Source organism: Bordetella tumulicola, from assembly GCF_965138755.1.
Lineage (GTDB): Bacteria > Pseudomonadota > Gammaproteobacteria > Burkholderiales > Burkholderiaceae_B > Bordetella_A > Bordetella_A tumulicola.
Genome location: NZ_CBCSFP010000001.1, coordinates 801065 through 849357 on the forward strand (window position 1 = coordinate 801065; position 48293 = coordinate 849357).

At 60.3% G+C, this 48293-nt stretch carries 39 protein-coding genes (1 of these 39 cut by a window edge); 15 read left to right on the plus strand and 24 right to left on the minus strand.

Translation table 11 applies throughout. The features are described from left to right. The 3 genes from ACNAZS_RS03750 to ACNAZS_RS03760 form a co-directional block, all read right to left on the minus strand. On the minus strand, positions 1-1099 hold the 5' portion of the coding sequence (locus ACNAZS_RS03750; protein ID WP_415786275.1) for a CaiB/BaiF CoA transferase family protein. The gene continues 98 nt to the left of window position 1, outside the view; 1099 of the gene's 1197 nt are visible here — the first part of the coding sequence; the start codon lies at positions 1097-1099; the stop codon falls past the left edge of the window. Between the two features lie 61 nt (positions 1100-1160). Then, positions 1161-2522: an amidase gene (locus tag ACNAZS_RS03755; RefSeq protein WP_415786277.1), complete on the minus strand. Its 1362-nt coding sequence runs from the start codon at positions 2520-2522 to the stop codon at positions 1161-1163. Next, on the minus strand, positions 2498-2728 hold the full coding sequence (locus tag ACNAZS_RS03760) for a hypothetical protein (protein ID WP_415786279.1): 231 nt from the start codon (positions 2726-2728) through the stop codon (positions 2498-2500). Before ACNAZS_RS03760 ends, ACNAZS_RS03755 begins: the two co-directional genes overlap by 25 nt. A 127-nt stretch (positions 2729-2855) precedes the next feature. On the opposite strand from ACNAZS_RS03760, the gene ACNAZS_RS03765 reads away from it, so the two are divergent. Continuing rightward, entirely contained in the window at positions 2856-3518 is a 663-nt protein-coding gene (locus tag ACNAZS_RS03765; RefSeq protein ID WP_415786281.1) for a GntR family transcriptional regulator, read from the plus strand. Between the two features lie 108 nt (positions 3519-3626). After that, positions 3627-4019 (plus strand): VOC family protein, encoded by a 393-nt coding sequence (locus tag ACNAZS_RS03770; protein WP_415786283.1) that lies wholly within the window; start codon positions 3627-3629, stop codon positions 4017-4019. A gap of 105 nt (positions 4020-4124) precedes the next feature. Here ACNAZS_RS03770 and ACNAZS_RS03775 read toward each other — a convergent pair whose 3' ends face one another. The 3 genes from ACNAZS_RS03775 to ACNAZS_RS03785 form a co-directional block, all read right to left on the minus strand. Next, complete coding sequence (locus ACNAZS_RS03775) at positions 4125-4574, minus strand: TrbG/VirB9 family P-type conjugative transfer protein (protein ID WP_415786285.1); 450 nt, start codon at positions 4572-4574, stop codon at positions 4125-4127. A 167-nt stretch (positions 4575-4741) separates the two neighbouring features. Next, a complete protein-coding gene (locus tag ACNAZS_RS03780) occupies positions 4742-5707 on the minus strand; it encodes a Bug family tripartite tricarboxylate transporter substrate binding protein (protein ID WP_415786287.1) in 966 nt (321 codons plus the stop codon). A 56-nt stretch (positions 5708-5763) separates the two neighbouring features. Further along, positions 5764-6972, minus strand: a complete 1209-nt coding sequence (locus ACNAZS_RS03785) for a mandelate racemase/muconate lactonizing enzyme family protein (protein WP_415786289.1) — start codon at positions 6970-6972, stop codon at positions 5764-5766. 183 nt (positions 6973-7155) lie between these two features. On the opposite strand from ACNAZS_RS03785, the gene ACNAZS_RS03790 reads away from it, so the two are divergent. Further along, positions 7156-7884 carry a FadR/GntR family transcriptional regulator gene (locus tag ACNAZS_RS03790; RefSeq protein WP_415786291.1) on the plus strand — a complete coding sequence of 243 codons (729 nt, stop codon included), beginning with the start codon at positions 7156-7158 and terminating at the stop codon, positions 7882-7884. 99 nt (positions 7885-7983) lie between these two features. Here the strand turns inward: ACNAZS_RS03790 and ACNAZS_RS03795 are convergent, their stop codons facing one another. Next, the gene (locus ACNAZS_RS03795; protein ID WP_415786293.1) at positions 7984-9513 is read right to left on the minus strand and encodes a CoA-acylating methylmalonate-semialdehyde dehydrogenase; all 1530 of its coding nucleotides are present in this window, start codon (positions 9511-9513) and stop codon (positions 7984-7986) included. Between the two features lie 128 nt (positions 9514-9641). Here ACNAZS_RS03795 and ACNAZS_RS03800 point away from each other — a divergent pair, with 128 nt between their 5' ends. From ACNAZS_RS03800 to garD, 3 genes are all read left to right on the plus strand, one after another. Next, positions 9642-10583, plus strand: coding sequence for a LysR family transcriptional regulator (locus tag ACNAZS_RS03800; protein ID WP_415786295.1), 942 nt, complete (start codon positions 9642-9644; stop codon positions 10581-10583). Then, positions 10576-11619, plus strand: a complete 1044-nt coding sequence (locus ACNAZS_RS03805) for a LacI family DNA-binding transcriptional regulator (protein ID WP_415786297.1) — start codon at positions 10576-10578, stop codon at positions 11617-11619. The genes ACNAZS_RS03800 and ACNAZS_RS03805 overlap by 8 nt, the downstream gene beginning before the upstream one ends. A 119-nt stretch (positions 11620-11738) precedes the next feature. Continuing rightward, positions 11739-13349, plus strand: a complete 1611-nt coding sequence (gene garD / locus ACNAZS_RS03810) for a galactarate dehydratase (RefSeq protein ID WP_415786299.1) — start codon at positions 11739-11741, stop codon at positions 13347-13349. A 78-nt stretch (positions 13350-13427) separates the two neighbouring features. Here the strand turns inward: garD and ACNAZS_RS03815 are convergent, their stop codons facing one another. The 3 genes from ACNAZS_RS03815 to ACNAZS_RS03825 all read right to left on the minus strand — a co-directional run bounded on the left by ACNAZS_RS03815 (position 13428) and on the right by ACNAZS_RS03825 (position 17239). After that, positions 13428-14759, minus strand: coding sequence for an extracellular solute-binding protein (locus ACNAZS_RS03815; protein WP_415786301.1), 1332 nt, complete (start codon positions 14757-14759; stop codon positions 13428-13430). A gap of 4 nt (positions 14760-14763) precedes the next feature. Further along, complete coding sequence (locus tag ACNAZS_RS03820; protein WP_415787061.1) at positions 14764-16020, minus strand: D-amino acid dehydrogenase; 1257 nt, start codon at positions 16018-16020, stop codon at positions 14764-14766. 172 nt (positions 16021-16192) lie between these two features. After that, positions 16193-17239, minus strand: a complete 1047-nt coding sequence (locus ACNAZS_RS03825) for a CDP-6-deoxy-delta-3,4-glucoseen reductase (protein ID WP_415786303.1) — start codon at positions 17237-17239, stop codon at positions 16193-16195. Between the two features lie 211 nt (positions 17240-17450). Here ACNAZS_RS03825 and sugE point away from each other — a divergent pair, with 211 nt between their 5' ends. Then, positions 17451-17765 carry a quaternary ammonium compound efflux SMR transporter SugE gene (gene sugE / locus ACNAZS_RS03830; RefSeq protein ID WP_415786305.1) on the plus strand — a complete coding sequence of 105 codons (315 nt, stop codon included), beginning with the start codon at positions 17451-17453 and terminating at the stop codon, positions 17763-17765. An 82-nt stretch (positions 17766-17847) separates the two neighbouring features. Here the strand turns inward: sugE and ACNAZS_RS03835 are convergent, their stop codons facing one another. From ACNAZS_RS03835 to ACNAZS_RS03880, 10 genes are all read right to left on the minus strand, one after another. Continuing rightward, on the minus strand, positions 17848-18723 hold the full coding sequence (locus ACNAZS_RS03835) for an MOSC domain-containing protein (RefSeq protein WP_415786307.1): 876 nt from the start codon (positions 18721-18723) through the stop codon (positions 17848-17850). A gap of 45 nt (positions 18724-18768) precedes the next feature. Continuing rightward, positions 18769-19683: a GntR family transcriptional regulator gene (locus ACNAZS_RS03840; RefSeq protein WP_415786309.1), complete on the minus strand. Its 915-nt coding sequence runs from the start codon at positions 19681-19683 to the stop codon at positions 18769-18771. A 4-nt stretch (positions 19684-19687) separates the two neighbouring features. Beyond that, positions 19688-20743: a 4-hydroxythreonine-4-phosphate dehydrogenase PdxA gene (gene pdxA, locus ACNAZS_RS03845; protein WP_415786311.1), complete on the minus strand. Its 1056-nt coding sequence runs from the start codon at positions 20741-20743 to the stop codon at positions 19688-19690. Between the two features lie 2 nt (positions 20744-20745). Beyond that, the gene (dtnK, locus tag ACNAZS_RS03850; RefSeq protein WP_415786313.1) at positions 20746-22017 is read right to left on the minus strand and encodes a D-threonate kinase; all 1272 of its coding nucleotides are present in this window, start codon (positions 22015-22017) and stop codon (positions 20746-20748) included. Next, positions 22017-23045, minus strand: coding sequence for a 2-keto-3-deoxygluconate permease (locus ACNAZS_RS03855; RefSeq protein WP_415786315.1), 1029 nt, complete (start codon positions 23043-23045; stop codon positions 22017-22019). Before ACNAZS_RS03855 ends, dtnK begins: the two co-directional genes overlap by 1 nt. Before the next feature lie 247 nt (positions 23046-23292). Next, positions 23293-24216 carry an ectoine hydroxylase gene (gene thpD / locus ACNAZS_RS03860; protein WP_415787063.1) on the minus strand — a complete coding sequence of 308 codons (924 nt, stop codon included), beginning with the start codon at positions 24214-24216 and terminating at the stop codon, positions 23293-23295. 17 nt (positions 24217-24233) lie between these two features. After that, positions 24234-24635, minus strand: coding sequence for an ectoine synthase (locus ACNAZS_RS03865; RefSeq protein ID WP_415786317.1), 402 nt, complete (start codon positions 24633-24635; stop codon positions 24234-24236). Continuing rightward, a complete protein-coding gene (gene ectB / locus ACNAZS_RS03870) occupies positions 24632-25939 on the minus strand; it encodes a diaminobutyrate--2-oxoglutarate transaminase (RefSeq protein ID WP_415786319.1) in 1308 nt (435 codons plus the stop codon). The genes ACNAZS_RS03865 and ectB overlap by 4 nt, the downstream gene beginning before the upstream one ends. Before the next feature lie 108 nt (positions 25940-26047). Beyond that, positions 26048-26608 (minus strand): diaminobutyrate acetyltransferase, encoded by a 561-nt coding sequence (ectA, locus tag ACNAZS_RS03875; RefSeq protein WP_415786321.1) that lies wholly within the window; start codon positions 26606-26608, stop codon positions 26048-26050. Further along, positions 26605-27150, minus strand: a complete 546-nt coding sequence (locus ACNAZS_RS03880; RefSeq protein WP_415786323.1) for a MarR family winged helix-turn-helix transcriptional regulator — start codon at positions 27148-27150, stop codon at positions 26605-26607. The genes ectA and ACNAZS_RS03880 overlap by 4 nt, the downstream gene beginning before the upstream one ends. A gap of 414 nt (positions 27151-27564) precedes the next feature. Here ACNAZS_RS03880 and ACNAZS_RS03885 point away from each other — a divergent pair, with 414 nt between their 5' ends. The 3 genes from ACNAZS_RS03885 (at position 27565) to ACNAZS_RS03895 (ending at position 32373) form a co-directional block, all read left to right on the plus strand. After that, a complete protein-coding gene (locus tag ACNAZS_RS03885) occupies positions 27565-28509 on the plus strand; it encodes a MurR/RpiR family transcriptional regulator (RefSeq protein WP_415786325.1) in 945 nt (314 codons plus the stop codon). 113 nt (positions 28510-28622) lie between these two features. Beyond that, on the plus strand, positions 28623-29630 hold the full coding sequence (locus ACNAZS_RS03890) for a TAXI family TRAP transporter solute-binding subunit (RefSeq protein ID WP_415786327.1): 1008 nt from the start codon (positions 28623-28625) through the stop codon (positions 29628-29630). A 136-nt stretch (positions 29631-29766) separates the two neighbouring features. Then, complete coding sequence (locus ACNAZS_RS03895) at positions 29767-32373, plus strand: TRAP transporter permease (RefSeq protein ID WP_415786329.1); 2607 nt, start codon at positions 29767-29769, stop codon at positions 32371-32373. Positions 32374-32648: 275 nt separating this feature from the next. Here the strand turns inward: ACNAZS_RS03895 and ACNAZS_RS03900 are convergent, their stop codons facing one another. Next, entirely contained in the window at positions 32649-33386 is a 738-nt protein-coding gene (locus ACNAZS_RS03900) for a LysE family translocator (protein ID WP_415786331.1), read from the minus strand. On the opposite strand from ACNAZS_RS03900, the gene ACNAZS_RS03905 reads away from it, so the two are divergent. Continuing rightward, on the plus strand, positions 33385-34275 hold the full coding sequence (locus tag ACNAZS_RS03905; protein ID WP_415786333.1) for a transcriptional regulator GcvA: 891 nt from the start codon (positions 33385-33387) through the stop codon (positions 34273-34275). The genes ACNAZS_RS03900 and ACNAZS_RS03905 overlap by 2 nt on opposite strands. Positions 34276-34285: 10 nt before the next feature. On the opposite strand, the gene parC is transcribed toward ACNAZS_RS03905, so the two are convergent. Further along, the gene (gene parC / locus ACNAZS_RS03910) at positions 34286-36601 is read right to left on the minus strand and encodes a DNA topoisomerase IV subunit A (protein ID WP_415786335.1); all 2316 of its coding nucleotides are present in this window, start codon (positions 36599-36601) and stop codon (positions 34286-34288) included. An 88-nt stretch (positions 36602-36689) separates the two neighbouring features. Continuing rightward, positions 36690-38651 carry a DNA topoisomerase IV subunit B gene (gene parE, locus ACNAZS_RS03915; RefSeq protein WP_415786337.1) on the minus strand — a complete coding sequence of 654 codons (1962 nt, stop codon included), beginning with the start codon at positions 38649-38651 and terminating at the stop codon, positions 36690-36692. Between the two features lie 308 nt (positions 38652-38959). On the opposite strand from parE, the gene trxA reads away from it, so the two are divergent. After that, positions 38960-39286 (plus strand): thioredoxin TrxA, encoded by a 327-nt coding sequence (gene trxA / locus ACNAZS_RS03920; protein WP_415786339.1) that lies wholly within the window; start codon positions 38960-38962, stop codon positions 39284-39286. 115 nt (positions 39287-39401) lie between these two features. Beyond that, positions 39402-40658 (plus strand): transcription termination factor Rho, encoded by a 1257-nt coding sequence (rho, locus tag ACNAZS_RS03925; protein WP_415786341.1) that lies wholly within the window; start codon positions 39402-39404, stop codon positions 40656-40658. Between the two features lie 135 nt (positions 40659-40793). Here the strand turns inward: rho and ACNAZS_RS03930 are convergent, their stop codons facing one another. Further along, positions 40794-44522, minus strand: coding sequence for a YhdP family protein (locus ACNAZS_RS03930; RefSeq protein ID WP_462935898.1), 3729 nt, complete (start codon positions 44520-44522; stop codon positions 40794-40796). A 75-nt stretch (positions 44523-44597) separates the two neighbouring features. Here ACNAZS_RS03930 and glnE point away from each other — a divergent pair, with 75 nt between their 5' ends. Continuing rightward, positions 44598-47390, plus strand: a complete 2793-nt coding sequence (gene glnE / locus ACNAZS_RS03935) for a bifunctional [glutamate--ammonia ligase]-adenylyl-L-tyrosine phosphorylase/[glutamate--ammonia-ligase] adenylyltransferase (RefSeq protein ID WP_415786345.1) — start codon at positions 44598-44600, stop codon at positions 47388-47390. A gap of 63 nt (positions 47391-47453) precedes the next feature. Then, positions 47454-48134 carry an epoxyqueuosine reductase QueH gene (locus ACNAZS_RS03940; RefSeq protein ID WP_415786347.1) on the plus strand — a complete coding sequence of 227 codons (681 nt, stop codon included), beginning with the start codon at positions 47454-47456 and terminating at the stop codon, positions 48132-48134. Positions 48135-48293: the final 159 nt, after the last annotated feature.

Here is a 48293-nt window from a genome sequence, read left to right on the forward strand (position 1 = left end):
TGCGTGCGATCGCGGCGGGCGTCCGCGTCAATGTGACCGGTTGGCTGATCAGCGTGCGCTCGCCCCCCTGCCAGGCCTGCACCGTACGCGCGGCCTGCAGATGCTGTACCTGTGGATCCTCGAACATTTGTGGCACGCTGTACACGGGTCCAGCCGGCACGCCTGCCGCATTCAGCAGATCGACCCAATGCGCCACGGATTGCTCACGAAAGACTTCCTGTATGACTTCGTTTAATTTCCGTCGATGGCGAACCCGCAGCTTTTCCGTGGCGTAGTCCGCGTCATCCAGCCAGTCCTGCCGACCCAGTACCAAACAAAAACGTTTCCAGTTTCCCTCCCCCGCCGCGCCCAGATTGAACGTACCGTCGTTAGCCGCAAACAGTCCCATGGGACAACTGGTGGGATGATCGTTGCCCTCTTGCACCGGCACATCGCCATCGTTCAAGTAGCGTGCCGCCTGGAAGTCCATCATCGCGATCTGGGCATGTAGCAGCGAGGCATGGACCCACTGCCCTTCACCGGAGACTTCACGCTCCAACAAGGCCGTCAGTATGCCAAGCGCCGTGTATAGGCCGGTGCTGGAATCCGCCACTGCCAGCCCTGCGCGCACCGGCCCTTGTCCGGGCAGGCCGGTTACCGACATCAAGCCACCCATGCCCTGCACGATCTGGTCGAAGCCCGGGCGCCGCGCATATGGACCATCCTGACCAAAACCCGAGATACTGGCAAGAATGATGCGCGGGTTGATCGCGCGCAGCGATTCATAATCCACACCCAGGCGCGCCTTCACATCCGGTCGCCAATTCTCAACGACGACATCAGCCTGCTCCACCAGAGAGCGCAGCACCTCTCGGCCCTCCTCGCGTTTCAGATTCAGCGTCAATGAACGCTTGTTTCTGTTCAGGTTCTGGAAGTCGCCGTTCCAGCGATCCGCCGCAAACATGGCCTCGTTGGGATCAATGCCAGGGGGAGGTTCGATGCGGATCACGTCGGCGCCGAAGTCAGCCAGCATACGCACGCACGTCGGCCCGGCACGCACCCGTGACAGGTCCAGGACACGAAAGCGCTGCAGGGCTGGAGAAATCGGAATATGTGGCATGGTGGCAGGTGATTTAGACTTATAAAGAAACGGGCGACGTGGCTGCAGCGCTGGTATGCAGTCACGATGAAAGAGGACGGTCGTATAGGCCGCGAGCCGAGGCGTGCGCAAAATCCAGCAAGACGGCTTCATGACCCACAGGGGCTATAGCCTGTACCGACACTGGCATGCCACGTTCGTCCTGGCCGACGGGGTACACGACGGCGGGCAAACCCAGATAATTCACAAACGCCATCCAACTAAACAACTGCAGCAGCCGACGGGGCTGGAAGGTCGGTGAACGACTGTCGACGTCGGCCCAGTCCGGTACGCGGCAAGGCAGCGCGGGCGTCAGCAAGATGTCGTGATCGCCGAATATGGCGCGCACGAAGGCGTCGGTATGCGCTGCGCGCTGCGCCAGCGCCTGGGCGTACCACCATGCAGGTATCACCGCACCGGGCAGTGCGACGGCGCGGGCATGCGCGCCTAGCCCGACTGCGGTACCGCGCAAGGCGCTACGGTGCACCATGGCGGCTTCGCTATGCATTAACACTTGTGCAAGCCGATGCCATTCGGCCAGGCCGTTCAGCGCGCCGGGACGCTCTTGAGCCCCCACAGTACGTGCATAGTGCCGGAGCACATCGTGGGTAGCGGCGTCTGCCTGGCCTAATTCCGAACCATGATTCCAACAGGCGATAACACGCGAGGCCGGTCTGTGCGGGGATCGAATATGTTCGTCAGACGCCGTATGCAGAGCGTCGAATACGAGACGCGCGTCGTCGGCGCTGCGGGCCAGGATGCCCACGGTATCCAGACTGGGCGCCAATGGCGCCACACCGTCCTGTGACAATCTCCCGTAACCGGGCTTGAGCCCCACGATGCCGCAGGTCGCGGCAGGCATGCGTACGCTGCCGGCCGTGTCTGTACCGAGTGACGCGTAGCAAAGCCCGGCGGCAACGGCGACAGCCGACCCGCTGGAAGAACCGCCCACGGCGGCATGCTCATTCAGAGGATTGATAGGTCTCGATGTGTTCGGATTTTCGCCCGTCGCGCCGCAAGCGTGCTCCGCCATCGCCAGCGTCGCCAATGCGACGGCCCCGGCCTGCTGCAGGCGCTGCACGACAGGGGCTGTCCCTTCGTGCTCCAACCTAGGGCGAAAACCGGTGACAGCGCCGCACCCAGGGGGGTGATCGCCGATCTGAAAGACATCTTTGTGCGCAACGGCCACCCCGCTCAGCGGCAAGGTCGGGTCGAGCACCGCAGATCCCCCCTCCGCTGCAGGAATCATTCTCGCGACGCATCCATAAGCCTCGATCGCCATCGCCGAACGCTGTTGGGCCAGTACTTGGCTAACGTCATAGTGGCCCATGCGGACACCCGCCCGCAGGTCCGCGATGTTACTGGGCAAGCCGGCAGGCGTCAGAGATTGCTTGATGGCAGACATGACGGCCCTGCTGTTGACACATCGGTAGATACATCGGATGCCGGATACCCCTGCGCTACCGTGGGAGAAAAATCCTGATCATCGACCCTTGGCTGCAGCCGCGCCAATGTCTTTGCCAACGCGCGCAACTCGGCGGCGGACGCGGCAATCCCCTGCGCATCCAGCGCGGTCTTTAGCCCTGCACAGTCCCACTGCAACCTGGCCATGATTTCCCTTGTTCATCAACGATGAGCGACGGTCGATCTCGTTTTCCGATAATATTATTTTTAGATTTATAAATATATTTATAAGCCAACTGATAATATGCTGCAATCGGTTTTTCTCCCTAAACGAATGAAATCCAGTGAACGCATCCGCTCCGCCATAGAAGAAGACATTCGTACAGGCAATCTTTTGCCTGGCGATTCGATCGATGAGCAAGAGATCGCGGCCCGATTCCAGGTCTCGCGTACGCCCGTGCGCGAGGCGCTGTTGCAACTGAAAATCCAGGGCCTGCTGCTCAGCCAACCGCGCGCCGGCATGGTGGTCGCGAAAATGGATCTGCAAGAGCTGTTGGCGATCTGGGAACTACTGGCGGAAATGGAAGGCGTCTGCACACGTCTGGCATGCCAGCGCATGACGCCGGCCGAACGCGCCGAACTACAGCAGATCCACACCGACGCCCACGCTATCGTGCAGGCGGACGACGCCGATGGCTGGCGCGAGGCCAATCATGCATTCCATGATGTCTTGTATCGCGGATGCCGGAATCCTTATCTGCGACAAGAGTTATTGCAGCTGCGCGCCCGCACCGGCGCCTACTTGCGTCATGCCTTTAGCGCAGTTGGCCGCATCAAGGCGTCGTATGAGCAGCACGAGGAACTCCTACAGGCCATCCTGGAAAATAACCCCGAACGCGCACATCAAATGATGATGCAACACATCAGTCTGGCGCAGGGGGCTCGGGGATTAGCGGATTTCCTGATCAATATTCCCAAATCGATGGTGAAGGGCTAGAGTCTAAGGTGTCAGCATCAATGGCTGCACCCACGGTGACCGCGGATTACCTGCAACATCATCGCGTCACTCGCATCTCCTCTTTCCCACCTTTCCAGGAGAGCCATCATGTTTTCACACATTACTGTTGGTATCAGCGATTTCGAACGAGCATTACGTTTTTATGATCAATTGTTTGGCGTGTTAGGTATAGAACGGCGGTTCTGCGACACGAACATTCCCTGGGCCACTTGGGCGCCTAACGACGATTACCGCCCGTCTTTCATGATCGGCAAACCTTTTGACGGCAACCCTCACGATCCCGGTAACGGACAGATGTCGGCGTTTCTGGCGTCCTCTCGTGACCAGGTACGGCAGGCACATGCGATCGCCCTGGCTGAAGGCGGGCTCAGCGAAGGCGAACCCGGCTTGCGACCGCACTATCACCCCAACTATTTTGGCGCGTATTTTCGGGATCCGGATGGGAACAAATTGTGTGTCGTCTGCCATCAGGCGGAATGAGCGTGGATCAAATCCTCGCTTCAACGACAGCGATCGCGATCACTGCCGTCGTCAATCGATCGCTTGATACACGGCCTTGTCCGGCCACGCGCTGAGCACGGTCTGTCAGCGTGGCGGCGATGTCGTTAATGGCGGTAATGGCGGCACGAAATCAGGGCCGCTAGCGGGCGCCTCGAGGATGGCAGGCAAGGACGGTGGCGGGACGTGCCGCTCGACCCGTGCGATATAACGCCCGCCCTGCAATACCAGTGCGGGCCACACGCCATCGACGATAATGTATGGGTCTTGACGATGATACGGCAGCGGTGTCAGCCCCTCGGGCGTTTGCGCGAACAAGGCGGGCGGCGTGCGCCCCGGCGCGAACTGCAACCACGTGCGGCCTGCGCCGCTGAACACCTGCAACGGCGCCACCATGGGGTCGCCCGACAACTGCCAATTGAAGTCATAGTGGTCAGCCTGCGTACCGCTGCCCGGCCAGCCCTGCCCTGTGTTTAGCCACGGTGAACAACCCGCCAGACATAGCGACAACAGCCCTGCCCCCAAATATCGAATCATGCTTTCCCCGAATAAAGAAGCGCCCCTAGAGAGGCGCACGAAAAGCATGATGACGGGCTAGGGGAAAGACGCCTAGACAGACATATACGAACGGAGGTTTTTATTCAGTCGCTGGATTGAGGCCTTGCACGGTTGAGCGTTTCGGCCTTTACCCAATCTCGGCGCGACTATTCGATCACAATCCCGCGCTCTTCGATCAACGCCTTCCATCGATAGAACTCTTCAGCCTGAAACGCAGTGAATTCCTCTGGCGTGTTTGCAACGATCTCCAGTCCTTGCTCTTCTAGTTTGGTGACGACCGCGGGATCTCTGAAACTGGCGATGGTGGCCTTGGACAGCTTGTCTTTAACCTCCGCAGGCAAACCTTTGGGTGCAGACAGTCCCTGCCAGGAATAGACCACCGCGTTAGGGACGCCCGCCTCTGTCAGCGTCGGGACGTCTGGCAAAACGGCTGAACGCTTGCTGCCGGTGACAGCGATGGCTCGCAGCTTGCCTGCGCGAATATGCGGCAATACGGCGTTGACGTTCTGAAATGAGTAGTCGACTTGACTACCCATCAGGTCGTTAATCGCGGGCGCGCCGCCTTTGTAGGCGACATGCATGCCCGCCGTCTGTGTCTGCTGCAAAAAAACCTCGGCCGACAGGTGGTCCGACGCCCCATAGCCGGAGTTGGCGAAGCTGATCTGCCCGGGCTTGGATTTCAGCTCGGCAATGACGTCCTGTACCGTGCGTACGGACTTGCTGGGTGCGGCGACCAGCACGTTGGGCGCTTGTACCAGGACGGAGATGTAATCGAAGTCCTTGAGTGCATCGTATGAGGTGGACTTGATTAAGTGTGGCGCGATGACGTAGGTACCCAATGATGACATCATCAACGTGTAGCCATCGGGCTCGGCACGCTGGACGGCTGCGGCGCCGATCGTACCCGTGGCGCCGGCACGGTTGTAGACCACGAACGATTGATCCAGGCGGCGTTGCAGTTGCTCGGCCAACAATCGTCCGATGGTATCCGTGGCGCCACCAGCGGGAAATGGCACAACGACTTGCACAGGTTTTTCTTTGGGCCACGGCGTCTGCGCAGTCACGCTGAACGCGACACATGACAACATCAGCGCGGCAATCACTTTTTTCATTTTGGCTCCCCTTCGCTACCGCCTGGTGTCGCGGCATCAATAGTTGTACGGTGATATCAGGATGTCGCGACACTTTCGCGAATGACCGCGTCCTGCCGAACCTTGACGTCGGGGCTCAGGCGTGTGCCCAGGCCAGGCGCAGTGGGCGCCATGACCATGCCGTTGTCGACGATGGGAAGATCGGTGACTAGATCCCGGTACCACGTACTCAACGTGGCGCGAACGACCTCTTGAAAGATGGCCGTTGGCGCATGCATGGCCAGGTGCAAGCCAGCGATCAGCGTGACGGGTCCCGTGCAATCGTGTGGCGCCAGCGGTCGGGCGTAGGCTTGGGCCAACGCGGCGATTTTGCGCCCCTCGGTCAGACCGCCGCACCATGCCAAGTCCAACATCACGATATCCAGGGCGTCGTTAGCGAGCAGGTCTCGAAATGGCACGGTACCGGCCAGTGTCTCGCTACCGCAGATCGGGACGCTGGTACGGCCTCGCAGGTCGGCCAACGCCTGCGCGTCGTCCATTTTGCTCAAGGGATCTTCGGCCCAGAAGACGTCGTAGTCCTCCAGACCGCGACAAATGCGCAGTGCCGCGTTGGCGCTCCATAGGCTGTGCAGTTCGCACATGACTTCGATGCGATCACCGACCGCCTCGCGAATCTTGCGAAACGGTTCCAGGCCGAGCCTTAGGTCCTGCGCACTGATCAGATGTCCCCCTGTCGCAGCGGCATAGGTATCGAACGGCCAGATTTTCATGGCGCTGTAGCCCTCATCAAGGAGGCTTTGTGCCAAAGCGCCGGCATCCCGCATAAAAGCGATCTGGTCGTCATAGGGGCCTGCCGACAACTCTGTGCCATCGGTGCTCCGTCGGGCAACGCCACCCGTGTTGTAGGCGTACCCGGCGCAGGTGTTGTAAGCCCTGATGCGATCGCGCACGCCGCCGCCCATGGCGATATAGGTAGGTACACCCTGACGTTGCCCGGCCAAGTCCCACAGCGCAATGTCCACGGCACTGGCGGCGCGGATTTCGGCGCTGGTGCTGTGGAAACCCAGATAAGGATTCATCAATTGCTGCGAGACGGCTTCAATGTGCCGGGCGTCGCGTCCCAGTAACCAGGGCGCGACTTGTTCGTGCAATACGGCCTCGACCGCTTGTGCGCCGCGAAAGGATTCCCCCAGGCCCACCAGGCCCTCTTCCGTTTCGATTTCTACCCAAATCAAATTGGGACGTTCGTTGATGCGTATGCTGCGTAACGCTGTAATGGTTGCCATACCTTGGATCTGCTCTTGTCCGATGAAGTCATGGCAAACCCGCCATCGGTGCCGAACGAAAGTCGGACCCAGGTGAATCGCCGCTGTGTCGTATGCTCGCGGCGAGCGGTTATCTTGTCAATAAATTGAACAAGTAGTATTACTACTTTGAAAAGGGCTGTTTGGCATTCAAGGACGGTGACGATGGCAATTTCCCCATTGAGCGATTTCGCTTACAAGCAGATGTTGCAAACCATCGAAATACGGGAACCCGATGAACGGTTACCCAGCGAGGAAGCGTTGGCACGCACGCTAGGCGTATCGCGCCCGGTGTTGCGCCAAGCCCTGGCGCGGTTGCGCACCGAAGGATGGGTATATGCCCGGCGCGGCGCGGGAAATTTCGTAGGGAAACCGCCCGTTTTGCAGAGCGCGACGTTCGGCCCGCTGCACAGCATTCCGGACATGCGCAGCTTTTTGGAATTTCGTTGCCTGATAGAGGGCGAAAGTGCCGCAGCCGCGGCGCGATGTTCCGACGCACCGCTGCTGGCGGAAATTGATCGACGGCAACGTATGCTCGAAACGGCGTGGAGTCGTGGCGAGCCGGGTATAGAAGAGGACATCGCGTTTCATGGTGCTATCGCGTCGGCGAGCGGCAATCGTTTTTTCGGTATGACGATGGCGGCGTTAGCCGAACAAACACGTGTCTCAATCAAACTGATCCGCGAGCTATCGCCACTGCCTATGGTGCGTCGCGCCGTAGACGTACGCAACGAGCATCGCGCGATCGGCGATGCAATCAAGGCTGCAGACGCCGACGCGGCCCGCGAGGCGATGGTGGCGCATCTGCGTGGCGGGATGACACGCTTGTTTGGTGTCGATGATATGAGTATCCCCCGCAGGAATATCCCCACTCCTCCCACCAGGGATTCGTAAACGACTCGAGGCGACAAACCTTTGTCGCCTCGTTCGTGCCTGGCTCATCTATCGGTGCATCGGTCGCCGCATCAATGGTTGAGGCGACCATGCGCCCGCTTATCGAATCGTCGGCATCGCAAATTCAGCGCCCTTGTTGATGCTTTCGGGCCAACGCTGCATGATGCTTTTTTGGCGCGTGTAAAAACGTACGCCCTCTTCGCCATAGACATGCATGTCGCCGAACAGCGAGCGTTTCCAGCCGCCAAAACCATGCCACGCCGTGGGCACGGGAATGGGTACGTTCACCCCTACCATGCCGACTTCGATCTGACGACCGAATTCACGCGCGACGTTGCCATCACGCGTAAAGCAACTGACGCCGTTGGCGAACTCGTGGTTGTTGATCAACGAGACAGCGGAAGCGAAATCCGGCACACGCACGCAGGACAGCACGGGACCGAAGATTTCTTCTTTATAGATGCGCATGTCCGGCGTCACGTTATCAAAGAGCGTGCCGCCCAGCCAGAAGCCATTGTCGCAACCTTCGCCGGCCAGCGAGCCCTGGAAGTTTCGGCCATCAGCCAACAGCGTTGCGCCTTCGTTGATGCCGATATCGATATAGCCGGTGATGCGCTGACGCGCTTCGGCCGTGACGATCGGGCCCATTTCGGCTTGTGCGTTGGTGCCGTTGAGCACTTTCAGTTCTTTCAGGCGTTCGGTCACGCGAGGAACAACCTGATCCGCGGCCGAGCCCACCAGCACGGCGACGGAAATCGCCATGCAGCGTTCCCCAGCGGAGCCATAGGCGGCACCCATCAGGGCATCGACGGCTTGATCGATATCCGCGTCGGGCATGATGACCATGTGATTCTTCGCGCCGCCCAACGCCTGAACGCGCTTGCCGTTGCGAGCGCCCGCTTCATAGATTTGCTGTGCGACGGGCGTCGAGCCGACGAAGGAAATGGCTTTGACGTCGGGCGCTTCGATCAGGGCCTGTACGGCGTGGTGATCGCCCTGGACCACGTTGAAGACACCGTCGGGCAGTCCGGCTTGTTTGAGCAGTTCGGCAAGCAACAGCGAGGGGCTGGGATCGATAGGGCTGGGTTTCAGGATGAAAGTATTGCCCGTGGCAAGCGCCATCGGGAACATCCACATGGGCACCATGACCGGAAAGTTGAACGGCGTGATGCCGGCGACAACGCCCAGGGGCTGACGCAACGTCCAGTTGTCCATACCGGAGGCGACTTGTTCGGTGAAATCGGTTTTCAGCAACTGCGGCGCGCCGCAGGCGAACTCGACGATGTCGATGCCCCGGGCGACTTCGCCTTGCGCGTCGCTGAAGACTTTGCCGTGTTCAGCGGTAATCATCCGCGCCAGGTCGTCTTGATGGCGATGCAACAATTCCAGAAATCGAAACAACACGCGGGCCCGGCGCAGCGGCGGGGTGGCGGCCCAGGCGGGGAATGCTTTGCGGGCGGCGGCGACAGCGGTCTCGACATCCGTCAGTTCTGCCAGGGCGACGCGCGCCGATACTTGCCCGGTAGCGGGGTTGAATACGCTGCGGGTTTTGGGGTCTTGCGGGTTGACGCGTTGACCGTCGATCCAGTGGCCAATGAGGGAAGATGTGTTTGCGGCTGCGGAAGTCACGGGCGATATCCAGGAGAGGTTGATCGAAAACAAGCCCAGTCTACGACTCGGCTCGCTTCAAGAGAAGGCCGGATTTGCGACATCAGTGTTTGATAAAATGAACAATCATCAGTTTCGGGAACGCCAAAATGGCTGCCGACCAGATTGCCCCGCTCGTCGCGGATATCTATTTGTTGACCGCGCTGGCGGAAACCCGCAGCTTTACCCAGACCGCGAAACGCCTGGGGGTATCGAAAGCCTCGGTCAGCACGCGTATCAATGCCCTGGAAAAAGCCGTCGGCCTGCCACTGGTGCGCCGCACGACGCGCCACGTCATGCTGACCGAGGCCGGGCACAATCTGGTCGAAGATGCGGCCCCCGCATTCGAACGCATTAGCACCGGCTTTCTGGCGGTAAAGGATTTGTCGGATGTGCCACGCGGCACGGTCAGGCTGACAGCCCCGGTGGCCTTTGGACGCCAGCATCTGGCGCCGGTGCTGCCGGCGTTTTTGCGCCAGTACCCGGAGGTACGGATTGAACTGGAGCTGATCGATCGTCTGGTGAATCTGGCGCATGAGGGCTTTGATCTGGCGATTCGACATACGGATCACCCTCCCGAATCCTATATTGCATGGGAGTTATGTTCATCCCGGTCCCTATTGGTCGCCAGCCCGCAGTACTTGCACGCGCATGGCGAGCCTAGGCACCCTCGTGATTTAAGCGACCACGCCTGTGTCACGTATCTAGGCAACCGTACGTATGAGACCTGGTCGTTCGTACAGGACGGGCGGCGCCGGTCAACGCCGCAACCTATCGTGATACCAGTCAGGGCAAGGTTTCGAGCCAACAACAGCGAAGTGCTGCGCCAAGCGGTGCTAGAGGGCGCGGGGATCGGTATGCTGCCAGACTTCAGTGCCGTGACGACACCTCCCAATGGCCTGGTGGAAGTCTTGTCAGGCTGGCGCGTGCAGGGGTTTTTTGGTAGCAAACTCTATGCGCTGCGACCCTGGTCGGCGCATGTGCCGCAATCGGTGAAATGCCTGGTGGAGTTTTTACGTGACAAATACGCGCAAGGATTCGAAGGTGAATGACCGCACGACACGCGGCAGCCGAGGCGGCCGTAGCGGCGTCACCTTGACCGATGTCGCACGCCTGGCCGGCGTATCGGCGATGACCGCATCGCGTGCGCTGAATCAGCCTGATCGGGTATCGGACGATACCCGCCGGCAGGTGCTCGAAGCCGTTGCCAGCAGCGGCTATGTACCCAACCTGCACGCCGCGGGATTGCGCGCTCGGCGCACCCGCATGATTGCGCTGATGGTCCCCTCGATCGCGTCGGGCTCGGCGTTTTTGCTGGCCGTTCACGCGATGACAGAGATTCTGGTCGAGGCCGGCTATCAGGTCATGCTGAGCGAGCGTGGCTATGATCGTTCGCGCGATGACATCGTGCTGGAATCCGTGATTGCCCGGCGGCCCGACGGTATTGTGCTGACGGGCCTGATGGAGTCGCCACTGGCGCGACAACGTCTCGCAGCATCGGGCATTCCCGTGGTGGAAACCTGGGAAATGTCCGATAACCCCATCGACATGCTGGTGGGGTTTTCGCACTATGAGGTGGGCCAGGCCATTGCGCGTTATATGCATGCGCAAGGCAAACGTCGCGTGGCGTCGATCGCAGCGACCGAGGCGCGCACGGCCGCGCGCTTTCACGGGTTTGCCGACGAGGCTCTGAAACTGGGAATCGCGGGCCGTCACTTGCGGGAAGGCAGCTCGCTGGTGATATCGCCGCCAAGTCAGTTGGGACACGGGCGTACAGGCCTGGCGCGTGCCCTGGAGGGCGACCCGGGGGTCGATGCGATTTTCTCGGCCACGGATATGGTGGCGCTGGGTACGCTGATGGAAGCCCAATTGCGCGGGATTCGTGTTCCCGACGATCTCGCCGTCATCGGATTTGGAGATTTCGACTTTGCCTGCAATGTCTCCCCTACCCTGACGACGGTCCGAGTGGACCACGAGGATATTGGGCGTCGCACGGCAGGTATGCTAATAGACCGTATCGAAGGCATTCAACCCGCGCACCCAATCCAGGATGTGGGATTCAAACTGATACAGCGGCAAAGCGGCTGACGATCGTCGCAAGACGCCGATGCCAGACGCTGCCCGCGCGTTGACGACTCAAAAAGTTAACGTTAACATTCACGATATTACCTCTCATCCATCACCCATCCAACCCCACTTTTTCACGTATGTTGACCAGCACGAAACCTTCGACGACAACGGCAGTTCCTCTCACTGACACGCCCCGCGCCATTCGCATGCACGCCAACGACAACGTCGCGATTGTGGCGAATCAGGGCGGGCTGAGCGCCGGTACGCAATTGCCTGACGGTCCCCAATTGCTTGACCGCGTTCCTCAGGCACACAAGGTCGCCCTGGCCGACATTCGCGAGGGTGCGGAAGTCCGACGCTACAACGTCACGATTGGCTATGCGAACCGCGATTTACCGGCGGGAAGCTGGGTAAACGAAAATGTGCTGACCATGCCGGCGGCGCGCACGCTGGATGATCTGCCTATGGCAGATCAGACGCCTGCCCCCCTGCCCCCGCTGGACGGCTATACCTTTGAGGGTTATCGCAATGCCGATGGCAGTGTCGGCACGCGTAATTTGCTGGCTATCACGACCACCGTGCAATGCGTGGCCGGCGTAGTGGACCACGCCCTGCAACGCATTCGTGCCGAGTTGCTGCCGCGCTACCCGAATGTGGACGGCGTCGTGGTGCTGGAGCATGGCTATGGCTGTGGCGTCGCCATTGATGCGCCGGATGCGGTGGTGCCGATTCGTACGCTGCGCAATATCAGCCGCAATCCGAATTTTGGCGGCGAGGTGATGATCGTCAGCCTGGGCTGTGAAAAGCTGCAGCCCGAACGCCTGATGCCGAGCAATAGTATTCCTATCCAGGCGGATGGCTCCCTCAGTCAGGGGCTGGATGTAATGCGTCTGCAAGACGACGAACATATCGGTTTTCAGGCCATGATCGAGGCCATCCTGGCTCAGGCGGTACCCCACCTGGAACGCCTGAATGGCCGCCAGCGAGAAACCTGTCCGGCCTCTGATTTGGTGGTGGGCGTGCAATGCGGGGGTAGCGATGCATTCTCGGGCGTGACCGCCAACCCGACGGTAGGATTCTGCAGCGATCTGCTGGTACGCGCAGGGGCGACGGTAATGTTTTCGGAAACCACCGAAGTCCGCGACAGCGTTGAACAACTGACCAAGCGCGCCGAGACGCCCGCCGTCGCAGAGGACATTGTGCGCGAGATGGCCTGGTACGACGCATATCTGCAACGTGGTCAGGCTGATCGCAGCGCCAACACGTCGCCCGGGAATAAAAAAGGCGGTTTGTCGAACATTGTCGAAAAGGCGATGGGCTCGGTGATCAAATCGGGCTCGGCAGCCATCAATGGCGTCTTGAGCCCCGGCGAGAGCTTGCGTGATCGTGGCATCAAACAAGGTCTGGTCTACGCCGCCACCCCCGCCAGCGACTTCATTTGCGGCGCACTGCAATTGGCCGCCGGCATGAACCTGCATATTTTCACAACGGGACGCGGCACGCCCTATGGTCTAGCCGAAGTGCCTGTCGTCAAAGTTGCCACACGCACCGACCTGGCGCGCCGCTGGCATGACCTGATGGATGTGAATGCGGGACGTATTGCCGATGGCGAGGCCAGCATCGAAGAGATGGGCTGGGAGATGTTCCATCTGCTGCTGGATGTGGCGAGTGGCCGCAAACAGACATGGGCCGAGCGCTGGAAACTGCACAATGCATTGGTGCTGTTTAATCCCGGGCCGGTGACCTGATCGTCAAAGACCGGACTTATCAGCACAGAGGGCCATGACAGTGTTTCTGTCATGGCCCTCTGGTATTGCAGATCGCGATTAACGCTGCTGGACGATTTTACGTGCCTGTTCCGAGGCGCTATTCAGGGCCGCGACGGGCGGCGTCTGTCCGTCCAGGGCCTGATTGAGCTCGGTGTTCAATACTGGCTCGACACGGTCGTAGTTTTTCATGCGGAAACCGCGGCTGGTGTTGGGTGCCTTGCCCGTCATGGATGCGACGACCGCCTTGGCGCCAAGCACTTTGTCGTAGAACGACACGTCAGCGGCGCGGAAGGCCGCATCCGTCAGGGGCAGATAGCCCGTGCGCTGATGCCATTCAGCGGCGTTGACCGGCTTGGACAACCAGGCCAGGTATTGCGCCGTCGCCTTTTCCTGGTCTTTCGGATGCCCATCGACCGCCCACAGCGCGGAGCCACTGACAAACGGACTGCCGGCTGCGGCCGTGACCTGTGAATAGAACGGCAATGGCGCCACGCCGAACGACAAGGAACGCGTGTTCATGAACGTACCGGCCGATCCCGATCCGGACGTCAAGACGCCGCATTGCCCCTTGGCAAAGAGCTGATCGTTTTGTGCAGAATCGGAATGCTGCATCAACAACAGCGAGCGCTTCCAGCTGACCATCAAGGAAATATGGCGCATGTACAAGGTGTCGAACTGGAAGACAGGCGGTTTTTTGCTGGAGACCAGACCATTGTCATTCGAGGTGTACAACTGCTTGTTGATGGGCGCCAGATTCTCGAGGTGGACTTGCACCTGGTTGCTGGTGGCGTACGGACACTCCAGGTTGGCGACGTCTCGCAGCTTGAGCAGATCAGCCTGCAAATCCGCCCACGTACGCGGCGGCTTGTTGGGATCCAGCCCGGCCTTCTTGTAGTAGCTCAGGTTGTAGTACATGACCGGGATTTCGGCCATCCAGGGGAAAGCCAGCAGACGCCCTTTATCATCACGGATAAAGCTGGAAGTCGAAGGCAGGAACCAGTTCAGGTCCTTGATCGGATGCTGCGCCAGCAATTTGTACAAGGGCAGGATTGCCTTGTGCTGGGAGACGACTTCGGGTGAGCGATTGTCCGCCAGTTGAATCAGATTGGGGCCGTCTTTCTTTTTCAACGCCTCGGTAATCGCAACCTGCAGCGCCTGGCTATCGGCAAAACCGCGCAATTCGACGTCGACTTCTTTTTGTTCGTTGTTGTACTTCTTGGTGAGCTTTTCAAACTCTGCTTTGTTGGGGCCGCTCAACGTATGCCAGACTTCAATTTCAACGCCGGCGCCATACGCAGTGCCTGCCACCGCCATGGCTACGCCGAATACCCAGGTGCGCCGGCTGGCGCGCAATGCACGGGCCAGGCCCGCCAATTTCAGTATTTTCATGCGTTTATAGACCAAGAAAAGGAAATTCAGGCTCTGGTTTGCGTCCGCTGAGCAGATCGGCCAAAGCCCGGCCCGAACCGACACCCATCGTCCAGCCCAGCGTGCCATGACCTGTATTGAGGTACAGGTTGGGGATGCGGGTGCGTCCGATGAGGGGTACGTTCGATGGAGTGGACGGGCGCAAGCCCGACCAGTAACTGACGCTCTCGAAATCGAGGGCGCCGGGAAAAAGTTCACGTGCCAGACGGGTCATTGCTTCGCAACGGCTCGTATTCAGCGAACGGGAATAGCCGGACAGCTCGGCGGTGCCAGCCATACGCAGACGATTACCCAATCGCGAAAAAACGACCTTGTGACTGCTGTCCGTCAGGCTGACCGACGGTGCGGCGACCGGATCAATCACGTTGAAGGTCGCCGAGTAGCCCTTGGCCGGATAGACATTGCACGGCACGCCCAGGGGACGCAACAGGCGGGGACTGAAACTGCCCAAGGCCATGACGTAGGCATCGGCCGCGATCCGGGCAAAGCGGCCATCTGGCTCGATGACCTCGAGGCTTTGCACTTGTCCGCCCTCGGTAATCAGGCGGGTCGCGCTGGTTTCGTAGCGGAACTCGACACCGGCGGCCTCGCATCGTTGGGCCAACCCCGTTGCAAACAAATGCACATCGCCGCTTTCGTCTTCGGGCGTGTAATCACCGCCCACGATCGTGGCACGATGCGGCGCCAGGGCGGGCTCGATGGCAATTACCTCGTCGGCGGTGACAACGCGGCGCTCGACCCCGAAATCGCGCATCAGGCCGGCCGCCTTTTGTGAGGTTTCGAATTCGGCCTGGTCGCGGTAGAAATTGAGTATGCCGCGCTCCAGGTGATCGTAGGGGATCCCTAATTCGGTACGCATGCTGCGCAGCGTGCTACGGCTATATTCAGCCAAACGCACCATGGCGCGGATATTGGGCGCCAACCGGCCCGGCAGGCATTCGCGCAAAAAGGCCAGGCCCCACAGCCACTGACGCAAATCGAGCTGGGGACGGAACAACAGCGGCGCATCGTCCTGAAACATCCATTTCAGCAGTTTCAGCGGAGCCTGGGGATTTGCCCAGGGTTCCGCGTACGAAACGGAGATTTGCCCGCCATTGGCCAGGCTGGTTTCTTGTGCTGCGCCGGGGCGACGATCAACCACCACGACATCGTGTCCGGCCTGGCGTAACCACCAGGCACTGGAGATGCCGATAATGCCGCTGCCCAATACCGCTACTTTCATGCGCGCCTTGCTCCTTGCGCCGCCTGCCGCAGCGGGCTGTGCCTCTGCTGCCGCGACGTAATCCATTCGAGATGTCGTGCCGCAGTTTACAGCGCCGGCCGACCCTCGCCTATGACATAACCGCAGGAGCCGTATCTATTTACACCGAAAGGTTTCATTTCCGCCCGCTGCCTCAGGATCCGACTGCTGCCAAGTCCGCCTGCGAGGTAAACGCATCGGCGTAGAACTCTTCCTCGGGCAATCCGCACTGGGCCGTGAACTCGCGGCGCGCCGCGTCCACCATGGGGGGTGCCCCGCAGGCGTACACCTGATAGCCCGACAAAGCGGGCAGGTCTTGCATGACCGCCTGATGGACGAAACCGGTACGGCCTGTCCAGGCGTCCTCGGGTAAAGCATCGGACACCACCGGCACATACCGGAAGTCGGGCAGCGTCTGCTCCCAGGACCGGGCAAGCGCATCCATGTAGAGGTCTTGCGGGCGGCGTCCCCCCCAGTACAGCACGACCGGACGACGGATCTCGTGATGGGCCATATGTTCGACAATGGCCTTGACCGGCGCAAACCCCGTGCCGCTGGCCAACAACACGATGGGTTTGTCAGAGTCTTCGCGCAAGAAGAACGAACCAAACGGTCCCTCCAGACGCAAAATCTCACGGACTTTCATCTGGGTCGTCCCCGTGCCAAACACGTGATCGGTGAACAATCCGCCCGGCATGTGACGGATGTGCAGCTCTAGCGGGCTGCCATTGTGCGGCGCGCACGCCATGGAGTAGCTGCGGCGCTTGCCGTCTTTCAGGATGATTTCGACGTATTGCCCCGCGTAGTAACGGAAGGGATCGGCGGCGGGCAGTTGCAGGCGCAACACCGTCACATCGGGCGCGGCCAATTCCATTTCCTGCACCCGCGAAGGCAGTTTGCGAATCTGGATGTCGCTGGCAAGACGCACCTCGGTGGCTTCGACCACCAGATCGGACTGCGGACGTGCCTGGCAGAACAGCGTATAGCCCTGGGACAGCTCTTCGGGTGAAAGGATCTGGGCGGGATATTCGCCCGCATCAACCTGACCGGAAACCACTTTGCCCTTGCAAGTGGAACATGCGCCACTGCGACAGCTATAGGGCAGCACGATACCGGCGGCCAGGGCGGCGTCGAGCACGGTTTGACCGGTTTCGACAGGAAATTGATGCTGACTGGGTTGTACGGTGACCTGGAAACTCATGAGTACCAATCTATAGAAATAAGCTCGGCGCTGGTGCAACGGCTGGGCAGGTGAATGCCTCGCCATCCCGGCGGATAATTTGCTATTCTATAATTTTTACTGCACCGGGACGGCTCGGCGCAGTCGCCGGCTAGGCTGCCGGCCTATTCCTATCCGGGGACGGCCCCATTTGCCAGTGCATACGCTGGCTATATTGAAAAAGGGGCATGTCATGGCCTGGATTATTCTGGTGTTCGCGGGGCTGTTCGAGGTCGTTTGGGCGATTGGCCTGAAATACACCGAGGGTTTTACCCGTTTGGTTCCCTCCATCGTCACCGTGCTCGGCATGATAGTGAGCTTTTGGCTACTATCCACGGCGATGAAAACACTGCCACTCGGCACGGCTTACGCCGTTTGGGTCGGTATCGGCGCGATCGGGGCGTTCATCGCCGGTATTGTGCTGTTTAACGAGGCCTTGAGCGCCATGCGCGTAATCAGCGTGCTCTTGATCGCCGCGGGCCTGATTGGGTTGAAGCTGTCGACCTGATCGCCCAGTCACGCACAACATGAAAAATGCAGGCAGAGGCGTCAGACCTCTGCCTGGATTGTGCGCAATCTTACGATCGAGCTTAAAAATCGAGTTCAATCTCCACCGCATCGCCCACATTTAAACGGCTGCCTTGCGGCGCGTCGACAATGGCGTTTTGGCCAAAGACAATACCGATATCGAGTTGCCGATAGGTGGCCAATGTCCAGCCTGGCTCATCGTAGCGCTCGCCGGTCAGTTGATCGACGTTGGGCATGGGACATCGGGTGCAGGGCTTGACGAAGGCCAGAAGGCTATCACCGATAGCGATCTGGGCGGTGACGTCTTCGTCATAGGCCTCCCAGTCGTCGCCCTCGATCACAATGTTGGGACGAAAGCGATCCATGGGGACGGCGGGCTGCCCATGTGCCGCCAAGCGGGCGTTTAAATCATCCAGCGACGCCTGATTGGTAATCAGCAACGGAAAACCGTCAGCGAACCCGAAAAAATGGTCGCCGACAAAGCGTTCGGCCTGTTCGGGATGCGCCTCGCGCCAACGCTCGACCCAATCGATCTTGGCAGGCCGTTGGGCCTGCTGATCGACTTTGAAGAGCACACAACTCAGGCCCAAGGCTTGGCTAAGCCAAGCGGCGGCTTCAGTGCTTTCTTCGCGAGCTGCGACGGTGTCTTTCCACACAGTGACGCCCCGTGCGACAGGGCCGAGCTGCGAGCCGTCCAGCGGGACGCGCAAGACAGGCATGTCTGGCGCACGCAGTTCGAGATGATCCGCCGTCAAGGCCGGACGAATGCGGGCCATGGCGGGCCACTGGCGCTGCGTCATGAACTGCCCTTGCGCCGTCAGGATCATCCAGCGCCGGTCGCCCAGCAAACCTGCTCGATCAATGGGCGACGTTGTCAGATCAATCGCCGCGCAAGATTTAATAGGGTAAATATGCAAGCTGAGGATACGTGCAGTCATGGCGGATACCGGGGAACCCGAGGCGTGGATGACGAGGTCCCAAGCTTAGCATCCGCCGCCTCTCTCGCGCAGTTGCCGCAATGCCTCTAGCGCGGCCTGCAGCGTGGCCTCAACGTCGGCTAGCGAGGCAGCGTCGGCCGGCGGGGTCGCGACGACCGACGGCGGCACGGCAGACTTTGCACTATCAGGCAAGGCCGGATGCACGCGTTCGCCCGCGGGCGTCACGTCTACATCGAATACCAGTTTTTCACCGCGATGCCAGGTGGTGAACCATTCCAGCGGTTGGCCATGCTGGTCATAGCCCTGCCCTTCGAGCATCAACAATGGACTGCCCACGCTCACGCTCAAGGCATCGGCCAACACGGGGTCGGCCCCCACCGCGCGAATGCGATTGCGTCCCCGACCGGGATGCAAGCCGAACTGCTGAACCAGCGTGCGATGCAATGAAGCATCTTGCAAATGCTCGGCAGTCAGCCCCGAAAGGCGGGCACGCGGCAACCAGGTGCGGACAAAGGCCAGCGGCTCGCCATCGACGCCGCGCAGACGCTCAAGCACGAGCGTATCGTCAGAGCCAAAAAAAGTGGCCACCTCGGGAGGCGGTGCCTCGGGTGCTAGTCGCAGGACGCTTGTCTGCAGCGTCGTACCCGTACTGGCGAATTGCTCGAACAGCCCGGTAGAGCGTTGCACCAACCGACGATGTTCAACGGGAGGTGCAACCGTGGGAGCACGCCCGGGCTCGCGCCGGATCAGGCCTTCGGCCACCAGCGCGGCCAGCGCCTGACGCACGACGCTGCGCGCCACGCCAAACTGGCGGCACAACGCGGACTCGCTCGGCAATACGGTGCCTGCGGCCAGGCTCCTGCCATGAATCTCACGGCGTAGCGCCTGGGCGACTTGCCCATGCAAAGGATGGCCGCTGGTGCGATCCAGCGCTACCTCGGCACCCGCGTTCGACGCCATAGGATCAGCCCCCCGTGGTGGAGCGCGCGGTTTCCCAAACCTGTGACCATCCCGGCGCCAGATTGGCTGCACGTTCGGCGGCCAGGATCAGGCTGTCTTCGCGTGCGATACCCTTGCCCGCGATATCGAATGCCGTACCGTGGTCGACCGACACGCGCACGACGGGCAGGCCAACAGTGATGTTGACGCCATCGTCCCCATAGACCGATTTGAAGGGAGCGTGTCCCTGGTCGTGATAGCAGGCAATCACGAATTTCCATTTGCCGCGTACGGCCTGGGGGAACAAGGCATCAGCGGGAATCGGACCCGCAGCGAGGATGCCCGCCGCATTGGCCTCGGCCACGGCAGGCACCAGGATGTCGGCGTCTTCGGTACCGAAAATACCGTTTTCACCCGCGTGCGGGTTCAGCCCGGCCACGGCGATCGGCTCGTCGCTACGGCCCAGTGCTTTGGCGAAAGCACCCGCCAGGCGCAAAACGGCACGCATACGTTGAGGCGTCACATCGTCAATGGCCTGACGCAGCGAGACGTGTGTCGTGGCGTGAAAGATATACAACTCACCAGCGGACAGCACCAGCGAAAACGTCTTGACGCCGAATTCATGGGCCAGCAACTCGGTATGGCCAGGCCATTTATGGCCGCCCATGTGCATGGCGGCCTTGTTCAACGGCGCCGTCACGATGCCGTCAATGCGACCTTGACGCGCCAACTCACAAGCCGTGGTCACAAAACGCACGGAGCCAGCTCCCGCCTCGGCGCTCAATTCGCCCAGTGGCACATGCTCCAGCGATGGGCCCGCCTGGATGACTTCGATGACACCCGGCTCGTTAGTCACTTGTTCGGGACCTTCTACGACACGCACGCGGGACGCGTCGGCCCCCTGCGCCTGGGCCGCTTTGCGCAGCGCGCCGGCATCGCCGATCACGACCAAACGCGCCCGTTGGCGCAGCTCATCGTGGCCCAGCAGCATTTTGGCGGTGATCTCGGGGCCTATGCCCGCGACATCGCCCAGCGTGACGGCCAGCGTCGGAATATGAGTCGGCGTTACGTCTTGCGTCATGATCAGAATCTCCTTTCGCGAACCGCACGCGCGGCCCGAATCAATACATCGTCAGTGCCAAAGCCTCCTGCCTTGGTCACAATGGGCAGCCCGGCAGCCGGCCCGCCCGTCAGGGTGCCTAGCGGCACGCCCCCAGTCACTTCGTCTACGAGCGCAATGCCGCCGGCTTGTAATGCAGCCAGCACGGCACTGGCGCCGTCGCCACCGGTGGCCACGACACCAGCGACTCGCCCGGCAGGCGTCGTCGCTGCAGCCCGGTTTGCCGCAACGCGACTGCCATGACTCGCCAAGCTCTGTTGGATCAATTGTCCGGCCAGGGTGCCCAAGCGAGTCGCCACGGCATCCGAACTCAAACCGTCCAACCGCCCCTCTGGCGCCAACAACAGCCAAGTCGACTGCGGCTCGGCAACCGCGGCCGTTTTGCAGACTTCTGCCGACCACTGAGACCAAACCGCGTCATCCGCGAGTTGCGCCAAGGTCGGCGACCATACCCGTGCACCGTCCGCCTGCAAGGCAGCGACTTGACGACGCGAAGCGCTGTGTTGGGAGGTCACCACCACCAGGACGGCTCCTCGCGTTTCGGCGCCCGCCCACAACCGGGCCAACGGCGCAGCCAAGCCTCCCGAGCCCACCGGCACTGCGCGCTCGCCGATCAAGGCAATCGCCCGAGCCAAGCGATCCATGTCCTGTTGCGTGACGGCATCGACGACGACGGTATGGCCCGCCGCGACGATCCGGTCTGCCAGCGACTGCGAGGTTTCGCCGGGAACCAACGCGAGTTGCGCGCCGCCCAGCAAGGTGGGAATGTGGCTCTCGGTAACGGGGGTTACCGGGTCGGTTGCCGCGGAAGTTTCGGTGACCGGCTTGTCGTTCACATACAGCACGCCGTCGCGCACGGTACGACCCGTATCAGGAAATGCCGGGCAGACCACCGCGATGGCGTCACCGCGCCATGCTGCCCGTGCCGCGTCAATTTCGGCCCTGAACGCACCGCGCAAGGTCGAATCGACTTTCTTGTACAACCGCTGTACGCCCGCGGCGCGCAAGGCGGCCACGTCCTCGCGGACGATAGTGGCCGCCTGGGCCGCCGGCAGAGACCGACTGTGCGTTGTCACCGCGATCACCTCTGCCCGACTGGCAGCGGGGTCGGTCAATGCCTGGCTGGCCCGGCCCACCGACAATTGCGTGGTCCAGCCGGCACGCACAAACTGCACCGCCGTATCGCCGGAGCCCGTCAGATCATCGGCAACAATCGCGATAAAGGGGCCCATCATTACACCTTTGCGTCGGCAACCGGCGGCGCGGTTTCGTCCAGCATCGCCACGACATCGTCAGACGGTTTTAATTCACCCGCACGCTTCAGGAAGTATGACGCCAATACCGGGGCCAGAATGGAACTGATCAGCACACAAGCCGCGACCTGCGCTGTCGCCGTGCCGACGTAGGGCAGCAAGGAAGGATCAGCTGCGGCCACCACGGCGGGGGTGGCGATCGCGTTGCCTGCGGTAGTTCCGGCGGCAAAACCAATGCCGCTTTTGCCACCACGACGCAGAATATAGCGGTAGCCCAAGTACACGAGGAAACCCGTCACGGGGCTGATCAACAGGCCCAGCACCAGACCCGTCATACCGCCCGACAACACCGCGCCCAGGTTGATCCCTGTACCCAATGCGAACGCAAAAAACGGGATCACAATATTGGGGACTGGCTTGAGCACGTTACGCCATTGCACGTCCAGGTTACCGACCACAACGCCCAGCAGGAACGGCACAAGTGCGGCAATCAATGCAGTCACCGGAATGTCGGCCAGGCCCGATGCGCCCAGAAACAACAGGCTAAAAAACGGGCCGTCGTTCACCGCGCTGGCGACGTAGGCGCCACGATCGCGGCTATCGCCGTACTGACCCGTGTAGGCCAACCACAGACCGCCGTTGCTATTGTCAAAGGCGGCCAACAGGGCCAGGATCGACACGCCCAGCACGCCGTCCAGACCGACAAAACTACCCAAAATGATGATCAACGTAGCGGGCACGATGGTTTTCATCAGCAAAATCGTGCCTGCCGTCGCCAAGATCGGGCCGCCCGTGCGCATATTGACCTGGGTACCGGTCGCGAAAATCAACAGTGCGATCAAAGGCAACGCACTGTTCTTGAACAAGGCCGTCGTGAATCCCCCGATCGCCAGGGCGTCAGGGGCGAATGTGCCGATCAACGAGCCCAGAATCAACGGGATCAACATCAACCCGCCCGGCACTTTGAGCATGATCGAGAACATGGGGAAACGAGAAACTTCGGCGTTCATTAGGTGCGTCTCCTGGCGCTTTTGTCATAGGTCGGCGTGCCTGGGGAATCCTGAAACGCCGAGCGTAAGAAAAACGTAGTGTACAACTGATACGTACAGGCTGTACGTACAGTGTTTGTAAGCGCGACAACGCCATGTCGTTCTCAAAAACAAACAGCCCCCAGAGAGACTCTCTGGGGGCTGTCCTATACGCCAGTACCTCAGTGGGAAACACCGGCAATTTCTGCCATGGCCTTCCCGTGGCCAGCTACTCCACGAGTTTCAGGGCGTCCAGCGGCGTCACCGCCTTGAATGCCTGACGCGTGGCAATATGCTCGGGCCGAGGATCCAGCCCGTACTTGGGCGGATTCAGCGTGTTTTCCATGCTGTTGTAGACCATGAACACATTGGCACGCGGCCACGGCGAGATATTGCTGTTTGAGCCGTGCATGGTGTTGCAATCGAAAAACACCACGGAGCCAGCTTTGCCCGTCATAGTGCGAATGCCACCCTGCTCTACCAGCAATTGCAGGCTGACCGGATCGGGCACGCCGTACTCTTGCTTCTTGAGCGAATGCTTGTAGTGCTCGCGCGGGGTTTCGCCCACGCACGAAATAAACTGACGATGCGATCCCGGCACCAGCATCAGCGGACCGTTGCATTCGTTGTTGTCGCTCAGCAGCACCGAGCAGCTCAGTGCGCGCATGGACGGCATACCGTCTTCGACGTGCCACGTTTCAAAATCAGAGTGCCAGTAGAACTCTTTCCCTTTGAAACCGGGCTTCATGTTGGCGCGCGATTGGTGGATGTACACCTCGGAACCCAACAGTTGACGCGCCACATGGGCGAGTCGAGGGTCACGGGTTAAACGTCCCAACATGGCATTGAGCACGTGGACACGGAAGATCGAACGCACGGCGTTGCTGCCGGGTTCGGTAATGGCTTCCTCGCGGCGCACGATCGCCGGATCGCGTGTCATGCGGTCGACCTCGGCAATCAGCGCCTGGACTTCCGTATCGGAAAACACGTTTTCCAACAGCAGAAAACCGTCGCGATCGTAGCTGTCGACTTGCTCGGCCGACAGTGCGTCGGCATATTTACCATCGCCATAGACCACGGGATCGTGGCGAGCGATGATGGCGGAACTTCGATCCGTACGCGAGGCGTACGGATCCTGGGCAGGTGAGATCATCATTAACCTCCTTGTATTCAGGCCGCTTTGATTTCGTCGGGCAGCGAGTAGACGCCGTCGGCGTCGTGCACTTCCAGACCCGTCAGCGGCGGGTTGAACACGCAGATGACGCGCAGCGGCTCTTTGCCGCCGCACAGCCAGTGCTCATCGTTTTCGTTCAGGGCGTAGACAACGCCCGGTCCCAAATCGTACTTTTTGCCGTCGGCAATCGTTTCGATTGAGCCGTCGCCTTCGATGCACCAGACCGCTTCAAGATGGTTCTTGTAGTGGATGTGCGTGCGTCCGCCCGGAAAAATGGTGGTCTCGTGAAACGAAAACCCCATGCCATCCTTTTTCAGCAGCACTCGGCGGCTAACCCAGGTATCGGTACGGACTTCGTCCTGCGTTCCGATCACATCTTTCACATTGCGTACGATCATCGGCGTTTTCCTCCAAATTTCAAAACACGGGCAGATTGTCCGGACTCGCCCAGCGCTTCAGCTAGGGCGGATTCGATGGTTTCCAGGCCACGGGTCAGCAACTCGTCTTCGATGGTCAGAGCCGGCAACAGCTTCAGGACTTCGTCCTGCGCACCCGAGGTTTCGATCACGAGACCACGCTTGAACGCCTGCTGCGCGATGCGATTTGCCAACGCGGGTTCAGCGGTAGTCACCAGCCCCTGAATCAGGCCACGGCCACGCACGGCCAGACCGGCGTTGGGGAAACTGTGGGCCAGGTTTTCCAGCCAATCACGCACCATACGTTCTTTGCGCTGCACTTCGCTGACGAATGCATCGCTGGCCCAATAGGTATTGAGCGCCTCGGTCGCGGTAACGAACGCCAGGTTGTTGCCGCGGAACGTGCCGCTGTGGGCACCGGGTTTCCAGATGTCCAGTTCGGGACGCATCAAAACCAGCGACATCGGCAGACCAAAGCCGGACAGGGACTTGGACAGCGTGATGATGTCGGGTCGGATACCCGCCGACTCGAAACTGAAGAAGTTCCCCGTACGGCCGCAACCCACCTGGATGTCATCGACGATCAGCAGCATGTCATGACGACGGCACAGCTTTTCCAACTCTTTGAGCCAACGCAGCGTTGCCACGTTGACACCGCCCTCGCCCTGCACCGTCTCGACAATCACGGCGGCGGGCTTGTCCAGACCGCTGCTGGGGTCATCCAGCATGCGCTCCAGATACGCCATCGTGTCCACGTCGGGACCAAAATAACCGTCATACGGCATGAAGGTCGTGTTACCCAACGCATAGCCGGCCGCATCGCGGAACTTCATATTGGCGGTTGCCGCCAACGAACCCCCACTCACGCCGTGAAATCCGTGGGTAAAGGAAATGATGTTGGAGCGCCCTTTCACCTGGCGCGCGATCTTCAGCGCGGCCTCGACGGCGTTCGTGCCGGTCGGCCCGGTGAACTGGAGGGTGTATTGCCAGTTGCGCGGCTTGAGCAACACGCGATCAACGGTTTCCAGAAATTCTTTCTTGGCGCTGGTGGCCATATCCAGGCCATGCACTACGCCATCGGCTGCCAGGTATTCGAGCAGCTTTTCTTTGAATACAGGATTATTGTGGCCGTAGTTCAGGGTGCCTGCGCCGCTGAAGAAGTCGATATATTCTTCACCGTCTTCGTCGATCAGCAACGAGCCGCGCGCCTGGCTGAATATCACCGGAAACGACCGAATGTAGCCACGCACCTCCGACTCCATTCGGTCAAAGATTTTCAAGTCCATAATATATCCTCCGTTCATTTCGTGAATTGACAGACGTAACGGTGCCGATGCCAAAGAGACACCAGGGCAACGCCACGTCCCGGTTCCAACAGGCTGCAGGCCTGTCCGCTAGCGGACGGACTGCGTAAACGGGCCTATCTTCAACAACATCTCGTCGTCATGGTCCGCACCACCGAATAACTGCCGATCAAAGAACGGCTGCTCGGAAATGTGGGCGCCGAGCTCGCCGGCCAAGCCGGTAAACGTGCGGCGCGAGGCCTGGTTATCAGGGCCTACCGTGGTTTCAAGATGACGAACATGCTTCAACTCGTCGCGCTGCAAGAGTTCGCGAAGCATGGTGCGGCCTAACCGTTGGCCGCGTGCTCGGGCATGCACGGCAACCTGCCAGACGAAGATCACGTCGGGCCGAGCTGGCGGCACATAAGCGGAAATAAACCCATCTATCCGACCGCCGGCGCTTTCGGCGACGACGCAAGTCGCGCTGAAGTGCTCGCACAGCAACAGATAGGCATATAGAGAGTTGACGTCGAGTGGCGGGCACTCGGTAATCAGGCGATGCAGTGCGGCACCGTCGATACGACGCGGTTGCCTGAAAATCAGGCTCGCAGGCGAGGCGGCCGATTGAACGGCCGTAGAAGGCTGGGTAGAGGTCAGGTCATGCCCCCTCATACGACCAACCCCGACTCGGGCGGCGCACCGCCAGTGGGGACCTCGAGAATGGGTGATGAGACATCGGTGTGCGCCTCGACCACGTGACCTTCTTGTTCCATCAATGTCACGATACGCTCCAACGCTAAAGTAATCGTGGCCTGCTCGATCTCGGGCAAGGCGTTCAACCCGTCGGCCAGATGCTTTTGCAATGGCGACGGAGCATGCTCGGCCAAGTCGCGGCCGGCGTCAGTCACCGAAACAAACACAATGCGGCGATCGACACGGCCGCGCTCCCGTCGCACCAGGCCCTTGTCTTCCAGGCGATCAAGGATGCCCACGACCGTACTGGGACTGACGTGGATATCGCGGCTGATCGCGGTCGCCGTCATGGGGCCATTGGCAATGACCGTACGCAGGCACATCAACTGCGGCGCAGTGATGTTGCTGACGGCCGCCAGCTGGCGCGAATGCAGCGCGATCGAGCGCGTGATGCGGCGCAGGGCACGCAAAATGCGCAGGTCGTACTGCTGTGACGGATCGGGTAACGGTGCATTATTCATGACTGAAATAGTTCAGTAGGATTGATTTCTGTACAAATGATTCTACCCAGATGATATGCGCTTGAGCATCATGGGTCAACCCAAGCCTCCAAGAAAATACGAAAAGATGAGGCTATGTTTCAAGAAGATGGTGAAAAATATCATCTTTTACATTTCCCTCCGGGGGAAATCTTTGCCATGCCTCGCATACGCCAGAAGTCCGAGACGGATCAAATCCGTGCCAGTACACCCCTTCAAGCCCGGACTCCTGTGCACCGGCACCCCGTAATACACAAACAAAGAAAACGAAGCTGCGTTTGGCCTCATCGCCAGGGACGTTTGGTAAACGGTAAGGAATACCCTAATTGTTAAAAAAACATATGTTTCTTAAAGTCCACGCCGGTAGTCATATGTTTTTTTAACGCTCCACCCCCTATGCCGCCGCCATCCCCACCATCGCTGATCTTGGAACGTCTGCAGAGTTTGTTCGATCAATTGCCGCCCGAGCTTCGGCGCGCGGCACACTGGGTGGTCGATCATCCGGCCGAAGTCAGCCTGTGGTCCATGCGACGCCAGGCCCAGGCGCTGGGTGTCGCGCCTGCCACGATGCTGCGTTTGGCGCGTGCCGCGGGCTACACAAGCTATGAGGCCTTTCGGGTGCCCTTCCAGCAAGCGCTTGCCGGCACCGAACCCAGCACGCTACGCGAACGCGCCGCAAAACTGCAAGCGGCCCAGGCACAGCCCAGCGCGCCAGGTCACAGCGCGTTGACGTATTCGCAGGTCCATGCCATCCAATCCGTGACGTCGGTGAACAGACCCGAGACATTCGAGGCGACCGTCACGACGCTGTTAAATGCTCGCCACGTCGGATTCCTCGGTACGCGTTCGGCCTTTGGCATCGCGTTCCAAATGCACTATGCCTATCAACTCGTGCGGCGTAACAGTCTCCTGATTCATGGCCTGGGTGGCCTGCATGCCGAAGCCGCCGACAATTTATACGAAGGTGACGCGTTAATCGCGATTTCGCAGGCGCCCTACCCGACGGAAACTGTACTTCTGGCGCGACAGGCCGCCCAACAGGGTGTGGCCGTTATTGCCCTGACGGATTCGCCGCTATCACCACTAGCAACAGATGCTCGGCACGTCCTACTATTCGACCGTGCTGACCGTAAAGAGGGGAAACGTCAAAGCGCGCAGCATGGCCTGGGATCTTTCTTTCACACCACGGCGGGGCTGCTGGCCCTGTCCGAGCACCTGATCGCCCGCCTGACGGCTCGCGGCGGCGAAGCCGTGCTGAATAGATTGAGCGAAATCGAAGAGCGTATGCACGCCGATAACGTGTTTTGGTCCGCCTCCGCCGCCGCTCAACTCGATCATTAGAATATTGCCGCGCTGGCATCCCAGCGCACTATGTCACGCGTTCCGGCCCGGACGCGTTGTTTTACCGGAAGCGCCGGTTACTTTCACGGGGAACATCCTCACAAGGAGTTTGTATGAGTCAGACTATAAAACCTATTTTCGGCAACAAAAAGAAAACCTTGAGTCTCGCCGCGGCCTGCACGGCTGTTGCCCTGGCTTTTGCGGCTCCGCTGCCCGCCGCCGCGCAGCAAAAGTTCGTTAGCATCGGGACCGGTGGCGTCACGGGTGTTTACTATGCGGCCGGTGGTGCGATCTGCCGCCTGGTCAACAAAGACCGCGAAACGCACGGCGTGCGCTGCTCGGTCGAATCCACCGGGGGCTCGGTCTTCAACGTCAACACTATCAAGGCCGGCGAACTGGACCTGGGCGTGGTGCAATCCGACGTTGGTTTTAACGCCTACAACGGCAAAGGCCAGTTCAAGGATGCGGGCGAGTTCAAGAAATTGCGCTCGGTGTTTTCGGTTCATCCCGAGCCCTTCACCGTCGTTGCCCGCAAAGAAGCCAACATCAAGTCGTTCGAAGACTTCAAAGGCAAGCGTTTCAACGTAGGCAACCCCGGTTCGGGCACACGCGCCTCGATGGAGGAACTGCTCGCCACCATGGGCTGGAAGCTCAGCGATTTTTCGCTGGCCTCTGAACTGCGTCCCGACGAGCACGGCTCGGCATTGTGCGACGGCAAAATCGACGGCTTCTTTTATGGCGTCGGACACCCCTCGGCAAACATTCAGGACCCGGCTACGACGTGCGGTGCACAGTTGATCTCGTTGACCGGCCCTGCCGTAGACGAGTTGGTCGAAAAGTATCCGTACTACTCCAAGGCCACCATTCCCGCCGGCCTGTATCCGAACAACGACAAAGAAACCCAGACCTACGGTGTAACGGCCACGTTCGTGACTTCGGCCGACGTGCCTGACGAAACGGTCTACGCCGTCGTCAAAGCGGTCTTTGACAACCTCGACGACTTCAAAAAACTGCACCCCGCCTTCGCTCACTTGAAAGCTGAAGACATGGTCAAGAACGGCCTGTCGGCCCCCCTGCACCCGGGTGCTGAAAAGTACTTCAAAGAAAAAGGCTTGCTGTAAGTCAGTGGCGTATGGCCTGGAGCGCCCCTCGGGGGGCGCCTTGGGCCTGAGACGCCCTGGTGCCGGAGGTGCATTGCGTCATCCCACGATGGCGCAATGCACTCACCGGCTGGCCAAAATCTATTAGGAAAACTCAATGAAGACCGAGCCGTCCTCTACGACAGCTGATCTGGAACAATTGGTCGCCGATGTCGACCGGGGCGGGCGCCAGGCGGGCGGGATCGCCGGCGCCACGCTGGCGATTGGCGCACTGGTCTGGGCCCTGTTCCAGCTCTGGTATGCCTCGCCGTTGCCCTTTACGTTTCGATGGGGCATTTTTAATGACACCGAAGCGCGTGCCCTGCATCTGGGCATCGCCATGTTTCTGGGCTATCTCGCCTACCCGTTCAGCAAGCGGTCCCCGCGTGACCAGATGCCCTGGTATGACTGGGTGCTTGCCCTGATTGCGGCGTTCTGCGGCGCCTATCTATTCCTGTTCTACAACGATCTCGCTCAGCGTCCCGGTCAACCGACCACCATGGACGTCACTACAGCAGCCGTCGGCCTGCTCTTGCTGTTGGAGGTCACGCGTCGCTCGCTCGGTCTGCCGATGGCGGTACTGGGTGCGGTGTTTGTGCTGTACGTACTAGCGGGCCCCATGCTGCCTGATGTCCTGGCCCACCGCGGCGCCTCCATCGAACGCCTGGCCTCGCACATGTGGCTGACGACCGAAGGCGTCTACGGTGTCGCACTCGGTGTGTCCGTATCGTATATCTTCATTTTCGTGCTGTTGGGCTCGCTGCTGGACAAATGCGGCGCCGGCAACTACATGATGCAGGTGTCGTTCGCGCTGTTGGGCCACTTGCGCGGCGGTCCCGCAAAAGTAGCCGTGGTGTCCTCGGCGGTCAACGGCCTGGTCTCCGCGTCGTCGGTCGCCAACGTGGTTACCGGTGGTATCTTTACCATCCCGCTGATGAAAAAAGCCGGCTATGGCGGCATTCGGGCGGGCGCTATCGAAACGGCGTCGTCGGTCAACGGCCAGATCATGCCGCCCGTCATGGGCGCAGCGGCGTTCCTGATGATCGAATACGTGGGTATCCCGTACACGGACATTATTCGCCACGCGATTTTGCCGGCCTCGATCTCGTACATCGCGTTGTTCTATATCGTGCACCTGGAAGCCTTGAAGCTCGGTATTCAACCCATGATGTCCGCCGGCGCGCCGCGTACTCCATTGCAAAAACTTGCAGGCTGGGGCATGGGCATTTCCGGAACACTGATCGTCATGGGCCTGGTGTATTGGATCGGCATAGGCGTCAAGGCTGTCGCAGGCGATGCCGCCATGTGGATACTGCTAACGTTGCTGGTGATCCTGAATATCTGGCTGATGCGTGTAGCTGCCAAGCACCCGGACTTGCCGACGGAAATCAGCGTCACCAATCCAGTACGTCCGGAGCCATGGCCCACCGTCCGCGCGGGCCTGTACTTCTTGATTCCGATCGGTATCCTGGTGTGGTGCCTCAGCGTCGAAGAGCTGTCCGCCGGCCTGTCGGCCTTCTGGGCCGCCCTGGCCATGCTGATACAGATGATCGTTCAGCGACCGCTGATGGCCTGGTTCCGCAAGCAGGATGTCAAGCCTGCCCTGGGGCTCGGTTGGCGCGAGGCCATCGGCGGCCTCGAAGACGGTGCCCGCAACATGATTGGCATTGCCATCGCCTGCGGCACCGCCGGCTTGATCGTAGGTGCCATCACCTTGACCGGCCTGGGCCTGCGCATGACGGCGTTCGTCGAGTTGGTGTCAATGGGCAATGTACTGCTGATGCTGATCTTTACGGCCCTCGTCTGCCTGGTTCTTGGGCTGGGTATGCCGACCACCGCCAACTACATCCTGATGGCCACGTTGATGGCACCCGTCGTCGTGGAGTTGGGAGCCCAGAACGGGTTGGTGATTCCGCTGATTGCCGTGCACATGTTCGTGTTCTATTACGGCATCATGGCCGATATCACGCCGCCTGTCGGTCTAGCGACCTTTGCGGCGGCGGCGATTTCAGGTGAAGACCCCATCAAGACCGGTATTCAAGGCACGACCTACGCCCTGCGCACGGCGGTGCTGCCGTTCATTTTCGTCTTCAACCCGATGTTGTTGTTGATCGACGTCAATGGCTGGTGGGAGCTGTTCCTGGTCGTGGGCGGCGCCGTTCTAGCCTCGCTGACCTTCGCGGCCGCCACTCTGCGCTGGATGCGCGTGCGCTGCTCCCTGATCGAGACGCTCGTACTGTTGCTCATCACGTTCATGCTGTTCCGTCCGGACTGGTTCATGAATCAACTGGCCGACAAGTACGTCAATGTGCCGGCCTCGGAGATCTCGAACACAGCGGCCGCGCTTCCTCCGAATGGTCGTTTGGTGGCCGTACTGCAAGGAATGAACATTGAGGGCGACGAACTCACCAAAACGGTCGCGGTGGGCCTGCCAGCCCTGCCCGAGGGTGACACCGCCACGGGCGTCGCAGCCGGCCGCAAGCGGCTCAGCGAGGCCGGTCTGATGGTCACGGCGCTGGGCGATCAGGTGCAGATCGGTGCGGTGCAGTTTGGCAGCCGGGCCCGCAAGGCCGGTTGGGAACAAGGTTGGGACGTACTCAACGTCAAAATCCCCAACCCCCATCGTCTATCCGAGTTCTGGGTGTATATCCCTGCACTGGCGCTGCTGGCGTTGATCTGGATGTTCCAAGGTCGTCGCGAAAAACGGCAGCAAGCATCTACATAACGACGTTCGTGAAGGAGGTTGCCTGAGCAAGATAGGGCAACCCGTAAGAAAGAGGGCACCGCGAAAAAGCGGTGCCCTCTTTTTTTTNCCGCCGGGCCGCCCCAAGGCAAAAAACGCCCCCTTGGGGCGGCAGCAAGCCGAAGGCGCAGCGTGGGGGCTTTTTATTGCCGCCGGGCCGCCCCAAGGCAAAAAACGCCCCCTTGGGGGGCAGCAAGCCGAAGGCGCAGCGTGGGGGCTTTTTTGTCGCCGCGGCGGCGCCATATACGTGCTCGCAATCAGGAAAAAGCCATATAGGCTGCAACGAGCAACATGCAGATGCCGAAGACTTGACCTTGGATTTTTACAGCACGAGTTGACTGGAATCGGCGCATTACTAACTGCCCCCCGTAGATCCACGGGAAATGGCAGACCACGCACACAACGAGAAATGCGATGGTGAACAACGCGACCTGCATGCCGAGCGGTTTTACTGGATTAAGGAACTGAGAAAACATTACCAGGATCATCGAATGGATTTTTGGGTTGAGGACGACGGACAGAAATCCATCCCGGATACCGAGGTGTTGCAACCGCCGTGCACCATTATCGGTAGCCCCCGCTGACGATCGAAAAAATCCCCATGCCAGATACAACGTATAGGCAATTCCTGCCCATTTGATTATCGTCTCGATGTTCGGGTAGCCATGCAACAACCTGCCCAGGCCCAATCCATATGCAACGCACAGTACGAGGTTGCCGACCTCAAAGCCGATCCAGAATGGCAGCGATCCGGCTATTCCAAAGCGACCACCGGCGGTCGCTAATAAGGTGTTGCCTGGCCCCGGACTAACCACCATCGGAACCGTGTAGCCGAAAAACAGAATCCATATATCCCATGCAATCATCGCAGCCTCTATCAGCAAGTACCGGGATTTCGCATTTCCCGGCGAGTGCGTATTGCAAGTGACTTCACGGCTTATCACAAACGGATTATCCTCATACCCTCGATAAGTCAAAGTAATCGAGGACTCCATGCGACGCCTTCCGCCTTTGGGTGCGTTACGTGCTTTCGAGGCTGCAGCGAGGCATTTGAGCTTTACGCGCGCAGCGGCTGAGTTATGTGTAACGCAGGCCGCTATCAGTCATCAGATTCGTCAGCTAGAAGACTGGCTTGGCACGAAACTGTTCGAGCGTCGAGGACACGCATTGACACTGACTGCCAAGGGACAGGCATATCTGCCCGAGCTTGCAGAAGCACTTGATCGAATCTCGGCAGCAACCCTGCGCCTCATGAAGCACGACGATCGACCGTTGCGCATCACGGTCTTGCCCTCATTCGCTTCCCGGTGGCTCGTGCCTCGTCTGGAGTCGTTTCGTGCCCGGCATCCCAAGATTGATGTGCGTTTGGACAGTTCAGCCGACTTATGGGACTTTGCGACAGAGCGTTTCGATCTCGGCATTCGATCAGGGCTGGGAAAATGGACAGGATTGAAGGTTGATCTGATCGCCCGAGAAGCGTTGAGTCCAGTCTGTAGTCCAACGCTCGCTAACGGGGCACGGCCCATTCGCGCTCCGGCGGACTTGGGTCATGCCCGCCTGCTATATGACACGCCTCACGACGCGTGGCAGCGCTGGTTTAACCTTGCCGGGATGGATGCACCCGAAATGAACGCTGGCGTATCGTTCACCGACGCCAGTCTCGCATTGCAGGCCGCAATGGATGGGCAAGGTGTTGCTCTTGGACGGCTCACGCTCGCTGCGAATGATCTTCAGTGTGGGCGACTCGTACAACCATTCAATGTCGTGTTGCCTAACGATTACAGTTATTGGCTTGTCTACCCATCGACAGCATTGCATCGCCCCGGCGTTGCAGCCTTCCGGAAGTGGCTGCTCTCAGAGGCGCAGCGCGGGAGCTTTTTATAGCAACGGCCGACTACAGCACGGGCGAGAGCACCGGTTGCTTGGGCCGTACATCCAGGGCGCGCCCCTTGCGTGCCCGCTTGCCGACATACAGATCCAGTGCCGAGCCCACCAGAATATCTTCGGTCGGCTTGTTGCGGTAAATGCCGGTAGCGCGTAGGCCTCCTGCTCCGATGGGCACGGCTTGCTCGAGCTTGTCCGTCCCATCCAGGCCCATCAGGATAGTGCCACGACCACCGCCCGATAGCGACTTGACCTCTTCCAGGCCAAACACCAGACATTTGCCTTTGGCCGACAACAGGGCCAATTGCCGTGCGCCGCTGAACAACGGCACGGGACGCAGCAACGCATCGCCGGGTTCCAGGGTGATGAACTGCTTGCCCGCACGCTGACGCGACATCATGTCGCTCAGTTTTGTCGCAAAGCCAAAACCGCGTTGTGTGGCCAGCAACCATCGGCTATCCGCCGCCGCAGCGATGCTGTGCACGATGCGCGTGCCCGGCGTGAGATCAATCATGGTCGTCACGGGCTGTCCGTCGCCGCGTGCAGATGGCAGACCCGAGACGGCCACGGAATACACCCGGCCGTTGTCGCCCACCGCAATCAGGGTATCGGTCGTACGGCACTCGAACGCACCATACATATCGTCGCCCTGCTTGAAGCCAAATTGCGAGGCATCATGCCCATGCCCCTGACGCGCGCGCAACCAGCCCTTTTGCGACACAACGACGGTGACGGGCTCATCCAGTACTTTGGTTTCCAGGACGGCACGCTCGGCGGATTCGATCAAAGTGCGTCGATCATCGCCGTATTGCTTCGCGTCGGCCTCGATCTCCTTGATCAGCAGACGTTTGAGCGAGGTGGGGTTGTCAAGCAGCTCTTGCAAGCGGGCTTGCTCGTCGCGCTTGTCGGTCAGCTCTTGCTCGATCTTGAAACCCTCGAGACGCGCCAATTGGCGCAAGCGCATTTCCAGAATGTCCTCGGCCTGGCGTTCCGACAGCGAAAAACGCTGCATCAATGCGGCCTTGGGTTCGTCGGATTCGCGGATCGTCTGGATGACCTCGTCGACATTCAGGTACACGACCATGCGGCCTTCGAGCACATGAATGCGATCCGTGACCTTGTCCAGGCGGTAGCGCGTACGACGTACCACGGTATCGGTGCGGAACACGATCCATTCGACCAGAATGTCGCGCAATCCCTTTTGACGTGGCCGGCCATCTGTACCGATGCACACCAGGTTCACCGGCACGCTGCTTTCCATGCTGGTTTGCGCCAGCAGCGTATTGACGAACTCATCGCGATCCACACGAGACGTCTTGGGCTCAAAGACCAGACGTACCGCGGCGTCTTTGCCCGATTCGTCACGCACCGCATCCAGGAGGTTCAGCATGACAGCCTTGGACTGCTGCTGATCCGCCGTCAGGGCTTTTTTGCCGGTCTTGATCTTGGGGTTGGTGATGTCCTCGATTTCTTCGAGGACCTTCTGCCCAGACGCGCCCGGCGGCAATTCAGTCACCACTAGCTGCCACTGCCCGCGCGCCATTTCCTCGAACTGCCAACGCGCGCGCGCCTTGAGCGAGCCTCGTCCAGTGGCATAGACGTTGGCGATATCCGCAGTGGACGTGATGATCTGGCCGCCGCCTGCGAAATCTGGCCCCGGGATCATCGTGTACAGATCGCTGTCGGAGAGGTTGGGATGCTTGACCAGAGCCACGCAAGCCTGTGCAACCTCGCGCAGATTATGCGAAGGAATTTCCGTCGCCATACCCACTGCAATACCCGACGCGCCGTTGAGCAACATCACGGGCAAGCGCGCCGGCAGCATTTGCGGCTCTTGCTGGCTGCCATCGTAGTTCGGGGCGAAATCGACCGTGCCTTCGTCCAGCTCATCGAGCAGCAGACGCGAGAACGGCGTCAGGCGCGCCTCGGTGTAACGCATGGCCGCAGCGTTGTCTCCATCGCGCGAACCAAAGTTGCCATGACCATCGACCAGGGGGTAGCGCAGCGAAAAATTTTGCGCCATGCGCACCATCGCGTCATAAGCCGCCTGGTCGCCGTGCGGGTGGTATTTACCGAGTACGTCGCCGACCACACGGGCGGACTTGACGGGCTTGGCGCCAGGGCCCAACCCCATGTCCTGCATCGCGTAGAGGATGCGGCGCTGCACGGGCTTTTGGCCATCGCCCACATCGGGCAAGGCACGACCACGCACCACGGAAACGGCGTAGTCCAGATAAGCCTGCTCAGCATAGCGGGCCAGTGTAATGGCCGCGTCGGCCTCGCCAGCGGCTTCGTCGAACAAGCCAGGTTGATTGCTATCAGTCATGTGTCTTCGGAATAGCTAATACGGTCAGCAAAGGGGCAGCGTGAACCCGCAGGTCAAACTGCCCCGTGAGGGCATGAACAGTCAAGGATCAGATATCGAGCTCGGCCAGATTGCCCTTTTCTTCGATCCAGGCGCGGCGTTGCGATGACTCGCCCTTGCCCATCAGCATGTCAAACATGCGGGTGGTGTCCTCGGGGGTCAGGCTGCCATAACCCACCGGCAGCAAACGGCGCGTGTCGGGATTCATGGTGGTTTCCCACAGTTGCTCGGGGTTCATTTCACCCAGACCCTTGAATCGGCTGACGCTCCAGGCGCCTTCGCGCGCACCCTCTTTGCGTAGCTTGTCTTGGGCCGCCTCGAGTTCGCCTGAATCCAGGCAATAGATCTTGCGCGCGGGGCGTTTGCCCTGGGCAGGCACGTCCAGGCGGAACAGGGGCGGCTTGGCCACATAGACGTGCCCGGTTTCGACCAGCCTGGGAAAATGCCGATAGAACAAAGTCAGCAAGAGCACCTGAATGTGCGAGCCGTCGACGTCAGCGTCAGACAGAATGCAGATACGGCCATAACGTAAGCCAGATAAATCCGGCGTGTCGTTGGGACCATGCGGATCCACACCGATCGCCACGGAAATATCGTGAATTTCATTGTTGGCAAAGAGCCGGTCGCGGTCGACTTCCCAGGAATTGAGCACCTTGCCACGCAGCGGCAGGATCGCCTGGAATTCTTTGTCACGCCCCATCTTGGCCGAACCGCCAGCCGAGTCACCCTCGACCAGGAACACCTCGGTGCGCGTGGCGTCAGACGACTCGCAATCGGTGAGCTTGCCCGGCAACACCGCGACGCCAGAACTCTTGCGTTTCTCGACTTTTTGCGCGGAACGCGCGCGCGCCTGAGCCTGCCGAATCGCCAGTTCGGCGAGTTTTTTTCCGTACTCGACATTGCTGTGCAGCCAGAGATCCAGCGCGCTTTTTACAAAGCCGCCCACCAGCCGCACGGCGTCGCGGCTATTGAGCCGTTCTTTGATTTGGCCCTGGAATTGTGGGTCGAGGACCTTGGCCGACAACACAAAACTCGTGCGCGAGAAGACGTCTTCGGGCAGGAGCTTGACGCCTTTGGGCAGCAAACTGTGCAGTTCCGCAAAGCCCTTGACAGCGCCGAATAGCCCTTCGCGCAGGCCGGACTCGTGCGTGCCGCCAGCGGGCGTGGGGATCAGGTTGACATAGGACTCGCGCACGGCGTTGCCGTCTTCGGTCCAGGCCACCACCCACTGCGCGCCTTCGCCATCCGCAAAGCTCTCGTGATCGGCACCGGCATATTGCTGACCCTCGAAGAACGGCACCATCAGCTCGGCGCCGGACAACGCCTCGGCCAGATAGCCGCGCAAGCCATCGGCATATTGCCAAGTCTTGGTGTCGCCGGTTTTTTCGTTGACAAGCGTGACTTTGACGCCCGGCAACAACACAGCCTTGCTGCGCAGCAGGTGGGTCAATTCACTCAGCGGGATCTGGGGGCTGTCGAAATATTTGACGTCCGGCCAGACTCGCACTCGGGTGCCCGATTTTTTGCGGCCGCCCTCGGGATAGGGAGCCAGCGGCTCGGTGACGTCACCGCCTTGGAATACTAGGCGACTGGTCGCGCCGTCGCGCCAGACGACGACTTCCAGTCGCGTCGACAGCGCATTGGTGACGGATACCCCCACGCCGTGCAGGCCGCCAGAGAACGCGTAGGCGCCCCCGCCGTGCTTGTCGAATTTGCCCCCGGCATGCAGGCGCGTAAAGACCAATTCGACGACCGGCGCGTTTTCTTCGGGGTGCAACCCGACGGGAATGCCGCGGCCGTCGTCCTCGACGGAGACGCTGCCATCGGTATGCAGCGTGACCTGGATTTGCTTGCCATAGCCGGCAAGCGCCTCGTCAGCGGCGTTGTCGATGACCTCCTGCACGACGTGCAGGGGATTTTCGGTGCGGGTATACATACCCGGACGCTGGCGCACCGGCTCCAGTCCCTTCAGGACTCGGATGGAGGCTTCGGTGTAACGTGGTGTAGCCAAGTTATCCCCAAGATCTGTGGAAAAAAACCGACATTTTACGGATTAGTCTAGATTCTGCGCGGCTTTAGGTAGGATGCGCACGACCTGACCAGCTCCGAATTCGGTAGGATAAGCGTTTGGCGGTTGGGGAATCAGCGGACAGCACAAGGTGTGCCCCACCATTCCATCAATCGCGATGCAACATGCTACACAAAACCGGCAAACCCTGTTGTTATTAACAGTGGTATGCTTAGCGCATCACCTCCCTTCTAGTAGAACAAAACGGCAAAGACGCCCACGCGTCCACAGCCCCGGAACAGAGAATCACCATGAGCGAGCAAATCAAAAACGTCAGCGACGCCAGCTTCGACGCCGATGTCATCAAATCCGGCCAGCCGGTGCTGGTCGACTATTGGGCGGCCTGGTGTGGCCCCTGCAAGATGATTGCCCCCCTGCTGGAAGAGGTCGCCACCGAGTACGCGGGACGCCTGACCGTCGCCAAGCTCAATGTCGACGAAAACCAGGACACAGCCACCAAGTACGGCATCCGCGGTATTCCCACGCTGATGTTGTTCAAGGACGGCCAAGCCGCCGCCACCAAGGTCGGTGCGCTGTCGAAATCACAACTTACCGCTTTCCTTGATGGCGAGTTGTAATACACTACATGCTACGAACACGCATCGGCTTGACCGATGCCCGGACATGACTACCGCGCGGGCCCGTCCGTGGCCCGCCGCCACTACTCTTCTCTAATATCCCCCTTTCACCGCGATGCACCTTAATGAACTGAAGGCGCTGCACGTTTCGCAGCTGCTGGAAATGGCCGCAGGCCTGGAAATCGAAAACGCCAACCGCTTGCGCAAGCAAGAGCTGATGTTTGCCATCATGAAACGGCGCGCCAAACAGGGCGAGCAGATTTTTGGTGATGGCGTCCTCGAAGTCTTGCCTGATGGGTTCGGCTTTCTGCGCTCACCCGAGACCTCATACTTGGCGAGTACCGACGACATTTACATCTCGCCGTCGCAGATTCGCCGTTTCAACCTGCACACAGGCGACTCCATCGAAGGCGAAGTCCGCACGCCAAAAGACGGCGAGCGTTACTTTGCGCTGGTCAAGGTCGACAAGGTCAACGGCGTTCCCCCCGAGTCGATCAAGCATCGCATCATGTTCGAGAACCTGACGCCGCTGCATCCCAATCAGCCAATGCGTCTGGAACGCGACATCAAGAGCGAAGAAAACCTGACTGGTCGGATCATGGATATCTTTGCGCCGATCGGCATGGGCCAACGCGGCCTGATCGTCGCGAGCCCCAAATCGGGCAAGACGGTGATGATGCAGCACATTGCGCACGCCATCACCACCAACTATCCCGACGCTGTCATGATCGTACTGCTCGTTGACGAGCGGCCCGAAGAGGTCACGGAAATGCAGCGCACCGTGCGCGGCGAAGTCGTGGCATCGACCTTCGACGAGCCCGCGACGCGTCACGTGCAGGTGGCCGAAATGGTCATCGAAAAGGCCAAGCGTCTGGTCGAAATGAAGAAAGACGTGGTGATCCTGCTGGACTCCATCACGCGTCTGGCTCGCGCTTACAACACCGTCGTACCGGCCTCTGGCAAGGTCCTGACGGGTGGTGTCGATGCCAATGCCCTGCAGCGCCCGAAACGATTCTTCGGCGCCGCGCGTAACCTCGAAGAAGGCGGCTCGCTGACCATCCTGGGCACCGCGCTGATCGAGACCGGCAGCCGCATGGACGAAGTCATCTACGAAGAGTTCAAGGGCACGGGCAACTCCGAAGTCCACCTGGAACGTCGTCTGGCCGAAAAACGCGTTTATCCAGCGATCAACCTGAACAAGTCCGGTACCCGCCGCGAAGAGCTGCTGATCAAGCCTGATCTGCTGCAAAAGGTCTGGGTACTGCGCAAGTTCATCCACGATATGGACGAGGTCCAGTCGATGGAGTTCATCCTGGACAAAATGCGCGCCACCAAGACCAATGCCGAATTCTTCGACATGATGAAGAAGTAAACACCATCAGGCATCAAGAAGGCAGCATCACGAAAAACGGGCCAAGATACTTGGCCCGTTTTTCATGCATCAATCAGAACGACAGGGTGTTGTCCGAATCAGTGTTCAGATCAGAACTACCGACTGTTGCCCTGATCAGTGTTCGATATACTCGTCGGGTGTCGAGTGCTTGGGCGCCGCCTTGGTCTCGACAGGTTCCAACTTCGGGTCATTCCACGAGCCCGTCACCCCATATTCCACCGTCATCGCGTGAGCCAGCGGTTGTTTCAGCAGCCACTGCGTCACGAACGCCCCCAAGCCAATCAAGGGGTTGACCGCCAACGCGGCCGCGACCGCGGCGCCGCTGACATCCAGATTGGGAATCACCACGGCTTTCAGATCCCATTGCTCGGCCACGATGTTCGCATCACCGGCCAACACGATCGTTGCCGCCGGGCTATTGACCTTGAATCCCTCGGTGTGCGCGATCCCGTGACTCAACGCAATATCGCCCACAATCGTGTCAAACGGAAAACCTTCGCGAGCCCAACTCGTCGGATTGAACTCCAGTCTGGCCAAGCGGGACAACGACTGCACAGACAGTAACTCCAACAGGCGCGCGCCGCGCGAATTGACCGTCAGGAGACGCCCCTTGCCCAGACTGATCTGTAATTGACCCTCGATATTGGTCAGACTCTGCGACCAGGGCAGATCGCGCCACGTCAGTTTGCCCGTCACCGTTCCACTGCCGCCAGTGAGGCGATCTTTCAGACCGATACGGTCGACAAAAGCCCCCAAGTCCTTGAACTGCGCCTTGGTGTCGACCGTGAGCCCGCGCTCCGAGCCCTTGAGAAGCCAGTTGCCCGACGCGTCCAGCTCGGCCGACTCGTTGCTAATACGCAGCTTGTCCAGACGCCACAGTTGGCCGCGCTGCATATTAGTTCCCAAGACCTCTAGCGCCCCGACGTCATAGCCATACAAAGAGAGTTGCTCGGCCTGCAAGTCAATCGCGGGAATATCCGAGAGTTCCTCGTCAGGGGACTCCAACGATCCCCCCCGTGATTTTGGGACCTTATCGGGGGAAGATTCTTTCTTGGCAGACGTGTTGCTGACGTCCTGTTGCTTACCAAATGCCAAATGCTTGAATCGTGCCGTCACTTGCCCGGCAATCGCGCCAGAGGCCTCTTGCCAAGACACTGTGCCCGTCGCCTGCCGCGACGTCAGGTTGACCAGCCAGCGTTCAGGCTGCGGTCGCGTTGCCTGCAGCGTCAATTCGTCCAATCCCCAACCGGCCACCTGCAAACGACCCGTCTTCAGATTGATCTTGGTCAACGTCGGTAGTGAATCGGAATCGTGCTTCTCAGCATCCGACGAAGAGGATTTCTGTTCAGGCATCAGCGTTTTGGCTACCCGTTCCCAGGCATCGATATCCAACTCTGGCATCTGTACATCGACAACCATTCCGCTTGCCGGCAGCGTGGCCGGCCGGCTCACGCCCAACGCACCGCGCGCAAAGTAGCCCGCCTGACGCGATGCCCGGTCATGCTCAAGCAGCAATGCGATATTCGAACCCGCGCTGACCGACAATTGATCACGCTTGCCGCCGCCCCCCTGCGCCGCCGCCCATCGCACCTTGAGAGGGAATTCACCCTCCTTGCTCTTGCCCAGAGGCGAGGGAAGATCAATCGCCATCCCGTCCAAACTCGCATCCACCGAGATATCCAGCACGCCGCCAGGGCCATACGCCAAACGCCCGCTGTACGGCGTCTGCCCCGACAAGCGCTCCATGACGGGTTTCTTGACCCAATCCCTCAGGCCAGACGCTGGCAGGGTGCCGTCAAAACGCAGCGCATCCTGGCGACTCTCGAGCTTGCCAGCGATACGCGCCGGCCCACCCAGAAATTCTGTGCGTAACTCGTCCGTGCGCAGTCCCTTCTCCGAAAAATGAAGCTCGCCGCGCAGCTTGCGCAGCATCGGCATTTGCGGCACAAAGCGGAAATCATTGCCAGCAAAGACGATGTCTCCGTCGACCTTGGTTTCCTCTGCGTCGAGCAACGGCACCTCGAGCTTTAGCGGTACCTGCCAAGATCCCGTGCCCTCGGCCTCGTCGAGTGCACCGTCGAGCAAATGGCCCAGTTGATAGTTGGCGGCCAACGCCAAATACGCCGACACGGAGCCCGAGCTCTGCGCCTCGAGATGCAGGGTCGAGTTGTGCTCCATATTGGGAATCGCGGCGGTGATGGCGCCCATCTTCAGGTCATGGCCCTCGCCAGTCCGCGCCGTCGCCCCGCCCGGGCTATCCAGCGACAGACTGACCTTGTCGACGGCAAAATTGCCGGACACGTTCTCCAGTCGAGGCCAGCCCTTTTCTCGCCGACGCGCGGGCGCGTAATCCACGATGGCGTCGTGATAGGCCCCGGCAATTCGAAACTGGCCAACGTCGCCTTCGTCCTCAAAAGGGAAATCGTCCAGATCACCCTGCACGGTCACAGACGCATCCCGCACCTGGCCCTCGGGTAAGCCCTGCGCCAACCATTCACGCGCATCGGCACTGACGGTCAACGGCAGGTATTTGTGAATCGCCGACATGGCGCCACGCACTAGCGTGCCCTGAAAATCCGCGTTGCCTGCGGCCGTCTTGCCCTCGCCTGTCCAACGCCCCTGCAGGCTGACGTCCAGGTCCCGATTCGCCATATTGAACTGACGTACATCAATCACCAGCGGCTGCTGTGCCGGATGACGGACCGTGGCGTCCATGCGGACCGTGTCCGCTTGCAGCAAATCCGTTGCAAAAACGGTGGGTAAATGCGCACCCAGGCCCGTTAGCTCCGCACGCACTGCCAGTCCGTCGTTATTTTCGGTCTCGGCCGGCGACACGTGCTCGCCCTGCACCACACTGCCCGGCGGGCCTTGCACATGAATCGTGCCCGATGCCAAGTGAACGGCCGTGGCGTGATCGGCCGGCACAGCACCTCCGTCCCTCAATCCCTCGGCCGATGTGGTCCCGCGCGCCCGCCAACGCAGTTCGCGCAGCGCAGCATCCGCGGTGACATCGACCACCTTGCCCTCGTCCAGGGTCAGCCAGGCACGTGCCGCCGTCCGGCCCGATATGGCGGGTACCGATAACCACGGCGCCCACGCCTGTGGCTCGGCGTCGTCGAGCTCCGCATACAACTCGCCCGCCCAGCCGGCCGAACCTGCCTGTAATGGGTTTCGCTTGAGATTGCCGCGCACCGTCAGCGCCCGCGCTAGCGCCGCAGGAGGTTCGGCGTTCAGGGCAAAGCGGTGAGACAGCAGACCGTTATAGAAACGCAAACTTACATTATTCAGTACCACCTCGGGCGCCTGCCGCAAGTCGTCCTGCCAATGCACCGTCGCGCCAACCAAGGCCAAATCGCGTTGCGCCGCCAACCACCGAAGCAGCGGTGAACGACCCTTGTCGTCTGCGTCAGAGGTATCCGACAGCGCTTTGAGATCAATGGACTGGCCCGCGATCCAGAGATGATTCGTCGCATCGCGTCGCGCCCACAGTTGCGCCCCATCCACTCGCAGGCTGAGCAGCCGCGGTTCCATCACCAGCACGCTACGCCACCCCAATACCGCCGAAACCGTCGGCAGCGACAGAACCGATTCGGCGTGCGGGTCATCGATCGTCAACGAGGTTAATTGCAGGCTGGGATTCAAGCCGCGCCAACTGGCCTTCAGATGGCCAATCTCGACGCGCGTGCCCAAGGCATCGCTGGCATAGGCTTCGATTTTCGGCCGCCACTGGTCAATATTGGGCAATATCCAATAACGCAGGCCAAGCAACGTCGCGGCCGCGACAAAATAGACGGTGATTCCGCTCCAATAGAGACAGCGGATGACTTTGGTGGATAACGACACAGATCTGTGGGCAGGGAGATCATCTTGGGGTATCGTCCCCTTATACCTGAAACGCGTCATTCCGTCTGCCCTCCCATGTCACCTTCCCTACTCGCCCCCGCGCTCGCCTGGTCTGGCTATCTGCGCCGCCGTGTCGATGCCCGCCCTGATCTGGCCGCCTGGCTGGAAGTCTCCAGCCGTCACCCCGTTACCGCTAATGCGCTAGCCGCGTGGCAAGCCGAGCTGGCGGGCGCCGAGGCCGCAGCCATATTACCCGTGGCACAATGCCGCGAAACCTTGCGCAAGCTGCGCGAGCGCGTGTTCACGACCCTGATGGTGCGCGACCTGGCCGGTCAGGCTACGCTGGAAGAAGTCGTGGGCGCCATGACGGCACTCGCCGACCTGGCCGTGGCCGCCGCCTATCGCAGCGTCGCCGCAGAGTTAGCCGACGTGCACGGCATTCCGCGCGATCCGGCAACAAACGCGCCCCAGGAAATGCTGATTCTGGGCATGGGCAAATTGGGCGGCGGCGAGCTGAACGTCTCATCAGACATAGACCTGATCATGCTGTACGGCGAAGAAGGCGAAACAGACGGACCGCGCCGCATCAGCCATCACGAATTCTATGGGCGCCTGACCCGACGCATGATGCCCGTGCTTTCCGAAGCCGACGCCTATGGCCAGGTCTTTCGCACCGACTTACGCCTGCGCCCCGATGGCGACTCGGGCCCGCCCGCCTGGAGTCTGGATGCGCTGGAGCACTACTTGGTCGCCCAGGGCCGCGAATGGGAACGCTACGCCTGGCTAAAGGCGCGCCTCATTCCGGCACAGGCCTTTCCCGACAGTGACGCATCGGCGCAAGAACGTCAGCTCGAAAGCCTACGCGTACCCTTTGTCTATCGCAAGTATTTCGACTTTGATGCACTAGCCTCGCTACGTGACCTGCGCGAACGCATTCGCCAGGACTGGCAACGCCGCGCCCTGGCGCGCAACGGCATCGATAGTGCCAACAACATCAAACTCGGCGACGGCGGGATTCGCGAAATCGAATTCGTGGTGCAGTTATTCCAACTCGTGCGCGGCGGCCGAATGCCCGCACTGCAACGCCGCGGACTGCTGCAGGCGCTGCACGCCGAATGCGAAGCCGGTCTCATCAGCCCGAACGACACGCAGCGCCTGGAACACGCCTATCGCTTTCTGCGCCGGGTCGAACACACCCTGCAATACCGTGAAGACGAGCAAACCCACCTGTTGCCCGGCGACCCCGAAAAACGCGCGCAATTAGCTGCCGCCCTGGGCCTGAGCACCGATGAGTTCGAGCGCACCCTGACCGAGCATCGCAATTTTGTACAGCAGACGTTTCGTAACGCTTTTCGTCTGGCAGGTATGGGCGATACTGATGATCATCATGCCGACACGGCCACGCCTAGCGCTGCACGCATTGATGCCGACGACGACGATGACGAGCACGATGCCGAAAGCCGCCTGGCCGAGCAAATCAAGCAGGCCTTTGGCGATGATGCCGACGAACCCCTGCGCCGTGCCGAGTCACTGGTAAACAGCCACCGCGTACGCAGCCTGCCGGAAAGCAGCCGACGCCGCCTGGAAGCCCTGCTACCCGCCACCATCCATGCCGCCCGCCAGACCGCCGCGCCGCAACAAGCCGCCGTGCGCCTGCTTGGCTTGATCGAAACCATCGCTCAACGCAGCGCCTACCTGGCGCTATTGGCCGAGTTCCCCGACACCCTGGCACGCGTCGCCCGCATGGTAGCGGCCAGCCCGTGGGCCGCACAGTACCTCACGCAGCACCCCCTGCTGCTGGACAGCCTGATCGACTGGCGCACGCTATTCGAGCCCTTGGATTTCGACCAGATCGCGCGGCAGCTATCCGCCGACCTGGATGCCTGCACCCTGCCCGACGGCGAACCCGATATCGAGCAGCAGATGAACCTGATGCGCGACGTCCAGCGCCAAGCCAGTTTTCAACTCCTGGCGCAGGACCTGGAAGGCCAACTCACCGTCGAGGCGCTCGGCGACCAACTGTCCGCCCTGGCCGATATGCTGCTGGCCGAAACCATACAGCGTGTCTGGCCTCTCGTGAACAAGGATCCCGACGCCAGTCCGAAATTCGCCATCATCGCCTACGGCAAACTGGGAGGCAAAGAGCTGGGTTACGCCTCCGACCTGGACTTGGTCTTTCTCTTTGACGACCCCCGCGAAGACGCCCTCGAGATCTACGCCAAACTCGGCCGTCGTATGACCTCATGGCTATCGACCATGACCTCCTCCGGCCGCCTATACGAAACCGACCTGCGCCTGCGCCCCGACGGCGACGCCGGCCTGCTGGCGGTCTCCGTTGAGGCCTTTGAACAGTATCAACTGCAGCACGCCTGGCCCTGGGAACACCAAGCCCTGACGCGCGCCCGCTACGCCGCGGGCGACACCACCGTCGGTGCTCGCTTCGAGCGCATCCGCGCCGACGTGCTCGTGCAGCCGCGCGACACCGCAAAACTCCGTGACGACGTCCTGGCCATGCGCGACAAGATCAGCGCCGGCCACCCCAACACCAGCGGCAACTTCGATCTGAAACACGACCGTGGCGGTATGGTCGACGTCGAGTTCGTCACGCAATACCTGGTCCTGTGCCACGCCGCCACTCACCGGGTGCTGGTCAACAACCTGGGCAACATCGCGCTGCTGCGCCTGGCCAGCGAAGCCAGCCTGATCCCTGCCGACCTCGCCCAACGCGCGGGCGACGCCTACCGAACCTTGCGGCGCGGCCAACACCAACTCCGCCTGCAAGGCATCGAAAAAGCCCGAGTCCCCCAAGACCAACTACCCGAAGAACGCGCCGCCGTCACCGCCTTGTGGCGTACCGTCCTGGGCTGATCGAACCATCCCTGTCCAAGTCATCGTAAAATAAGGGTTTTTACCGCCCTACCGCTGCCTGCCATGTCTGAATTTGTGCGCCCCAAACTCGATCTGCCCACCGGCCGCCACAAGGTGCTGATGCACTCGTGCTGTGCGCCCTGCTCCGGCGAAGTCATGGAAGCCATGCAGGCGTCGGGCATCGACTATTCGATTTTCTTCTACAACCCGAACATCCATCCGGTCAAAGAGTACGAACTCCGCAAGCAGGAAAACATCCGCTTCGCCGAGGAACATGGCATCGAGTTCATCGACGCCGACTACGACATGGACAACTGGTTCGACCGCGTCAAGGGCCTGGAACACACCCCCGAGCGCGGCGAACGCTGCACGGTCTGCTTCGACATGCGATTCGAGCGCACGGCCCTGTATGCGCATGAGCATGGTTTCGATACGATCACCAGCTCTCTCGGCATCTCGCGCTGGAAAGACATGAATCAGATCAATGGCTGCGGCGAACGCGCGGCAGGCCGCTACGACGATCTGGTCTACTGGACCTACAACTGGCGCAAGGGCGGCGGCTCTCAACGCATGATCGAAATCTCGAAGCGCGAGAATTTCTACCAGCAGGAATACTGCGGCTGCGTTTATTCTCTGCGCGACACGAACAAGCACCGCCGCTCGCAGGGGCGCGATCGCATTCATATCGGCGTGAAGTTCTATGGTAAGGAAGAGCTCGTCGATTTGAGTACCTTGCAGGATTGATGTTCTTGCTTGCTTGCGACGCGATTGGTGTTCTTGCGGGCGTGAGTGCTGCTGACGTAGGGTGTCGCGCTTGGAGCGTTCCGGCGGTTTGCCAATGGGGGGCGCCGACCTAATCNAAACGGCTCGGCCCAACCAGGGGCCTCGGCCCCGCTNCGCGGG

What these genes read in the sequence shown, in the direction of transcription:
- trxA (WP_415786339.1), top strand. Translation starts at nt 38,960, where the DNA reads ATGAGCGAGCAAATCAAAAACGTCAGCGACGCCAGCTTCGACGCCGAT.
- dtnK (WP_415786313.1), bottom strand. Translation starts at nt 22,017, where the DNA reads ATGATGGGCCCCTTTATCGCGATTGTTGCCGATGATCTGACGGGCTCC.
- parC (WP_415786335.1), bottom strand. Translation starts at nt 36,601, where the DNA reads ATGACTGATAGCAATCAACCTGGCTTGTTCGACGAAGCCGCTGGCGAG.
- ectB (WP_415786319.1), bottom strand. Translation starts at nt 25,939, where the DNA reads ATGGACTTGAAAATCTTTGACCGAATGGAGTCGGAGGTGCGTGGCTAC.
- ACNAZS_RS03815 (WP_415786301.1), bottom strand. Translation starts at nt 14,759, where the DNA reads ATGAAAATACTGAAATTGGCGGGCCTGGCCCGTGCATTGCGCGCCAGC.
- ACNAZS_RS03755 (WP_415786277.1), bottom strand. Translation starts at nt 2,522, where the DNA reads ATGTCTGCCATCAAGCAATCTCTGACGCCTGCCGGCTTGCCCAGTAAC.
- ACNAZS_RS03765 (WP_415786281.1), top strand. Translation starts at nt 2,856, where the DNA reads ATGAAATCCAGTGAACGCATCCGCTCCGCCATAGAAGAAGACATTCGT.
- ACNAZS_RS03880 (WP_415786323.1), bottom strand. Translation starts at nt 27,150, where the DNA reads ATGAATAATGCACCGTTACCCGATCCGTCACAGCAGTACGACCTGCGC.
- ACNAZS_RS03820 (WP_415787061.1), bottom strand. Translation starts at nt 16,020, where the DNA reads ATGAAAGTAGCGGTATTGGGCAGCGGCATTATCGGCATCTCCAGTGCC.
- garD (WP_415786299.1), top strand. Translation starts at nt 11,739, where the DNA reads ATGTTGACCAGCACGAAACCTTCGACGACAACGGCAGTTCCTCTCACT.
- ACNAZS_RS03775 (WP_415786285.1), bottom strand. Translation starts at nt 4,574, where the DNA reads ATGATTCGATATTTGGGGGCAGGGCTGTTGTCGCTATGTCTGGCGGGT.
- ACNAZS_RS03855 (WP_415786315.1), bottom strand. Translation starts at nt 23,045, where the DNA reads ATGAACGCCGAAGTTTCTCGTTTCCCCATGTTCTCGATCATGCTCAAA.
- ACNAZS_RS03770 (WP_415786283.1), top strand. Translation starts at nt 3,627, where the DNA reads ATGTTTTCACACATTACTGTTGGTATCAGCGATTTCGAACGAGCATTA.
- sugE (WP_415786305.1), top strand. Translation starts at nt 17,451, where the DNA reads ATGGCCTGGATTATTCTGGTGTTCGCGGGGCTGTTCGAGGTCGTTTGG.
- ACNAZS_RS03840 (WP_415786309.1), bottom strand. Translation starts at nt 19,683, where the DNA reads ATGGCGTCGAACGCGGGTGCCGAGGTAGCGCTGGATCGCACCAGCGGC.
- glnE (WP_415786345.1), top strand. Translation starts at nt 44,598, where the DNA reads ATGTCACCTTCCCTACTCGCCCCCGCGCTCGCCTGGTCTGGCTATCTG.
- ACNAZS_RS03885 (WP_415786325.1), top strand. Translation starts at nt 27,565, where the DNA reads ATGCCGCCGCCATCCCCACCATCGCTGATCTTGGAACGTCTGCAGAGT.
- ACNAZS_RS03760 (WP_415786279.1), bottom strand. Translation starts at nt 2,728, where the DNA reads ATGGCCAGGTTGCAGTGGGACTGTGCAGGGCTAAAGACCGCGCTGGAT.
- ACNAZS_RS03895 (WP_415786329.1), top strand. Translation starts at nt 29,767, where the DNA reads ATGAAGACCGAGCCGTCCTCTACGACAGCTGATCTGGAACAATTGGTC.
- thpD (WP_415787063.1), bottom strand. Translation starts at nt 24,216, where the DNA reads ATGATCTCACCTGCCCAGGATCCGTACGCCTCGCGTACGGATCGAAGT.
- ACNAZS_RS03790 (WP_415786291.1), top strand. Translation starts at nt 7,156, where the DNA reads ATGGCAATTTCCCCATTGAGCGATTTCGCTTACAAGCAGATGTTGCAA.
- ACNAZS_RS03865 (WP_415786317.1), bottom strand. Translation starts at nt 24,635, where the DNA reads ATGATCGTACGCAATGTGAAAGATGTGATCGGAACGCAGGACGAAGTC.
- pdxA (WP_415786311.1), bottom strand. Translation starts at nt 20,743, where the DNA reads ATGACGCAAGACGTAACGCCGACTCATATTCCGACGCTGGCCGTCACG.
- ACNAZS_RS03785 (WP_415786289.1), bottom strand. Translation starts at nt 6,972, where the DNA reads ATGGCAACCATTACAGCGTTACGCAGCATACGCATCAACGAACGTCCC.
- ectA (WP_415786321.1), bottom strand. Translation starts at nt 26,608, where the DNA reads ATGAGGGGGCATGACCTGACCTCTACCCAGCCTTCTACGGCCGTTCAA.
- rho (WP_415786341.1), top strand. Translation starts at nt 39,402, where the DNA reads ATGCACCTTAATGAACTGAAGGCGCTGCACGTTTCGCAGCTGCTGGAA.
- ACNAZS_RS03905 (WP_415786333.1), top strand. Translation starts at nt 33,385, where the DNA reads ATGCGACGCCTTCCGCCTTTGGGTGCGTTACGTGCTTTCGAGGCTGCA.
- ACNAZS_RS03825 (WP_415786303.1), bottom strand. Translation starts at nt 17,239, where the DNA reads ATGAGTTTCCAGGTCACCGTACAACCCAGTCAGCATCAATTTCCTGTC.
- ACNAZS_RS03800 (WP_415786295.1), top strand. Translation starts at nt 9,642, where the DNA reads ATGGCTGCCGACCAGATTGCCCCGCTCGTCGCGGATATCTATTTGTTG.
- ACNAZS_RS03835 (WP_415786307.1), bottom strand. Translation starts at nt 18,723, where the DNA reads ATGACTGCACGTATCCTCAGCTTGCATATTTACCCTATTAAATCTTGC.
- ACNAZS_RS03940 (WP_415786347.1), top strand. Translation starts at nt 47,454, where the DNA reads ATGTCTGAATTTGTGCGCCCCAAACTCGATCTGCCCACCGGCCGCCAC.
- ACNAZS_RS03900 (WP_415786331.1), bottom strand. Translation starts at nt 33,386, where the DNA reads ATGGAGTCCTCGATTACTTTGACTTATCGAGGGTATGAGGATAATCCG.
- ACNAZS_RS03780 (WP_415786287.1), bottom strand. Translation starts at nt 5,707, where the DNA reads ATGAAAAAAGTGATTGCCGCGCTGATGTTGTCATGTGTCGCGTTCAGC.
- ACNAZS_RS03890 (WP_415786327.1), top strand. Translation starts at nt 28,623, where the DNA reads ATGAGTCAGACTATAAAACCTATTTTCGGCAACAAAAAGAAAACCTTG.